The sequence below is a fragment of the Proteus sp. fly-1013 genome (assembly GCF_040140245.1).
GTDB classification, from domain to species: Bacteria; Pseudomonadota; Gammaproteobacteria; order Enterobacterales; family Enterobacteriaceae; genus Proteus; species Proteus mirabilis_B.
Genome location: NZ_JBEEWD010000004.1, coordinates 346,029 through 403,699, shown reverse-complemented (window position 1 = coordinate 403,699; position 57,671 = coordinate 346,029). Strand labels below are relative to the sequence as shown.

At 39.3% G+C, this 57,671-nt stretch carries 55 protein-coding genes and 1 pseudogene (2 of these 56 cut by a window edge); 41 read left to right on the top strand and 15 right to left on the bottom strand.

Annotated features, from left to right (window positions below; translation table 11 throughout):
* Positions 1–765, bottom strand: the 5' portion of a protein-coding gene (gene fadL, locus ABN236_RS10610) for a long-chain fatty acid transporter FadL (protein ID WP_349473937.1). It extends 546 nt beyond the left edge of the window; the window shows 765 of its 1,311 coding nt (coding positions 1–765); it begins with the start codon at positions 763–765; the stop codon falls past the left edge of the window.
* Between the two features lie 345 nt (positions 766–1,110).
* On the opposite strand from fadL, the gene ABN236_RS10605 reads away from it, so the two are divergent.
* The 4 genes from ABN236_RS10605 to sixA all read left to right on the top strand — a co-directional run bounded on the left by ABN236_RS10605 (position 1,111) and on the right by sixA (position 5,967).
* Positions 1,111–1,407, top strand: coding sequence for a YfcZ/YiiS family protein (locus ABN236_RS10605; protein WP_006533378.1), 297 nt, complete (start codon positions 1,111–1,113; stop codon positions 1,405–1,407).
* Between the two features lie 234 nt (positions 1,408–1,641).
* Positions 1,642–2,946 carry an acetyl-CoA C-acyltransferase FadI gene (fadI, locus tag ABN236_RS10600; protein ID WP_088495089.1) on the top strand — a complete coding sequence of 435 codons (1,305 nt, stop codon included), beginning with the start codon at positions 1,642–1,644 and terminating at the stop codon, positions 2,944–2,946.
* Positions 2,946–5,105, top strand: coding sequence for a fatty acid oxidation complex subunit alpha FadJ (gene fadJ, locus ABN236_RS10595; protein ID WP_502929625.1), 2,160 nt, complete (start codon positions 2,946–2,948; stop codon positions 5,103–5,105). The genes fadI and fadJ overlap by 1 nt, the downstream gene beginning before the upstream one ends.
* Before the next feature lie 388 nt (positions 5,106–5,493).
* Positions 5,494–5,967: a phosphohistidine phosphatase SixA gene (gene sixA, locus ABN236_RS10590; RefSeq protein WP_088495091.1), complete on the top strand. Its 474-nt coding sequence runs from the start codon at positions 5,494–5,496 to the stop codon at positions 5,965–5,967.
* 88 nt (positions 5,968–6,055) lie between these two features.
* Here sixA and smrB read toward each other — a convergent pair whose 3' ends face one another.
* Positions 6,056–6,598, bottom strand: coding sequence for an endonuclease SmrB (smrB, locus tag ABN236_RS10585; protein WP_075670570.1), 543 nt, complete (start codon positions 6,596–6,598; stop codon positions 6,056–6,058).
* A gap of 590 nt (positions 6,599–7,188) precedes the next feature.
* Between smrB and prmB the strand changes: the two genes are divergently transcribed.
* From prmB to ABN236_RS10550, 7 genes are all read left to right on the top strand, one after another.
* Positions 7,189–8,121, top strand: a complete 933-nt coding sequence (prmB, locus tag ABN236_RS10580) for a 50S ribosomal protein L3 N(5)-glutamine methyltransferase (protein WP_161711361.1) — start codon at positions 7,189–7,191, stop codon at positions 8,119–8,121.
* Positions 8,122–8,205: 84 nt separating this feature from the next.
* Positions 8,206–9,291, top strand: a complete 1,086-nt coding sequence (gene aroC, locus ABN236_RS10575; RefSeq protein WP_151435599.1) for a chorismate synthase — start codon at positions 8,206–8,208, stop codon at positions 9,289–9,291.
* A gap of 169 nt (positions 9,292–9,460) precedes the next feature.
* The gene (locus tag ABN236_RS10570) at positions 9,461–10,261 is read left to right on the top strand and encodes a sulfite exporter TauE/SafE family protein (RefSeq protein WP_194950842.1); all 801 of its coding nucleotides are present in this window, start codon (positions 9,461–9,463) and stop codon (positions 10,259–10,261) included.
* Positions 10,262–10,278: 17 nt separating this feature from the next.
* Entirely contained in the window at positions 10,279–10,833 is a 555-nt protein-coding gene (locus ABN236_RS10565; protein WP_088495095.1) for an elongation factor P hydroxylase, read from the top strand.
* 153 nt (positions 10,834–10,986) lie between these two features.
* The gene (locus tag ABN236_RS10560) at positions 10,987–11,259 is read left to right on the top strand and encodes a YfcL family protein (protein ID WP_006533359.1); all 273 of its coding nucleotides are present in this window, start codon (positions 10,987–10,989) and stop codon (positions 11,257–11,259) included.
* 328 nt (positions 11,260–11,587) lie between these two features.
* Positions 11,588–12,484: a cupin domain-containing protein gene (locus ABN236_RS10555; protein WP_311755035.1), complete on the top strand. Its 897-nt coding sequence runs from the start codon at positions 11,588–11,590 to the stop codon at positions 12,482–12,484.
* Between the two features lie 108 nt (positions 12,485–12,592).
* Complete coding sequence (locus ABN236_RS10550; protein WP_349473936.1) at positions 12,593–13,141, top strand: GNAT family N-acetyltransferase; 549 nt, start codon at positions 12,593–12,595, stop codon at positions 13,139–13,141.
* Between the two features lie 87 nt (positions 13,142–13,228).
* Here the strand turns inward: ABN236_RS10550 and mnmC are convergent, their stop codons facing one another.
* A complete protein-coding gene (gene mnmC, locus ABN236_RS10545) occupies positions 13,229–15,277 on the bottom strand; it encodes a bifunctional tRNA (5-methylaminomethyl-2-thiouridine)(34)-methyltransferase MnmC2/FAD-dependent 5-carboxymethylaminomethyl-2-thiouridine(34) oxidoreductase MnmC1 (RefSeq protein WP_349473935.1) in 2,049 nt (682 codons plus the stop codon).
* Between the two features lie 205 nt (positions 15,278–15,482).
* Between mnmC and fabB the strand changes: the two genes are divergently transcribed.
* Complete coding sequence (fabB, locus tag ABN236_RS10540) at positions 15,483–16,694, top strand: beta-ketoacyl-ACP synthase I (protein WP_088495099.1); 1,212 nt, start codon at positions 15,483–15,485, stop codon at positions 16,692–16,694.
* Between the two features lie 563 nt (positions 16,695–17,257).
* Here fabB and ABN236_RS10535 read toward each other — a convergent pair.
* Positions 17,258–18,178 (bottom strand): DMT family transporter, encoded by a 921-nt coding sequence (locus ABN236_RS10535; RefSeq protein ID WP_088495100.1) that lies wholly within the window; start codon positions 18,176–18,178, stop codon positions 17,258–17,260.
* Positions 18,179–18,299: 121 nt separating this feature from the next.
* Here ABN236_RS10535 and ABN236_RS10530 point away from each other — a divergent pair, with 121 nt between their 5' ends.
* The 11 genes from ABN236_RS10530 (at position 18,300) to ABN236_RS10480 (ending at position 29,049) form a co-directional block, all read left to right on the top strand.
* Complete coding sequence (locus tag ABN236_RS10530; RefSeq protein WP_270753884.1) at positions 18,300–19,082, top strand: AraC family transcriptional regulator; 783 nt, start codon at positions 18,300–18,302, stop codon at positions 19,080–19,082.
* 149 nt (positions 19,083–19,231) lie between these two features.
* A complete protein-coding gene (gene pdxB / locus ABN236_RS10525) occupies positions 19,232–20,374 on the top strand; it encodes a 4-phosphoerythronate dehydrogenase PdxB (RefSeq protein ID WP_349473934.1) in 1,143 nt (380 codons plus the stop codon).
* A 45-nt stretch (positions 20,375–20,419) separates the two neighbouring features.
* Positions 20,420–21,430 (top strand): aspartate-semialdehyde dehydrogenase, encoded by a 1,011-nt coding sequence (locus ABN236_RS10520; RefSeq protein WP_088495103.1) that lies wholly within the window; start codon positions 20,420–20,422, stop codon positions 21,428–21,430.
* Positions 21,430–22,314, top strand: a complete 885-nt coding sequence (gene truA, locus ABN236_RS10515; RefSeq protein ID WP_227718990.1) for a tRNA pseudouridine(38-40) synthase TruA — start codon at positions 21,430–21,432, stop codon at positions 22,312–22,314. Before ABN236_RS10520 ends, truA begins: the two co-directional genes overlap by 1 nt.
* Positions 22,315–22,338: 24 nt before the next feature.
* Positions 22,339–23,040 (top strand): DedA family protein, encoded by a 702-nt coding sequence (locus ABN236_RS10510; protein WP_194950835.1) that lies wholly within the window; start codon positions 22,339–22,341, stop codon positions 23,038–23,040.
* A gap of 169 nt (positions 23,041–23,209) precedes the next feature.
* Positions 23,210–24,178 carry an acetyl-CoA carboxylase, carboxyltransferase subunit beta gene (gene accD / locus ABN236_RS10505; protein ID WP_349473933.1) on the top strand — a complete coding sequence of 323 codons (969 nt, stop codon included), beginning with the start codon at positions 23,210–23,212 and terminating at the stop codon, positions 24,176–24,178.
* Positions 24,171–25,469, top strand: coding sequence for a bifunctional tetrahydrofolate synthase/dihydrofolate synthase (gene folC, locus ABN236_RS10500; RefSeq protein ID WP_349473932.1), 1,299 nt, complete (start codon positions 24,171–24,173; stop codon positions 25,467–25,469). The genes accD and folC overlap by 8 nt, the downstream gene beginning before the upstream one ends.
* A complete protein-coding gene (gene dedD / locus ABN236_RS10495) occupies positions 25,459–26,124 on the top strand; it encodes a cell division protein DedD (RefSeq protein WP_194950832.1) in 666 nt (221 codons plus the stop codon). The genes folC and dedD overlap by 11 nt, the downstream gene beginning before the upstream one ends.
* 184 nt (positions 26,125–26,308) lie before the next feature.
* Positions 26,309–26,800: a colicin V production protein gene (cvpA, locus tag ABN236_RS10490; protein ID WP_023581692.1), complete on the top strand. Its 492-nt coding sequence runs from the start codon at positions 26,309–26,311 to the stop codon at positions 26,798–26,800.
* 30 nt (positions 26,801–26,830) lie between these two features.
* The gene (gene purF, locus ABN236_RS10485) at positions 26,831–28,348 is read left to right on the top strand and encodes an amidophosphoribosyltransferase (protein ID WP_075670606.1); all 1,518 of its coding nucleotides are present in this window, start codon (positions 26,831–26,833) and stop codon (positions 28,346–28,348) included.
* Between the two features lie 119 nt (positions 28,349–28,467).
* Positions 28,468–29,049, top strand: coding sequence for a UbiX family flavin prenyltransferase (locus ABN236_RS10480; protein ID WP_006533335.1), 582 nt, complete (start codon positions 28,468–28,470; stop codon positions 29,047–29,049).
* A 249-nt stretch (positions 29,050–29,298) separates the two neighbouring features.
* On the opposite strand, the gene ABN236_RS10475 is transcribed toward ABN236_RS10480, so the two are convergent.
* The gene (locus ABN236_RS10475; RefSeq protein ID WP_349473931.1) at positions 29,299–30,204 is read right to left on the bottom strand and encodes a TIGR01777 family oxidoreductase; all 906 of its coding nucleotides are present in this window, start codon (positions 30,202–30,204) and stop codon (positions 29,299–29,301) included.
* A gap of 66 nt (positions 30,205–30,270) precedes the next feature.
* Positions 30,271–30,885: a glutathione binding-like protein gene (locus tag ABN236_RS10470; RefSeq protein ID WP_311755027.1), complete on the bottom strand. Its 615-nt coding sequence runs from the start codon at positions 30,883–30,885 to the stop codon at positions 30,271–30,273.
* Positions 30,886–31,083: 198 nt separating this feature from the next.
* On the opposite strand from ABN236_RS10470, the gene yfcD reads away from it, so the two are divergent.
* A complete protein-coding gene (gene yfcD / locus ABN236_RS10465; protein WP_072063189.1) occupies positions 31,084–31,626 on the top strand; it encodes an NUDIX hydrolase YfcD in 543 nt (180 codons plus the stop codon).
* On the opposite strand, the gene ABN236_RS10460 is transcribed toward yfcD, so the two are convergent.
* A complete protein-coding gene (locus ABN236_RS10460; RefSeq protein WP_088495111.1) occupies positions 31,623–32,669 on the bottom strand; it encodes a LacI family DNA-binding transcriptional regulator in 1,047 nt (348 codons plus the stop codon). The genes yfcD and ABN236_RS10460 overlap by 4 nt on opposite strands.
* A gap of 227 nt (positions 32,670–32,896) precedes the next feature.
* On the opposite strand from ABN236_RS10460, the gene ABN236_RS10455 reads away from it, so the two are divergent.
* From ABN236_RS10455 to ulaA, 3 genes are read left to right on the top strand one after another with little or no spacing between them, the layout of a single operon-like run.
* Positions 32,897–33,340 carry a PTS sugar transporter subunit IIA gene (locus ABN236_RS10455; RefSeq protein WP_349473930.1) on the top strand — a complete coding sequence of 148 codons (444 nt, stop codon included), beginning with the start codon at positions 32,897–32,899 and terminating at the stop codon, positions 33,338–33,340.
* Positions 33,341–33,369: 29 nt separating this feature from the next.
* Positions 33,370–33,657 carry a PTS sugar transporter subunit IIB gene (locus ABN236_RS10450; RefSeq protein ID WP_088495113.1) on the top strand — a complete coding sequence of 96 codons (288 nt, stop codon included), beginning with the start codon at positions 33,370–33,372 and terminating at the stop codon, positions 33,655–33,657.
* Positions 33,658–33,667: 10 nt separating this feature from the next.
* Complete coding sequence (ulaA, locus tag ABN236_RS10445) at positions 33,668–34,924, top strand: PTS ascorbate transporter subunit IIC (RefSeq protein ID WP_006533327.1); 1,257 nt, start codon at positions 33,668–33,670, stop codon at positions 34,922–34,924.
* A gap of 78 nt (positions 34,925–35,002) precedes the next feature.
* Here ulaA and nadS read toward each other — a convergent pair whose 3' ends face one another.
* The gene (gene nadS, locus ABN236_RS10440; protein WP_349473929.1) at positions 35,003–35,317 is read right to left on the bottom strand and encodes a NadS family protein; all 315 of its coding nucleotides are present in this window, start codon (positions 35,315–35,317) and stop codon (positions 35,003–35,005) included.
* Between the two features lie 52 nt (positions 35,318–35,369).
* Entirely contained in the window at positions 35,370–35,699 is a 330-nt protein-coding gene (locus tag ABN236_RS10435) for a type II toxin-antitoxin system RelE/ParE family toxin (protein ID WP_349473928.1), read from the bottom strand.
* Between the two features lie 340 nt (positions 35,700–36,039).
* On the opposite strand from ABN236_RS10435, the gene alr reads away from it, so the two are divergent.
* The gene (gene alr, locus ABN236_RS10430; protein ID WP_349473927.1) at positions 36,040–37,263 is read left to right on the top strand and encodes an alanine racemase; all 1,224 of its coding nucleotides are present in this window, start codon (positions 36,040–36,042) and stop codon (positions 37,261–37,263) included.
* Between the two features lie 70 nt (positions 37,264–37,333).
* Here alr and ABN236_RS10425 read toward each other — a convergent pair whose 3' ends face one another.
* On the bottom strand, positions 37,334–37,477 hold the full coding sequence (locus ABN236_RS10425) for a Hok/Gef family protein (RefSeq protein WP_072063187.1): 144 nt from the start codon (positions 37,475–37,477) through the stop codon (positions 37,334–37,336).
* A 399-nt stretch (positions 37,478–37,876) separates the two neighbouring features.
* Positions 37,877–38,029, bottom strand: a pseudogene (locus ABN236_RS10420) (transposase); the annotation flags it as partial.
* 83 nt (positions 38,030–38,112) lie between these two features.
* Between ABN236_RS10420 and ABN236_RS10415 the strand changes: the two are divergent.
* Entirely contained in the window at positions 38,113–39,282 is a 1,170-nt protein-coding gene (locus ABN236_RS10415; protein ID WP_349473926.1) for an RNA-guided endonuclease InsQ/TnpB family protein, read from the top strand.
* A 122-nt stretch (positions 39,283–39,404) separates the two neighbouring features.
* On the opposite strand, the gene pta is transcribed toward ABN236_RS10415, so the two are convergent.
* The gene (gene pta, locus ABN236_RS10410; RefSeq protein ID WP_088495116.1) at positions 39,405–41,549 is read right to left on the bottom strand and encodes a phosphate acetyltransferase; all 2,145 of its coding nucleotides are present in this window, start codon (positions 41,547–41,549) and stop codon (positions 39,405–39,407) included.
* Positions 41,550–41,626: 77 nt separating this feature from the next.
* A complete protein-coding gene (gene ackA / locus ABN236_RS10405) occupies positions 41,627–42,829 on the bottom strand; it encodes an acetate kinase (RefSeq protein WP_088495117.1) in 1,203 nt (400 codons plus the stop codon).
* A gap of 392 nt (positions 42,830–43,221) precedes the next feature.
* Here ackA and yfbV point away from each other — a divergent pair, with 392 nt between their 5' ends.
* The 5 genes from yfbV to ABN236_RS10380 all read left to right on the top strand — a co-directional run bounded on the left by yfbV (position 43,222) and on the right by ABN236_RS10380 (position 47,874).
* Positions 43,222–43,677, top strand: a complete 456-nt coding sequence (gene yfbV / locus ABN236_RS10400) for a terminus macrodomain insulation protein YfbV (RefSeq protein ID WP_069367978.1) — start codon at positions 43,222–43,224, stop codon at positions 43,675–43,677.
* Positions 43,678–43,816: 139 nt separating this feature from the next.
* Positions 43,817–44,311, top strand: coding sequence for a YfbU family protein (locus ABN236_RS10395; RefSeq protein ID WP_088495118.1), 495 nt, complete (start codon positions 43,817–43,819; stop codon positions 44,309–44,311).
* 40 nt (positions 44,312–44,351) lie between these two features.
* Positions 44,352–45,014 carry a sugar phosphatase gene (locus tag ABN236_RS10390; protein WP_349473925.1) on the top strand — a complete coding sequence of 221 codons (663 nt, stop codon included), beginning with the start codon at positions 44,352–44,354 and terminating at the stop codon, positions 45,012–45,014.
* A 109-nt stretch (positions 45,015–45,123) separates the two neighbouring features.
* Positions 45,124–46,953, top strand: coding sequence for an SLC13 family permease (locus ABN236_RS10385; protein ID WP_349473924.1), 1,830 nt, complete (start codon positions 45,124–45,126; stop codon positions 46,951–46,953).
* A gap of 183 nt (positions 46,954–47,136) precedes the next feature.
* Positions 47,137–47,874, top strand: coding sequence for a hypothetical protein (locus tag ABN236_RS10380; RefSeq protein ID WP_349473923.1), 738 nt, complete (start codon positions 47,137–47,139; stop codon positions 47,872–47,874).
* Between the two features lie 96 nt (positions 47,875–47,970).
* Here ABN236_RS10380 and yfbR read toward each other — a convergent pair whose 3' ends face one another.
* Together yfbR and ABN236_RS10370 are read right to left on the bottom strand one after the other, a co-directional pair.
* Positions 47,971–48,552, bottom strand: coding sequence for a 5'-deoxynucleotidase (gene yfbR / locus ABN236_RS10375; protein ID WP_049203494.1), 582 nt, complete (start codon positions 48,550–48,552; stop codon positions 47,971–47,973).
* A gap of 136 nt (positions 48,553–48,688) precedes the next feature.
* Entirely contained in the window at positions 48,689–49,903 is a 1,215-nt protein-coding gene (locus tag ABN236_RS10370) for a pyridoxal phosphate-dependent aminotransferase (RefSeq protein ID WP_088495123.1), read from the bottom strand.
* Between the two features lie 861 nt (positions 49,904–50,764).
* Here ABN236_RS10370 and hexA point away from each other — a divergent pair.
* From hexA to nuoG, 7 genes are all read left to right on the top strand, one after another.
* Positions 50,765–51,682 (top strand): transcriptional regulator HexA, encoded by a 918-nt coding sequence (hexA, locus tag ABN236_RS10365; protein WP_075670634.1) that lies wholly within the window; start codon positions 50,765–50,767, stop codon positions 51,680–51,682.
* 800 nt (positions 51,683–52,482) lie between these two features.
* Positions 52,483–52,935, top strand: coding sequence for an NADH-quinone oxidoreductase subunit A (locus ABN236_RS10360; protein WP_036912633.1), 453 nt, complete (start codon positions 52,483–52,485; stop codon positions 52,933–52,935).
* A gap of 17 nt (positions 52,936–52,952) precedes the next feature.
* Positions 52,953–53,627, top strand: coding sequence for a NuoB/complex I 20 kDa subunit family protein (locus ABN236_RS10355; protein WP_004243697.1), 675 nt, complete (start codon positions 52,953–52,955; stop codon positions 53,625–53,627).
* 76 nt (positions 53,628–53,703) lie between these two features.
* Entirely contained in the window at positions 53,704–55,500 is a 1,797-nt protein-coding gene (gene nuoC, locus ABN236_RS10350) for an NADH-quinone oxidoreductase subunit C/D (protein ID WP_088495124.1), read from the top strand.
* 2 nt (positions 55,501–55,502) lie between these two features.
* Positions 55,503–56,048, top strand: coding sequence for an NADH-quinone oxidoreductase subunit NuoE (gene nuoE, locus ABN236_RS10345; protein ID WP_349473922.1), 546 nt, complete (start codon positions 55,503–55,505; stop codon positions 56,046–56,048).
* Positions 56,045–57,409 carry an NADH-quinone oxidoreductase subunit NuoF gene (nuoF, locus tag ABN236_RS10340; protein WP_088495125.1) on the top strand — a complete coding sequence of 455 codons (1,365 nt, stop codon included), beginning with the start codon at positions 56,045–56,047 and terminating at the stop codon, positions 57,407–57,409. The genes nuoE and nuoF overlap by 4 nt, the downstream gene beginning before the upstream one ends.
* 53 nt (positions 57,410–57,462) lie before the next feature.
* Positions 57,463–57,671 carry the 5' end (the start) of an NADH-quinone oxidoreductase subunit NuoG gene (nuoG, locus tag ABN236_RS10335; protein ID WP_194950821.1) on the top strand. Its footprint extends 2,524 nt past the window's final position, so the window shows 209 of its 2,733 coding nt (coding positions 1–209); its start codon is at positions 57,463–57,465; the stop codon falls past the right edge of the window.

Genomic DNA, 57,671 nt, shown 5'->3' with positions numbered 1-57,671 from the left:
TGCTGGCAGTGGTGGTAGATCATTTTGGTATTCACCATCTTTAAATTTCACTTTAACTTTAGAACGGTAAGTAAAGCTTACACGGTTACCTTCGTCGAATTCATATAATAAACCCGCGTTCCAGCCAAAGCCCCAAGCATCACCTTTAAGTTGAGCAACTCGTGCTGAAGGTGGCACAGGAAGGCCAAGCATTCCAGGTAGTTCACCAGCATGGCGTGTAATTTCGGCATCAGCATAAAGGGCATTTAAGCCTAAACCGACACTAAATTGGTTATTTACTCGATAACCTGCACTTAAGTTTAAGTTCATGGTTTTTAAGTCAGTTTTACCGCCGATAATACCAGCCGCATAATCCTTTTTAAAATCGGTCGCTAAACCAAAGTTTGTTGTACCTGATGCACCAATCGCCCATTTATCATTAATAGGGGCAACAAAGTGGATATTAGGGACTAATGCACTTGGTGCGATATCACCAGCATTAGTGCTAGCATGAGCACCAATAGGTGATTTACCTTTAATATCGACACTCGGATTAATATGGATAGCACCGACAGAAATCTCAGGGCGATCGAACATGGTAAGAGCTGCTGGGTTACGGCTACCTACGCTTGCGTCATCGGCGATGACGCCTTCCCCTGAAAATGCACGCCCTAGTGCTGAAGTAGAATATTCATTTAACTGAAAACCGGCAGCGCCTGCTTGAGAGGAAATTGCTCCTACAATGGCAGCTAGTGCTGTGCGAGTAAACAGGTTTTTACGGTTCATGACCTAAACCCTCATAATTTTTTTAAGTTAGTAACTTCTGATTAGAAGCGCTGGATTTTAGGTGCGGTTGTCGTTATGACAAATCAGACCAGTTGATTAAGTATAAAGTTGATTACCCTAAATGTTGCAAGTATGTTTTACAAATATTGCCATTTAGATTCAATAATTGAGATTTAGTTAACATATTTTTCACAAAATATGCCAATAAAGATGTTTTTGATTGTTAAATAAACAGAATAATCAATTATTTTTGTAAAATTGTAATAAAATTTGAGCTAAAGCAGTTTATTTTATTTTTTTGCGATTATGATAGATAATTAACATTTCTTTCGTTGGGAGACTAAAATGGCAGACGCAATTAATCGTTGTAGTGCAGAAGAAACCGCTGCTTGCTGTTGTGTAGATGTGGGTACTATTATTGACAATAAGAATTGCACAGCGTCATATCAGCATGTCTTCGCTGATAAAGTACAAGCGCAAGCAATGTTAGATCAACTTAGTGCAAAAGCACAATCTATCGCTTCAGAGCCTTGCAAAATCAATCAACAATTTGCTGATGTTGATGGTGGTGTTCAACTTACTGCTGATTTTACATTCTCTTGTGAAGCAGAAAACCTAATTTTCCAGTTAGGATTACGTTAATCCTCTGAAATTAATAGATTTAAGGCTGTTGAAATTCAACAGCCTTTTTTATATCCCTTGAGCACCCCATTCTCTTTTCTATCACTATTGTTAAGTTTCAGACATTTCATCGAAATATTGAGCGCTAACTCCCACTTCTCGTAAAATGACGTTTCTGAAAAGTGAAATTTTTGTTAACACTATTGTCAGGTCAGACCTCTTTGGTGTTAGGAAATCATTTTGTCAGGAGCCGTTATGAAGTCATCAACGAACAGTGCTATGAAAGATCGCATCGCTATTGTCAGCGGGCTACGCTTACCTTTTGCTAAACAAGCGACTGCGTATCGAGGAATACCTGCGGTTGAATTAGGGCGTTCAGTGGTTCAAGAATTAGTGACTCGCAATGAAATTCCTCCCGAAATTATTGATCAACTTGTTTTCGGTCAAGTGGTTCAAATGCCAGAAGCACCTAACATTGCCAGAGAAATTGTACTCGGCGCAGGATTAAGTGTAAAAACTGATGCTTACAGTGTAACAAGAGCATGTGCAACAAGCTTTCAGGCGATTGCTAATATTGCTGAAAGCATGATGGCAGGACATGTTTCTGTCGGTATTGCTGGTGGTGCAGACTCTTCTTCAGTTTTGCCTATTGGTGTTAGTAAAAAGCTTGCAGATGTTCTATTAAGCCTTAATAAGGCCAAATCATTAGGTCAGAGATTAAGCTATTTAAGCCAATTACGATTTCGTGACCTTCTTCCTGTGGCACCCGCAGTTGCTGAATATTCAACAGGGTTACGTATGGGTGATACTGCGGAACAAATGGCAAAGACTTACCATATTTCAAGAACAGCTCAAGATGAATTAGCGCATCGCTCTCATCAATTAGCAACGAAAGCATGGGATATGGGTAAATTAAATGATGAAGTTATGACGGCGTTTTTCCCGCCTTACAAAGAAGGCTTTCATCAAGATAACAATATTCGTAAAAACTCCGTTCTTGATTCTTATGCCAAACTCAAACCTGCCTTTGATCGTCGCCATGGCAGTGTCACTGCTGCAAACAGTACGCCATTAACCGATGGCGCAGCGGCTGTATTAATGATGAAAGAATCTGTTGCTAAAAGCTTAGGCTATCAACCTCTTGGTTATCTACGTAGTTATGCTTTTACAGCGACCGATGTTTGGAAAGATATGTTATTGGGACCATCATATGCCACGCCACTTGCGCTTTCTCGCGCTGGTCTTGCATTGAGTGATTTAACGTTAATTGATATGCATGAAGCTTTTGCCGCACAAACATTAAGTAATTTAACACTATTTGCCAGTGAGCGGTTTGCTAAAGAACAATTAGGCTTATCCAAGGCGATTGGAGAAGTGGATATGGATAAATTTAATGTGCTAGGCGGTTCTATTGCTTATGGGCATCCATTTGCAGCGACTGGCGCAAGAATGGTCACACAGACACTACATGAGCTTAAACGTCGAGGCGGAGGGTTTGGGTTAACCACTGCTTGTGCGGCTGGTGGATTAGGTGCAGCGATGATTTTGGAGGTGGAATAATGGAACAACAACAAACAACACTAGAAAAATCATCTGTTTTTCAATTCTCAGTTCGTAATGACAAAGTGGGCGTTATCACTATTGATGTTATTGGTGAAAAAGTAAATACGCTAAAAGCTGAGTTTGTGCAGCAGTTTCAAGATGTTTTAAGGCAAGCTCAGCAACACTCTGGTGTAAAAGGATTGATTATCACTTCAGGTAAAACAGACAGTTTTATTGCGGGTGCGGATATCTCCATGATTGCGGGTTGTAAAACCAAAGAAGAAGCGAGTGCATTAGCCAAAGCGGGGCAGGATCTTTTTACGCAACTTGAAAACTACCCATTGCCGGTTGTGGCTGCTATTAATGGTGCGTGCCTTGGTGGAGGGCTTGAATTAGCTTTAGCCTGTCATGGGCGAATTTGTTCTGATAATAGCAAAACGCGTTTAGGACTTCCTGAAGTACAACTTGGATTACTGCCGGGCTCTGGCGGAACTCAACGTTTACCTCGTCTTATTGGTGTGACATCTGCATTAGATATGATCTTAACGGGTAGACAAATTAATGCGAAACGAGCCTTAAAATTAGGTCTTGTAAACGATGTTGTTTCACAAGATATTCTATTAGAAGTTGCTGCTAAATGGATTTTATCGGGTAAAAAAGAGCAGAAAAAGCATTCGGCAATGGATCGTTTTTGGGCAAACACAACTTTAGGTAGAAATATATTGTTTGGGCAAGCAAAAAAACGCACATTAGCCAAGACAAAAGGCCACTATCCTGCAGCAGAGCGTATTCTTCATGTGATTGAACGAGGCCTTGAGAAAGATATTCAAACAGGTTTTAAAGAAGAGGCAAATGCGTTTGGTGAGCTAGCGATGACACCCGTTTCGTCTGCATTAAGGCATCTCTTCTTTGCTTCTACCGCACTTAAAAATGAAACAGGATCTTCGGAAAAACCAGATAGTTTGCACCATATTGGTATTTTAGGCGGTGGGCTAATGGGGGGAGGTATTGCCTTTGTCACGGCGACAAAAGGTAATTTACCAGCAAGAATTAAGGATATTAGTGATAAAGGGATTGCTCAGGCACTTAATTATAGTTGGAAAGCGCTTTCAGCCAAAGTGAGCAAAAAAAGGTTATCTCCACGCGAACGTCAACGTCAAATGGGGCTGCTCTCGGGTTCACTGGATTACAGCGGTTTTCATCAATCAAATATTATTGTTGAAGCGGTTTTTGAAGATCTGGCTTTAAAACAGAAGATGGTTGCAGATATCGAAGAAGTAGGGAAAGGTAAAATTATTTTTGCTTCAAATACCTCTTCACTTCCTATTCATAAAATTGCAGAAACAGCAAAATATCCAGAAAAAGTGATCGGGCTTCACTATTTTAGCCCAGTAGAAAAAATGCCTTTGGTTGAAGTTATTCCGCATGAAAATACCGATGAAAAAACCATTGCTACAACGGTAGCTTTTGCGAAAAAGCAGGGCAAGGTTGCAATAGTTGTTGGTGATAAACCGGGATTCTATGTCAACCGTATTCTTGCTCCTTATATCAGTGAAGCATTGACATGCTTAGTACAAGGGGAACCTATTGAGAATATTGATAAAGCACTTGTTCAGTTTGGTTTTCCCGTAGGGCCTATTCAGTTATTGGATGAAGTGGGTATCGATATTGGCACAAAAATAACACCAATATTAGTGAATGCATTTGGAGAAAGATTTGCCTCTCCTCCTGCTGTGGATGCCATTATTGCTGATGATAGAAAAGGTCGTAAAAATGGGCGAGGTTTTTATCTTTATGTAAAACATGCATTACCTTTCTCATTGAGTAAAAATAAAAAACAGCCTGATCCGGCTATATATCGGTTATTACAAATTAAACCTAAAAACCAATTATCTTCCTCTGAAATTACGGAGCGTTGTTTATTATTAATGTTAAATGAGGCCGTTCGTTGTTTAGATGAAAATATTATAAAGCAACCACGAGATGGTGATATTGGCGCTGTATTTGGTATCGGTTTTCCTCCTTTTTTCGGTGGTCCATTCCGTTATATGGACAGTATGGGAACAACAAAAGTGGCAGAGAAGCTCAATCAACTTGCCGATAGGTATGGAGAGAAATATCGCCCTTGTGAGCGTTTAGTTGAAATGGCTAAACGAAATGAACGTTTTTACGATTAACATCATCACTTTACCATTGCTTTTTCCTTTTGTGACATTTGTTTTGATTGAGGCGCTTATGCGCCTTTTTTCTTGTACTTTTTGCGTCAGATTAATAATTGGTGAATTTTTAATGGAAAAAGAGGTCGAAAGTGTTAATCATAGCCAGATATGGCAAAATAGTTATTTGAAAATAAATTTAAAAACGAAGTTTTTTAAAATAAAATTCTGAAAATAATGTTGATTTGTAAACCAACGGCATGATCTTAAAAAGATTAATAATGCTATTGCAATTAAGGTATTGAAGATTTTTATATGGGGATATATTGATTTAAACTGAATTAAATTAAGTATCTTAAAACTGTAAATACCAGTAATTACAAAAATAAAATAGGTTTGATAATTTACTATGCAAATTTTTATTATGCGCCACGGAGAAGCAGCTCTTGATGCTGCCAGCGATGCACTAAGACCACTGACTGAACGTGGAAAAAGTGAATCAATAAAAATGGCTGAATGGATGATAAAGCAAGGACATATAATTGATTATGTTTTAGTCAGCCCTTATTTGCGTGCTCAACAGACATTGGATGCAGTAAAAGTAGATTTAGCGCTACCTAATAAAATAGAAACAGATGATGGACTTATCCCTGGAGGTAATCCTTCACATGTTGCACATTACTTACGTGCCTTGGGTGATACAGGATATAAAAATATTCTTGTTATTTCTCACTTACCTTTAGTTGGTTATGTTGTCGCTGAACTCTGTCCTGCGGTATGTGCTCCTATGTTTTCAACATCAACCATTGCCTGTGTTGATTTTGATTTATCAAAAGGTGCAGGGGAATTGCTATGGCAAGTGTCACCCTCAACATTGAAATAAAATTTAAATCAACTAACTAAGTAAATAATTAACACCTTATTTCACCCGATAGGTGATTTAAGGGTTAATGCAATAGAATTTTTGAGGTTTAGCGACGAGCAATATCGTCGTTTTCCACGAGTACTAATAATGCGGCATCACCTCCCCATTCTTTAGGAGCTTGATGAAAAGCAATTACATCGGGGTGTTGTGCTAACCAAAGAGGTGTCTGTTGCTTTAAAATATGTTTGCCATGTCCGTGCATAATACAGGCACAATAAACATGTTCTCGTCTACATGCTGCAATCAATGCGCCAATCTCTTGTTTTGCAATTAACTGTGTTAATCCGTGTAAATCTAGAAAAAATTCAGGTACATAATCACCACGACGTAGCTTTTTTAATTCATAAGCATTAGCGCCTTCTCTTAAATAGCGCATTGGGCCTTCTGTAGCTAAATTAGGCTGAAATTCATCTGAAAAATAATAAGAGGCATCAACTTGCTCTTGTTGCAGACGTTCAGGCGCGTAATGTGTCACTTTTTTACGTTTTGGCGAATGAAGTATTTTATCTTGAGGTAATTTTTTAGTGCCTTTTATCATCTCCTGAAACAACTCAATTTCAGAAGGCGGTAATGAAAATTTTTTATTCATTTTTTACGATTCTTCATAGTGTTACTGTCTTTATAAGGCAATAGTACATGAAATAGCGTCAGAGATAAAAAAGTATAGGCCATAAATTTAGCATAAAAAAAGGCAGGGAATTTACCCTGCCGAAATAGTCACATAGTTAGCAAATATAGGCTGGTTAACAAGTTGCCCTACTCATAATATCTGTGGAACATAAAACGTTGTTATATCTTCAGGTTGCGATAAAAAACGATAAAAAGATATTTAAATAGTCTTTAAAATTAGTTATTTGCTTTCAAGTGACTACATATTAAATGAAAAACATCTATAGGCGCATTTTGGTACACAGTTAATTCTTTCATGCTCTAAGTATGGTTCAATTCCATTAACTTGCTAATAAAAGTTAAATTAAAAGTATAAAATGCCAATCTTTGTTTGTGAATAGATCATAAATTTTGCTTTTGACTATATGATTGAAGTTTAAAACCGCAATAAGAGTGTGGTTATAGTAAAAGTAATAATAGCGTAATGATGTTTTTTTATGGTTTCCCGCTGATTTATCGCTATCTTCATGGCAAACTACAGACTTTCTATTTCTTCAGAGGACAACAGTTTTGGATATAACACTAAAAGAGGAAGCGGTTGCTGATCTAAGCACGATCCTAGATATGTTACGTTGGGCTATGAGTCAGTTTAATTCATCTGATATTTACTATGGTCATGGCACAGATAACGCGTGGGATGAAGCATTACAGCTGGTATTACCGACGATTGCGCTTCCTTTAGATATTCCAGATGCACTGTTATCAACCAAGTTAACAACTTCTGAAAAGATGGAAATTATTACGCTGATCGAAAGCCGTATTGAGCAGAAAATCCCAGTTCCTTATTTAACGCATAGCGCTTGGTTCTGTGGCCACGAATTTTATGTCGATGAACGTGTTCTTATCCCTCGCTCTCCTATTGGTGAATTAATCAATAATCATTTTGATGGTTTAATTCAGCAAGAGCCAGCACGCATTCTCGACTTATGCACTGGAAGTGGCTGTATTGCTATTGCTTGTGCTCATGAATTTGAAGATGCTGAAGTCGATGCGGTTGATATTTCTGAAGATGCACTGGAAGTGGCTGAATTTAATATTGAAAATCATGGTTTAGTGCATCGTGTTTATCCAATGCAGTCCGATTTATTTAATGCCATTGTTCCAACACCATACGATATTATTGTGACAAATCCGCCGTATGTCGATGTTGAAGATATGGGCGATTTACCTGATGAATACCAAGTTGAACCTGAATTAGCATTAGCTTCGGGTATTGATGGTCTTGATATCACAAGACAAATTTTACTAAAAGCCCCTGAATATCTGAGTGAAAAAGGTATTTTGGTGTGTGAAGTGGGGAATAGTATGGTTCATCTTATTGAGCAATTCCCTGAAGTTCCATTTACATGGCTTGAGTTTGAAAATGGTGGACTCGGTGTCTTTATGCTGACTCGTGAACAGCTCGTCGAATATTCAGCGTGTTTTTCTACTGATAAACGTTGATGTAACAGCAATGAGACGGTAGATTGTTATTTATTGCAAATAACATATTGATAACATCACACAGTAAAAGATAGGAATAAAGGGATGGCAGGAAACAGTATCGGACAATTATTCAGAGTCACGACTTTCGGTGAGTCTCATGGTATTGCATTAGGTTGCATTGTTGATGGTGTACCGCCTGGATTACCTTTAACAGAAGCCGATTTACAAGTTGATTTAGATAGACGTAGACCTGGAACTTCGCGTTATACCACTCAGCGCCGTGAACCTGATCAAGTTCGCATTTTATCAGGTGTATTTAATGGTGTCACAACAGGGACAAGCATTGGTTTACTGATTGAAAACACTGATCAGCGTTCTCAAGATTACAGTGAAATCAAAGATGTTTTTCGTCCTGGTCATGCTGATTATACCTACGAGCAAAAATATGGTTTGCGTGATTATCGTGGCGGTGGGCGCTCTTCTGCACGAGAAACGGCAATGCGTGTTGCTGCTGGTGCAATCGCAAAAAAATACCTAAAAGAGAAAATGGGTATTGAAGTAAAAGGCTATCTTTCTCAGTTAGGCCCAATTACTTGTGATCTTGTTGATTGGTCTATCGTTGAAACCAACCCATTTTTCTGTCCAGATCCTTCTCGTTTAGAAGCACTTGATGAATATATGCGTGCGCTTAAAAAAGAAGGTAACTCGATTGGTGCAAAAGTGACCGTGGTTGCAGAAGGTGTGCCAGCAGGATTTGGTGAGCCGGTTTTTGACAGACTAGATGCAGATTTAGCACATGCATTAATGAGTATCAATGCTGTTAAAGGAATTGAAATTGGTGATGGTTTTGGTGTTGTAACCTTAAAAGGCACTGAAAATAGAGATGAAATCACTAAAAATGGTTTTACTAGCAATCATGCAGGTGGCATTTTAGGTGGGATTAGCAGCGGTCAGCCAATCGTTGCACATATTGCTTTAAAACCAACATCGAGCATTACTATTGCAGGTAAAACAATTAATCGTGATGGTGAAGAAGTCGATATGATAACCAAAGGTCGTCATGATCCTTGTGTAGGAATACGCGCTATTCCTATTGCAGAAGCAATGATGGCAATTGTTTTGCTCGATCATGCATTGCGCCAACGTGGTCAATGTGGTGATGTTGTACCTCCGTTAATGCAATGGTAATCATTCTACGTCAATAACGTGGTCGATAAACTGTTGTAAGTTTGATGTTAGCTTTAAAGGTGTGAGCGCCTAATTTTATTATGCTCAGATCGTGTTGCTGTGGTTTTTTTAAAATAAATGAGATAAACACAGCAACACGTCCTTCATTCCTAATAATTCGGATAGATAAATGGATTGGCTCTTTTCAGATGGCATCTACCTTCTTCTCTTCTTTGTTGCTTTAATTGCAGGTTTTATTGATTCAATAGCGGGTGGCGGTGGGTTAATCACCATTCCAGCTTTGTTATCAGCAGGCATTCCTCCCGTTCAAGCTCTCGCAACAAATAAATTGCAATCAGTGGGTGGCTCGTTTTCGGCTACGCTTTATTTTATACGTCGAAAGGTTATTGATTTAAAAGCGCAACGATTTGCAATTTTAATGACTTTTATTGGTGCAGTTTCTGGTGCCATGTTAGTGCAGTTTATTAATCCTGAAATTCTTAAACAAGCGCTTCCTATTCTTACCATCGCCATTGGTCTCTATTTTCTTCTCACTCCATCAATAGGTGCTCAAGATAGTAAGCAACGTATTGGTTACTATACTTTTGGGGCAATATTAGGGGGTGGTGTCGGTTTTTATGATGGTATTTTTGGACCGGGTACAGGTTCTTTTTTCGCTTTAGGTTATGTCATGTTACTTGGATATAATCTTTCAAAAGCGACCGCTCATGCTAAATTGCTTAACTTCACCTCTAATTTTGGCTCTTTACTGTTTTTTATTATTGGTGGGCAGGTTATTTGGACTATAGGTTTAGTTATGCTTTGTGGGCAATTTATTGGTGCTCGTTTAGGTGCAGGCTTAGTATTAACAAAAGGGCAAAAATTAATAAGACCTATGCTGGTCATTATCTCCTTTTTGATGAGCATCAAACTCATTCATGACAATCATGGCGATACTATTACACTTTGGTTTTCTGCACTTTTTAATTAGGAATAGATGGTTTTTAAATGTCAGCACATCATTATCAACAGTTAATTGATATCTTTAATCAATGTTTTAGCGAAAGTTTCCAAACCCGTTTAGTTAAAGGGGATGATGAGCCGATTTATTTGCCTGCAAATGAAGAGACACCTTATCACCAAATCATTTTTGCTCATGGTTTTTATGCCAGTGCATTACATGAAATATCACATTGGTGTATTGCTGGAGAGGCTCGTCGCCAACAAGTTGATTATGGTTACTGGTATTGTCCAGATGGACGAGATGAAACCACTCAAGGGCAGTTTGAAGTTGTAGAAATCAAACCTCAAGCATTAGATTGGTTATTTTGCCAAGCTGCTGGTTATCCTTTTAATGTCAGCTGTGACAATTTAGAAGGTAACTTTGAACCTGACCGTTATGAATTTAGAAATAAAGTTAGAGAACAAGTACTCGCTTATTTACGAGATAAAAACACGCCACCTCGTGCACAGCTATTTATTAATGCGTTACATTTGTTTTACAATACCCCAGAGCTAACCGAAGAGATGTTTCCGTATCAGGAAAATCCTTTGGTTAATTAAGGATTGCGAGAATAACTATCGCCTATCCACTGTGAAGGTTTTACCCAATAGGGTGGAGTCTGAAGTAGTAAGGTTGCTAGAACACATGTATTTATATCCTGTTAATATGGGGTAAATATAAAAGGTAGCAACATTATATATTGAGGATAAATAATGCTTTCTGAGTATGAAGCGTACTTATTAGATAAAATTGATAGCCGTGTTGAACATGCCACTGATGATGAATTATTTGCAGGCGGATATTTACAAGGCCATATTACACTGGCTATTGCTGAACTCGAGCAAGAAAATAACACACAGTTAGAAGCGTTAAGAGCGCGTGTAGAAGAGAGCATTCAAAAGGCAATAAAAGCAGGTGAGCTTTCACCACCTGATCAAGCGTTAGTTTTATCTACTTGGCATGATTTAGTTAACTCAATTAATTAATTCTGCATGTCTATTAAGAGAACAACCGGCATAAATCGGTTGTTTTTTTCTTTCTTAATATCTTATTAAAATCACAGCCTCTAAGTTATATTTAAGATATTTACTGTTGAATTAGATTGGTTTTTATACAAAAATTGATCCTTACTATTTATCAATTGTTTTTATTTGATTTTTCAAAGTCGATGTATCTCTCATTGATTAAGCATAATAGTGCTATCTTTTGTAACTCCTTGCCATTTCTGTAAAATTACTTTTAAATGTTTTTTAGGAATGTTTCTCGGGATGCAAATGATTTGCATAGAATATTTATGATAAGGATAACGATACGATGAAAAATTTCTTTAAAATAGGCCTACTGACTAGCGCAGTTTTATTTTTATCTGCTTGTGACCAATTCGATTTAGATAATAAAAAAAATAAGTTTTATTACAGTAATCCAAGCGAAAAAGTCATTAGTTTTAGCGTCGATGGTAAAGAATATCAGGTTGAACCGGGTAAAAATGGTTATATAACGCTGTCACCTGGTGAGCATAGTTTAAAAGATAATGCCGGTAATGATGCTAGATTTATGGTTTATGACCAGAATAATGGTGGCATACTAAATCCTGATAATTTTATGTATTACACCCTTTCAGAAGTTTATGCAGTAAAGGGAAAAACAGATCAATTTAAACCTGTCGATCACCCCGTTATTATTAATGGCTATGAATTTGAACTGCCAGTGCGTAGCACTAATGCCACATTAATCGATGGTAATATTTTTCAGTGTACTTATGCCTTAGGCGAACCATTTCCTAATGAAATTCGTACTCGAAATAAAAATAATGATGGTGGCATAAAAAATAAATGCTTTGATAAACCTGAATTTATTAAATATATTTCAGCAGAATACAACAAAGACTTAGAGCCGTTTACTCAAGAAGATGAATATCACGATTCTGTTAATCTTGATTTAGACTATATGTTGCCGACAGCAGAATTTACTGATCCTGATATTCAAGCTGAAGCAGAAGAGCTTGTTTCATTATTAAATCAAATTCAAGAAAGTGAAGATCCGAAGATCCATAACACACTAAAAGATAAACTTCATAAGGCGACACTTGCTGTTGTTCGCGCTTATAGTAACCGTGTGGTGAAGGATTCAGTAGAAGACAACATGTACTATAATCGTTTTATTATAGAGACTCAGAAGTTCCAATCTTACGGTATATTACCTAAAGATTAACGACTTAAAAATAAGAAGCCATTTTAGTATTAACATAAGCCATCCAACAGGATGGCTTTTTAATAAATTAAGCATAAAAGTATAAAAACACCTGAGCTGGAAAAAGAAATGACAACAACACAAAACAAAATAAAAAATAACGATATTACGATCCATCAAACACAAATCGATGATGCCACTAAATTGCCTGCTATTGAGCAATCAGCAGGACAGCTCTTTAGTACGTTAGAAGACTTACGTTGGATAAGTGAAGGTGGCGTACAAAGTGTTGAAAAACATTTAGTGTTTATTCATCAGCAAGGGCATTGGGTAGCAGTTAATAGTGATAACGAGCCTGTTGGTTTTATTATGACGACAGCTTTACCTGAAAGCTTATTTATCCATGAACTTTCAGTGAGCCAAGATTGGCAAAATAGAGGGATTGGTAAGTTACTTATTCAAAAAGTAAAAGATGAAGCAAAAGCACATAAATTTGACTCTGTTACGCTGACAACATTTCGCCATGTTCCTTGGAATGCACCGTACTATCAGCGTTTAGGTTTTTCTATTTTACCAGAAAACGAAATTCCTTATTCTTTGCAAAAAATCTTAGATGATGAAGTTGAAAGCGGCGGCTTTTTAAAGGAAACGCGCTGTGCAATGAAGCTTGAGATTTAGCTTCTCTTTGGATGTGATGATCTCGGATATAACAGCGAGATAATCAAAAAGTAAAAAATAAGCAACCGAGGTCGGTTGCTTATACATTTATTTCACTTCAATCGGCTTCCCACGCAGTAATGGTCTTACCCAAAAACGATTAGGGTGTAAGGCATTCAACACATTATCTTCAACCGGAAAAGGTTCATCAAAAATTTGGCTTGCAAGAATTTCGGCTGACAAAGGCGCTGAACATAATCCACGAGAGCCTAATGCACTGATAATATAAAGTTGAGGATAAGCAGGAGCTAAAGCTGGCGTTTGTCTTCTGCGTTTAAATCTATCTAAATGCGTATATGCTACTCGCAATTTTTCAAAATCAGGTACTTCGCCTAATAACGGTAGGTGATCACGTATAGTGCAACGAATACCTATTCGCGCTTCGTTTCGGCTAAAATCGACTTCTTTAACCCAAAGCGCTTTTGCTAAACACTGTGTAAGATGAGCTTGGTTATTTTCTTGCTCTTGTATCGAGACTGCTAGATCTAATCGATCGCGGCGAAAGCTTGCTCCCACACAATGCAAATTATCTTGGTTGCCAACGGGGGTAAAATAGCCATCATAACAAAGCACAGTTTTTAGTTTTGATAATGTCTTTGTTGTTGGAATATGGCTAACTTGCCCTCTAACTGCGCTAATAGGTAATTTTGCACTTTGAGTAAAGTCTGTAATTCGATGTCCATTTGCCAAAATAACGCAATCATATTGTGACTGAAATTGTGTTGTACTTTCTCCATCGTGATGAACAACCTCTAAGCGCCAAGACGCTTCTTGTACACTTATTTGAGTAACTTGATGATTAAATCGCAACGTTAACCCTAATTGTTCAGCGTATTTTAATGTATTGATTGTAAGCTCAGTCGGTGAAAGCCAGCCCGCTTGTGGGTAAAACAAAGCATCATAATTAACGTCCAATCCGCTGAGTTTATTGACTTCGTCTTTATCGAGGTAACGTGCTATTTGAGTAAAGGGTATGGAATTATCGATAATTCTCTGTGCTTTTTTACGAATTTTTTCGTTATAAATAATTTGTGCAACGCCAGACCATTGATGTGAAAAAGGAATTCCTGCTTTACTTAGGTTGTCATAAGTGCGATGAGCAAATAGAAATGCGGTTGTAAAAAATTGTTCTAGTTCATCGGATTTGCCATTGAGTAAAGGATATAACACACCTTGTCGATTACCTGAGGCATTAGTTGCAGGTTGTCCATCTTCACAATACAAGGTGACATTGGCACCTCTTCTTAGGCAGGAAAGCGCGGCAAATGTGCTGGCAATGCCACCGCCTATAATTGCAATGTTCTGTGCTTTGGTTGCACTTGGTCTTGCATAGTAAGGGAGAAATTCAGGAGAGGGAGGATGTGGGAAAATACCTGTCAGCATCTCTCTTTTTTGACCAAATCCTTTGATTTTATTTATCTCAAAACCAACACTTTGCAAACCTCGTTTGACAATTCCTGCGGCGGTAAACGTTGCAAATGTGCCGTTTTCCCGCATTGAATTAGCCATCGATTGAAAGAGAATTTCACTCCACATTTGTGGGTTTTTAGAAGGCGCAAAACCATCTAAGAACCATGCATCGACTTTATTATGTAGTGCTTGGCGAGTTTGGGGTAACAAGATATTGATATCACCAAACCATAAATCCAGTGTAATTGCCCCATCAGCAAGAATAATGCGATGGCAACCCGCAATGGCTAATGGCCATTGAGCACAAAGCGATTGTGAATATTTTTCGAGTTCAGGCCAATGGCAGTGTGCCGATTGTAAGTCACTTTTTGTAAGAGGGAATTTCTCGAAACTAACATAATGAAGACGTTTTAAACGAGAGTCAGGGGATGTTTGCCTAAATTGCTCGAAAGCTTGCCACAGTGTTAAAAAATTAAGCCCAGTACCAAATCCTGTTTCTGCGATAACACATTCAGAGCGTACATGTGTACCAAAACGTGATGGAAAATGATTTCCATGTAAGAACACATGTCGAGTTTCTTCTAGACCGTCTTGGTTTGAAAAGTAAATATCGCCAAATTGTTCAGAGATAGGCGTACCAAGTTCATTCCAACTTAAAGACGCAGTATTTATCGGGCTATTATTCACGGAACTGCCTGTATTTCTCGAAAAAATTAACTAATATCTTAGCGCCGTTAGGTTGCTTGTGCCAGCCTTAAAGGGGAAAGTGTTTTATCAGCTTATCTGTATTTTTGTAAAAAAGATCCTGATCGGACTTGTTCGGCGTACAACTGTACGCTAAAGTGCTACTCAGAAATCCCGCAGCTACAACTATTATTGTAAAGAGGTATGAATGAAGCGCGCAGTGATCACGGGTCTGGGTATTGTTTCGAGCATTGGTAATAACCAGAAAGAAGTGCTGGATTCTTTAAAAGAAGGTCGTTCCGGGATAACTTTCTCAGAAGAATTTAAAGAGATGGGGCTTCGTAGCCACATTTGGGGCAACGTTAAGCTTGATACTGAAGGTCTTATTGACCGTAAAATCCGCCGTTTTATGAGCGACGCATCGGTTTATGCCTATTTATCTATGCAAGAGGCGATAGCTGATTCAGGTCTGACTGAAGACCAAGTTTCTAATATTCGTTCTGGCTTAGTCGTTGGTTCTGGTGGTGGTTCTCCACGTAACCAAGTCCAAGGTTCTGATGGCATGAGAGCAAAAGGTCTACGTGGCGTAGGTCCTTATATGGTAACTCGTGCAATGGCATCAGGTGTTTCAGCTTGTTTAGCAACACCGTTCAAAATTAAAGGCGTTAACTATTCAATCAGTTCTGCTTGTTCAACATCGGCACACTGTATTGGTCACGCCGTTGAGCTCATCCAGTTAGGCAAACAAGATGTTGTATTTGCTGGTGGTGGTGAAGAGCTAAGTTGGGAAATGACCTGCGAATTTGACGCAATGGGTGCACTCTCAACTAAATATAACGAAACTCCAACCAAAGCTTCTCGTACTTACGATAAAAACCGTGATGGTTTTGTTATCGCAGGCGGTGGCGGTATTGTGGTGGTTGAAGAGTTAGAACACGCATTAGCGCGTGGTGCACATATCTATGGCGAAGTTGTAGGTTATGGCGCAACGTCTGATGGTGCAGACATGGTTGCTCCTTCAGGTGAAGGTGCTGTACGTTGTATGCAAATGGCAATGCAAGGTATTGATAAAGTTGATTATATCAATACACACGGTACTTCAACACCCGTTGGCGATCTAAAAGAACTTGAAGCTATCACTGAGGTGTTTGGTTCGCATACACCAGCTATCTCTGCAACAAAAGCAATGACGGGTCACTCATTAGGTGCGGCTGGTGTGCATGAAGCAATTTATAGCTTACTGATGTTAGAACATGGATTTATTGCACCAAGCATCAATATTGAAGAATTAGACGATAAAGCAATGGGTATGAACATCATTACTCAACCAACAGAGCAGAAGCTGGAGACTGTAATGTCAAATAGCTTTGGTTTTGGTGGTACAAATGCTTCATTAGTCATGAGTAAATATAAAAAATAGTTAGATATACTTATATTTTCTTATTAAAAAAAGCAGGCTTCATTTAAATGGAGTCTGCTTTTTTATTTTAAATTCATTATGCAAAATAATTTATTATTCTAATAAAGATATTTTTCGAATAAAAATCATTAAAAAAAGATTATATAAATAACGCTTAAAAATACCCTCCCTAATAGTTACTTGTTTTATTATTCTAATAAAATAGACGGTTTTTGTTAATATGTTGTTTACATTGAGAAAATTAAATCAGGTTCATTTTATTTCAATCGTTTAATTTATTTTTACCCAAAGTCATTAAATGTTTTGTTTTATATGGAGTTAGGGGAATGGAAAACTTGAATAAGACAAAAAGAGCGCGAAAAAATTGATCTGGGTTATTTTATTACAAATAAGTAGGAGCTATTTAATATAAAACTTGGTAATGTTTGCCACGGATACTTGTATTACTTTATATTTTATACTTTGATTTCTTGTGTCAGTTTTATTTATTAAACCTAACATTATGAATGTGACCGGCTAAGAATTTAGCCGGCATTTTTTATTGTTGTCTTTTTGACATTGACTCACATCTCCTGACGACAATCTGCTTTTTTCTGAGCAGACGGACGTCGGAAATTCAGTGGCGTTCTGAGTTGTTGCACTAAGAGCACGCCAAGTAACACAATACCACCACCCACTAAGTGATAACTATGCATTTCTTCACCAAGAAGCGCGATAGCGATCATTGCAGTAAATAATGGCATTAGGTTCATAAAAATAGAGGTCGTATTTGCACCTAATTTCATCACACCTAAAATCCACAAATAAGGCGCAAGAATAGAAGCCCCGATACCTGCGAAGATAACTAATCCAATATTATCTTTTGTTAACGCAACACTTTCGGCGAGAAAGAAGTTTGGCAATAATAACAGAACACCAAATCCAATTTGCACATAAAGTGATTGCCAGTTAGGTAGGGCAATTGACCAGCGTTTTGTTAATACTCCATAGAGGGCGTATGACGCCGAAGCAATAAACATCATCAGCTCACCATAACCCAAACCTTGGGAAAGCAACTGAGAAGGTTCGCCACGGCTAATTAACCAAACTAAGCCACTAATTGAAAGCACTGTGCCTAAAACAATACCTACTGTAGGTACAACACGTAGAACAAAAATACTAATAATAACGGTTAATAATGGGATGAGAGAATTCAAAATCCCCATAAATGTTGCGCTAACATAATGCGCTGCATAATAAGCCAAACTTTGGTACATCACCATCCCCAATGCACCAAGAATAAACAATTTCCACCAATATTGTTTGACGGTTTTACGATGATGCCAAACTGGCATGATCAAAAAAGGTGTCATAATTAAAAAGGCGAGGAACCAACGATAAAAAGAGATTGCAGCAGGATCGATAACAGACGCGGCTGCTTTATTGACGACTGCATTAATGGACCAGATTAACACCGCTAAAAGCGGAAAAATTGCGTTTTTCATTGTTCTCACATCTATTTTTAAACCAGGTGGCTATTGTAAGCCTGTCTGATTAGATATATATAATGAAAACCAGACAACTGATAAGCCAATAAAGACAACATGACAAGAGAACAACATAAAGATGACAATTGAACAACAAAAAATGCAATGGTTATTGTCTGATCCTGATACGGTTCGATTCCGTGACGAGCAACTATTAGCTGAAACAGAGTTTGTTTATCATCAACATGATTTTGGTCAGCTGCTTTATGTGATTTCAGGTGTCATGGATTTAGAAGCCGGGGGACAGCGGTTTTTAGCGCCACCAGAATTTAGTGTATGGATACCCAAAAATGTAGGACACGCCAGTTACAATAAAAAAACACTCTCTTTTAAGGTGCTAGATATCGCACCAGATTGGTGTGAAGGATTATTAGATAAACCTTGTCTGATTCAATTGAGTGCTATTTTTTCAACTATATTTTCTGACTTCTTCCATCGTGGTGTGTGTAAACCACAAACAGAAGAAGATTTTCGCTTAGCCCAAGTACTGATTGATCAACTTAAAGCTTCACCAATACATCATACTTATTTACCTTCCTCTAAAGATAAATTACTTGCCCCTATACTTTCTGTATTAGAGCAAAATCCGGCAGATAACACCTCGTTGGAAGAATGGGCTAAAAAACGCTATACCTCAGAAAGAACACTTTCTCGTCGTTGCCAACAAGAATTAGGTATGTCTTTTAGTGAATGGCGTAAGCGCCTACGCTTTTTACATGCAATTTCTTTATTAGAGCAAGGCAAAAGCGTGAATGAAATTGCATTTGATGTGGGATATAGCTCTTCATCTTCATTTATTGCGATGTTTCAACAATTTGCTGGTACAACACCGGAACGTTTCCGCCGATTACCCAATTGTTAAGCCTTCTTTTCATATATTTACTTAAAATCTAGGCGGATTTTACTGTCAATAATAGGCTTTGCTGTGAATAAGTGGCAAAATAGACCGCTTAATTTTGTTTTTCGATTGATTGCTTACACACATAAATACCAAATCAGTGAGATAACACCGTGAAAATTCTGGTTGATGAAAATATGCCTTATGCGGAACAACTTTTCCGCCAATTAGGTGAGGTAAAAGCTGTTTCTGGTCGCCCATTACCTACTGATGAGCTTAATGATTCTGATGCCTTAATGGTGAGATCAATTACTAAAGTCAATGAATCCTTATTATCAGGCAAGCCAGTGAAATTTGTTGGAACCGCAACAGCGGGTTTCGATCATGTTGATATTGCATGGTTAGAACAACAACAAATTGGTTTTTCATCAGCTCCAGGCTGCAATGCTATCGCAGTTGTTGAATATGTATTTTCTGCACTGATGATGCTAGCAGAGCAAGATAGCTTTCAATTAACCGATAAAGTTGTCGGTATTGTGGGTGTAGGAAATGTGGGGGGGCGATTAGCAACACGCCTTCGTGCATTAGGTGTAAATGTTTTACTTTGCGATCCACCAAGAGCGGATAATGGTGATGATGAAGAATTTCATCCATTGGAAACATTGTTAGAAAAAGCAGATATTCTAACTTTCCATACACCTCTCAATAAATCGGGACCATATAAAAGTTATCATTTAATTAATGAGAGTAACCTCGAAAAATTACCTGAAGGGCGTATTTTAATTAATGCAAGCCGTGGCGAGGTTGTTGATAATCAAGCATTATTGTCTGTACTTGAGAAAGGTAAATCCTTACGCGTTGTATTGGATGTTTGGGAGCCAGAGCCAGATCTTTCTATTGAGTTATTAAATAAAGTTGATATCGCAACACCACATATTGCTGGTTATACCTTAGAAGGTAAGGCGCGTGGTACAACTCAGGTTTTCGAAGCTTATTGTGATTTTATTGGTCAGCCCCAAACAGTTGAATTATCAACATTATTACCTGCACCTACTATTTCAACTATTTCAGTACAAGGCGAGTTAACACAAACACTTTTAAAACAACTTATTCATCTTGTTTATGATGTGCGCCGTGATGATGCTCCATTACGAAAAGTGGCGGGAATAAAAGGGGAGTTTGATAAATTACGCAAATTTTACCCTGTACGTCGTGAGTGGTCTTCACTACACGTCATTTGTGACAATCAAGCCACTGTTGACACATTAAATGCAATTGGCTTTAGTGCTACATATAAAAGTGCCACACACAAATAAAGCAAAATATTATTTTAAAAATTTTATGGTATTGGAGGATATCTTATGGGAGAAGGTTGGAATATTGCAGTTGTTGGTGCAACAGGCGCTGTTGGTGAAGCGATTTTAGAACTGCTACAAGAGCGTGAATTTCCCATTGGTGAATTAACCGCAATCGCAAGTGAAGATAGCATTGGGAAATCAGTGCGTGTAAACAGCAAAAGTGTTGCGGTTCAAGGTATTCACAATATCGAGTGGGCTGATATTCAATTAGCATTCTTTGCTGCACCGACAGAAATCAGTGCGCAATATGCACAACAAGCGGCTGATGCTGGCTGTATTGTCATCGATTGTAGTGGCATCTTTGCAATGGATTGGGATGTGCCGTTGATTGTTCCTGGCGTGAACAGTGCAATGCTTGCGGAATACCGCACTCGTAATATTGTTTCAATTGCGGATAGCATGGTGAGCCAATTATTACGTGCCATTAACCCATTAACCGAATCTGCGGGTTTAACGCGCCTTAGCGTGACAAATTTAATGTCTGTTTCTCGTTTTGGAAAACAAGCTGTAGATGAACTGGCAGGGCAAAGTGCTCGTTTACTTAATGGTATTCCTCCTGAATTAGGTCGTTTTAATAAACAGTTAGCATTTAACATTTTACCTTTGATGGTTGATGACGAAGGCTCTATACAAGAAGAGCGTCGTATGGTTGACCAAATCCGTAAAATTTTACAAGATGAAGGCTTGCCAATCTCTGTCACTACACTACAAGCGCCTGTTTTCTATGGTAATGCACAGTCGGTTCAATTAGAAACCTCACGCCCGATGGGTAGTGATGAAGCGCGTGAAACATTACAAGAAAATGAAGATCTTAATATCAGTGATGAAAATGATTTTCCAACTCAAGTCACCGATGCATCTGGTAATGTGAGCTTAAATTTAGGTTGTTTCCGTAACGATTATGGTATGCCTGAAGCTTTACAATTCTGGTCAGTCGCAGATAACGTGCGCTTTGGTGGGGCATTAATGGCTGTCGAAGTCGCAGAGCAATTAATGCAGGAGCAGTTTTACTAATGAATGCGCAAGTGAGTGCTGAAGTAACAGAACAACCCTTGACTGAGTCGGCGGTTATTTCTGAAAGCACAACAATCAAAATTGCTCTAGGCGTTGAATATGATGGTAGCCGTTATTATGGCTGGCAACGCCAAAATGAAGTGCGCAGTGTACAAGAACGGTTAGAAAAAGCACTTTCACAAGTGGCTAATGAGCCTATATCTGTATTTTGTGCGGGAAGAACTGATGCTGGAGTACATGCAACAGGGCAAGTTGTCCATTTTGAAACAACGGCACACCGTAAAGATCCCGCTTGGACAATGGGCGTTAACACTCATTTACCTGCGGATATCGCAATACGTTGGGTAAAAACAGTTTCTGATGATTTTCATGCTCGCTTTAGTGCAACGGCAAGACGTTATCGCTATGTGATTTTTAATCATCGTTATCGTCCTGCTATTTTGTCATCTGGCGTGACGCATTTTCATTATCCTTTAGACGCCGAACGTATGCATCAAGCAGCGCAATGTTTACTGGGTGAAAATGATTTTACCTCTTTTAGGGCTGTCCAATGCCAATCGCGAACGCCGTGGCGTAACGTTATGCATGTCAATGTTTCTCGATATGGTGACTATGTTGTTGTGGATATTAAAGCAAATGCTTTTGTTCATCATATGGTGAGAAATATTGTTGGCAGCCTTTTAGAAATAGGGTGTGGCAATCAGGACATTACTTGGATGGCTGAATTATTAGCCTTAAAAGACAGAACCAAAGCCGCAGCAACAGCTAAAGCGAATGGATTGTATTTGGTCTCTGTGGATTATCCTGATCATTTTGAATTACCAAAACCTGCAATGGGCCCACTATTTTTAGCGGATAACCCTATTGAGATATCTCAATCATAAAGACACCCAGTTTTCTGAGGATTTATGGAAATATTAACGCAATTTGTTGATTTAATTAAATTTCTAATTGATTTTATTTTACATATTGATGCGCATTTAGCAGAGCTTGTCGCGCAATATGGTACATGGGTCTATGCCATTTTGTTTCTGATTATTTTTTGTGAAACAGGGCTTGTGGTAACGCCTTTCTTACCCGGAGACTCCTTATTATTTGTTGCAGGTGCTTTAGCTTCATTAGAAACCAATGATGTGAATGTTCATATTATTGTTTTACTGTTACTTTGTGCCGCCATTTTAGGTGATGCCGTTAACTATTCTATTGGGCGACTTTTTGGTGAAAAACTATTTAGTAAGCCTGATTCAAAGATTTTCCGTCGTGAATATCTAGATAAAACTCATGCTTTTTATGAAAAGCATGGTGGTAAAGCGATAATTTTGGCAAGATTCGTGCCGATTATCCGAACTTTTGCGCCATTCGTTGCAGGAATGGGTAAAATGTCATATCGTCATTTTGCCTTTTATAATGTTACTGGGGCAATTGTATGGGTACTGCTATTTACTTATGCAGGATACTTTTTTGGTGACTTAGATATAGTTCAAAAGAACTTAAAATTGCTAATTGTTGCCATTATTGTTATTTCTATTTTACCGGGCGTTATTGAGATCCTACGCCACCGCAGAGCGAGTGCAAAAGCAAAGAAAGAAAGTGATAACAAAGAGGTTTGAGCAGTTATCATAAGTTTTTGCCGTAGAATAGCCATAATAAAGAGATGCGCTGAAATTCAGTAAGCGGTATCATCATAAACTTTGCTAACCACACAGCCAGTGCATTGTGGTTGATACGCTAACAATAATTTTACTGGCGAAGGTCAGATTCAGACGAAAAGGTCCATTAATGAGCTGGATTGAAAAAATTCTAAACAAAAGCACCATCACAAGTTCACGTAAAGCTAATATCCCTGAAGGGGTTTGGACTAAATGTGACAGCTGTGGGCAGGTACTCTATCGCGCAGAATTAGAGCGCAATTTAGAGGTTTGCCCTAAATGTGATCACCATATGCGCATTTCAGCGCGCCGTCGCCTTGAGACTTTCCTTGATACAGGAAGCACAACAGAATTAGGTAGCGAATTAGAGCCTAAAGATATTCTGAAATTCCGCGACTCTAAAAAATACAAAGACAGAATTAGCGCTGCTCAAAAACAGACGCAAGAAAAAGATGCATTAATCGTGATAAAAGGAACGCTGAAAAAGATGCCTGTTGTTGCTGCATCCTTTGAATTTGCGTTTATGGGCGGTTCAATGGCTTCTGTTGTAGGTGCGCGTTTTGTTCGTGCTGTTGAACAAGCATTAGAAGATAACTGCCCATTAGTTTGCTTCTCTGCAAGTGGCGGTGCGCGTATGCAAGAAGCGCTGATGTCATTAATGCAAATGGCAAAAACCAGTGCGGCATTAGCAAAAATGCAAGAACGTGGTTTGCCTTATATTTCAGTAATGACTGACCCTACAATGGGCGGTGTTTCTGCAAGTTTAGCGATGTTAGGTGATATCAACGTTGCTGAACCTAAAGCACTGATTGGTTTTGCAGGTCCTCGCGTTATTGAACAAACAGTACGTGAAAAACTACCTGCTGGTTTCCAACGCAGTGAATTCCTGTTAGAAAAAGGGGCGATCGATATGATTGTTCGTCGTCCTGAAATGCGTGATGAGCTGGCTGAATTACTGGCTAAGCTGACTCAGTATGATTTAGTTGAAGATGAAAATGAAGATGAAATCATCAGTGAAGAAATGATTGCTGATGAAATTGAATCTACAGACAACGAGCCAGAAATTAACATCGAAACGAATAAAAAAGAAGATGTCTAATATCATAACTGCTCCTAAAGCCACATCGCCTTTGTCGGTGTGGCTTTCTTATCTTGAACATTTGCACTCCAGCGCCATTGATATGGGGTTAGAGCGAGTAGGCAAGGTAGGAAAAATATTAAATGTGTTACGTCCTGCACCTAAGGTAATTACTGTCTCAGGTACAAATGGGAAAGGCACAACCTGTCATATGCTAGAGTCAATCTTGATGGCATCAGGATTGAAAGTCGGCGTTTATAGCTCCCCTCATCTTGTTCGTTATACAGAACGTGTTCGTATTCAAGGCAAAGAACTGTCTGAAGATGCTTTTTGTGAAGTTTTTGCAGAAATTGAACAAGCTAGAGGCGATATCTCGCTGACCTTTTTTGAATATGGCACTCTGGCTGCGCTGAAGTTATTTCAACAAGCACAACTTGATGTTGTTATTCTTGAAGTAGGATTAGGCGGTCGATTAGATGCGACGAATATCGTTGATGCAGATATTGCTGCTATCACAAGTATTGCACTCGATCATACTGATTGGTTAGGTGCAGATAGAGAGCATATTGGTCACGAGAAAGCAGGTATTTTCCGTGCGAATCACTACGCGGTTGTGGGTGAGCCGGATATGCCTCATTCCATTGCTGAAGTTGCCAATGAAAAACAGGCTAAGCTTTTCCGTCGTGGAGCAGATTGGTCTTTTGTTATTGAAGGTGATCACTGGCATTGGCGTTGTGCTGATTGTGAATTTGATGCGTTGCCGATCCCTAATATTCCATTAGCTAATGCAGCGACAGCGATGGGTGTTATTCGTTGCTTGCTTAAATCTGATGATAAAATCAGCCAAGCAATAACACAGCAAAGTATTGTTGAAGGTATGTCTCGTGCACAATTACCGGGTCGTTTTCAGGTGATTTCTCAACATCCTTTGGTTATCTTTGATGTGGCTCATAATCCTCATGCAGCAGGATATTTAGCGGAAAAATTATCACAATTACCACAAAAATCTGATACTCAGGTGCGCATTGTGGTTGGTATGCTGGGTGATAAAGATATTGCAGGAACATTAGCGTGCTTAACACCATTGGCTGATAGTTGGTATGTTGCTCCACTTAATGAGTTTCGTGGTGCTTCTGCGGATGTATTAGCTCAACATCTTGAAAAACCAATGGTATTTGATAGTGTTGAAAATGCATGGCAACAAGCAATGTCTGATGCTGCTCCTAACGATATTGTTGTGGTTTGTGGCTCATTTCATACTGTCGCGCATGTGATGGAACTTTTGGAAAAGGAGAGTGTGGGTGGCAAGTAAATTTCAAAATCGCTTAGTCGGTGCCGTTGTATTGGTGGCAGTAGGGGTTATTTTTTTACCTGCACTGCTTGACGGCGATAAGAAATATAACGAAGACCAGTTCGCCTCTATTCCTTTAGTACCCAAACCCGGTGATGAGCAAGAAATAGAATCTATCGCTCCGATAGAGCAAACTTCAGTGCCTTCTACTCCGTCAGAAGGTGCGTCTGAAGGTATGCTTTCTGAAGCAGTGACAGGTGTTGAGCAACCTACTGTTACAACACCTGAACCACCAGCTGTTGTACCTGTTACACCACCGGTACAACCACCACAACAGCCAACACAACAGCCAACACCTACACCAGAGCCTCCTGCTGTGGTTACGCCGCCAGTACAACCACCAGCGCCACCGGTGCAAGAAACTAAGCCACCGAAAGGCGAGGCTTGGGTTGTTCAATTAGGTGCGTTGAAAAATGCGGCGAAGGTAGAAGAAATTATTGCGAAAATGCATTTCTCAGGTTATCCGGTATACACCGTACCTGCCCGCCCAGTTGCAGGGCAAGTGACTCGAATTTATATCGGGCCTAGTGCCTCTAAGTCAGAATTACAGGCAATTTTGCCTCATTTAAAAGAGCTTACAGGCTTACAAGGTGAGGTAAGGGCATATAAGCCTTAATTTTTCTAAACGAGTCATCAGATGAGTGATGTAACAAAGCGTTAACTTATTGCGGCGATTATGATTTTTCATATCGCCGTAAATTATTTTGAAATTAGCGAAAATTAGCATTACGCAAACGTTTTCGTTTTCTGTTAGAATGCTTCCGTATTAATGCGGAGCATCATTATTGGATAAAGAATTTATGGTCTGGATAGATTACGCCATCATTGCCATTATTGGTTTTTCCGCATTAGTCAGCCTGATCCGTGGCTTTGTTCGTGAAGCATTGTCACTCATCACCTGGGGTTGTGGTTTCTTTGTTGCTAGTCAGTTTTATCCTTATCTTGCCGTCTATTTTACCCGGTTTGAAGATGAGCTGGTTCGTAACGGGATTGCAATAGTCACGTTATTTATTGCGACACTGATTGTCGGTGCTGTTGTGAATTATGTGATTAGCTCTCTTGTTCAACGCACAGGGTTATCAGGTACAGATCGTGTATTGGGGGTCTGTTTCGGGGCTTTAAGAGGCGTGCTGATAGTTTCAGCATTACTTTTTGTTTTAGGCGCATTTACGCCTATGGCAGATAGCGCTGATTGGCAACGTTCTGAGCTTATTCCTCAATTCAACCATATTATTAGGTGGTTCTTTGACTACCTGCAAAATGCGTCAAGTTTCGTGTCGGAGAGAATATAACCTCTCCGTCTGGCTGATGAGGATCTATTCATGTGCGGTATTGTCGGTATCGCTGGAGCTAATCCAGTAAACCAATCAATTTATGATGCGTTAACGGTGTTACAACACCGAGGTCAAGATGCAGCAGGCATTGCAACGATAGACGGTAACAACGGTTTCCGTCTTCGCAAGGCTAACGGACTGGTTAAAGATGTGTTCGAAACCCGTCATATGTTGCGTTTAAAAGGTACTATCGGGATAGGGCATGTCCGTTATCCAACAGCGGGTAGTTCTAGTGCATCAGAAGCGCAGCCTTTTTATGTGAATTCACCTTTTGGTATTACGTTGGCGCACAATGGTAATTTAACCAATGCGCATTTGTTACGTCGCCAATTATTTGAAACAGCGCGTCGCCATATCAATACCACCTCTGATTCTGAAATTCTGCTTAATGTATTGGCATATGAATTAGACCGTTTTGACCATTTCCCTCTTGAACCTGATAATATTTTTGCAGCCGTTGCGGCAATGCATAAAAAACTCCGCGGTGCTTATGCTTGTGTTGCTTTGATCATCGGTCATGGTTTATTGGCTTTTCGTGATCCCTTTGGTATTCGTCCTTTAGTCTTAGGTAAACGTACCTTAGAAGATGGTCGCCATGAATATATGGTCGCATCTGAAAGTGTGGCACTTGATACTTTAGGTTTTGAATTCTTACGTGATGTTGCACCGGGAGAAGCCGTTTATATCACAGAGCAAGGGCAACTCTTTACCCGCCAATGTGCTGAAAATCCGCAGTTAATGCCTTGTTTATTTGAGTATGTTTACTTTGCTCGCCCAGATTCCTTTATCGATAAAATTTCGGTTTATAATGCACGTTTACGTATGGGGCAGAAATTAGGCGCTAAAATTGCGAAAGAGTGGGATGATTTACACATTGATGTTGTGATCCCAATTCCTGAAACATCTTGTGATATAGCCTTAGAAATTGCGCATATTCTCAATAAACCTTATCGCCAAGGCTTTGTAAAAAATCGCTATGTTGGCCGTACTTTTATTATGCCGGGTCAGCAAGAGCGTCGTAAGTCGGTTAGACGTAAACTGAATGCAAATCGCGCCGAGTTTCGTGATAAAAATGTTCTGTTGATTGATGACTCTATTGTACGTGGCACAACATCAGAGCAAATCGTCGAGCTTGCAAGAGAAGCAGGTGCGAAGAAAGTCTATTTTGCATCAGCCGCACCAGAAGTTCGCTTCCCTAATGTGTATGGTATTGATATGCCAAATGCCAATGAGCTTATTGCTCATGGACGTGAAGTGGATGAAATTCGTAAATTAATTGGTGCGGATGGGCTTATTTTCCAAGATCTCACTGATTTAATTGCCGCAGTACAAGAAGAGAATCCTGATATTAATCAGTTCGAATGTTCTGTGTTTGACGGTGTTTATATTACGAAAGATATCGACCAAGATTACTTGGATTACTTAGAAAATCTACGTCGTGATGATGAACATAAAATTCGTGATCAGAATGAAATAGAAAATTTGGAAATCTATAACGAAGGCTAATTTTTCGGTAAGATATCCCCCTTATAAAGCGTCGATGCCAGCGTGTTCTGCATCGACGCTTGTTTTTTGAGGGTTAATCATCATAATGATTAACAAAGGTATATATTCTGAGGATCATAATGAAAAAGCTGATAGTTGGGCTAACAGGTGCCAGTGGTGCAATTTACGGTATACGTTTATTAGAGATACTGAAATCAGTGCCATCTGTTGAAACACATTTAGTGATTAGCCAAGCTGCACGCCGTACTATTTCATTAGAAACCGATTATTCGCTAAAAGATATTCATGCTTTAGCGGATGTGATTTATGACGATCGCGATATTGGCGCATCTATCTCTTCAGGATCGTTTCGCGTCAATGGAATGGTTATATTACCTTGTTCAATCAAAAGCCTGTCAGGCATTGTTCATAGCTATACAGATACCTTAGTGACTCGCGCTGCGGATGTGGTATTAAAAGAAGGGCGTAAGTTGGTGTTATGTGTGCGTGAAACACCTCTGCATTTAGGTCATTTACGATTAATGACACAAGCTTCCGAATTAGGTGCAGTGATTATGCCACCTGTACCGGCATTCTATTTTCAGCCTAAAACCATCGATGATATTGTTAATCAAACCGTTAATCGTGTACTCGATCAGTTTGAGATTGATTTACCTGATGATTTGTTTCAACGGTGGGAAGGCGATAAGCCAGCTCGCTAAGTATACTTGTCATACTCTTACTCGTCATACTTCAAGTTGTAGCGTTGTTGACTGCGTTCATTCGCACTAGTCACATACTATTGTATGCTCCTAGCGACTCATTTACTTGTCGCCTAGCTACATCTTGAATTATTTAGAGTATCGACTCATTATGCTTCAAGCTGTAGCTCTTGGATTATTTAGAGTATCTATTAGGTAGAATATTTATTCGTACTAGTCACATCGAATTATTGAAAATAGAAAAAGAGATTATTTTCCTGTGGTAATAATATCTTTTAATGCCTCTTCTAAATGTGGGTAGCGAAATTCAAAACCAGCATTAAGTAATTTTTCAGGAATAGCTTGTTGCCCACCTAATACTAATGTGGCGCTTTCTCCCATCACTAAACGTAATATGCTTTCGGGTACTGACATTAAAGCTGGGCGATTAAAGGCTTTTCCTAATAGGCGAGTAAACTCTTTATTTTGTACAGGCTCAGGCGCTGTTAAGTTAAAAGCACCTTTAGCATCTTGGTTCTTAAGCAAGAAAACAATCGCATTGACCATATCATCAATATGGATCCACGGCATATACTGTTTCCCACTTCCCAATTTACCACCTAATCCTAACTTAAAGGGTTTGCTCATTTTAGGCAGTGCGCCACCGAGTGTTGAAAGTACAATACCTGTACGTAACAAGCACACTCGTGTTAATGGTGTTTGCGCTTCAAGTGCAATACGCTCCCATTTTGCACAAAGCTCATGTGTAAACTCTGGATTTGCCGGCGTCTCTTCAGTGACTCGAGTATCACCTTGATCACCATAAAATCCTACTGCCGAGCCAGAAATAAAAACAGCAGGGGGAGAGTCACTGGCTTTAATTAAATCAACCAATTTCTGGGTTAAATGACAACGGCTATTAACGAGTTTCTGCTTTTGAGAAGGTGTCCAACGGTTATCAGCAATAGGCTCTCCAGCAAGATTAATAATGGTATCAAACTCATTAAGATTTTGTTTATCATTGAGTTGAGTCCAACAGGTGATTTCATTACAAAAATGCGAATAGACTTTTTGAGGCGAACGAGAAAGCACCGTAATATCATTATTGGCGAGTGCAAGCTCACAAACTAATGCTTTGCCAATTAATCCTGTACCACCAGTGACAAGTATTTTCATCACAATCCTCCTGATCTGCTTGCTTGATAAAGAATAAATATCATCCTGATATATAAATTGCTTATATTAACCAAAGAGTTTTTTTGTTGCTGGGCGCTGGTTAATGTTGTTTAGCCATTTTTGAATTGCTGGGTAATTTGCCAAATCAATATTGTGGTGATCGTGCAGACGTGCCCATGTGTATGTGGCGATATCTGCGATGCTGTACGCTTGCCCACCAAGGTAAGGTGATTGCGCTAACCTTTTCTCTAATACGCTATATAGACGCTGCGTTTCTTCAGTATAACGTTTAATCGCATAAGGGACTTTTTCTGTGGCATAACGAGTGAAGTGATGATTTTGCCCCAACATTGGACCAAATCCACCCACTTGCCAAAACAGCCATTGTAGTTGTGTTGTTTTTTCTCGTAAATTTTGACTAAGCAATTTGCCACTTTTTTCAGCTAGATAGATAAGAATAGCACCTGATTCAAAAATAGAGATAGGTTCACCGCCATCAGCAGGTGAGTTATCTACAATAGCGGGAATTTTATTATTGGGTGAAATTGCTAAAAATTCAGGTTTAAATTGATCGCCTTTACTAATATCAATGCGATGTAACTGATAAGGTATGCCTGTTTCTTCAAGAAAAAGCGTTATTTTTTGGCCATTTGGGGTATCTGCATAATATAAGTCAATCATTAAAAGCTCCAAAATAAAGTAGGCACTAAAGATACAAGATAATCACAGTCTGCCTTCTAACACCATAAAAAGCAAAAAAGCGCAAGATGGATAAAACAAGTCACGTATGATTATTGTAGTGGTGAAAAATAGTGATTTTGGTATATTCAGGATAAAAATTACGATCGTTTAGTATCGGTTAAAAAAGGTTTGTTGAGGATGGAACAAGAAAAGACGGCATTGGTTGAATGGGTTGATATTGTTGATGATAAAAATGAAGTCGTTGCACAAGCAACACGTCAACAAATGCGAGCTGAAAACCTAAGACATAGAGCAACTTATATCGTTGTTCATGATGGAATGGGAAAAATCTTGGCACAGCGTAGAACTGAAACAAAAGATTTTTATCCCGGTTGGTTAGATGCTACTGCGGGTGGTGTAGTTCAACAAGGTGAGAATTTACTTGAAAGTGCGCGTCGCGAAGCAGAAGAAGAATTAGGTATTGCTGGAGTCCCTTTTGCTGAGCATGGTCAATTTTATTATGATGATGAAAGTTGTCGTGTATGGGGAAGTTTATTTAGTTGCGTTTCTCATGGGCCTTTCGCACTGCAAGCAGAAGAAATTGAGGAAGTGTGTTGGTTAACTCCCTCTGAAATTACTGAGCGTTGTGATGAATTCACACCGGATTCATTAAAAGCCCTTTCTCTTTGGTTAACGCGTAACAACAGTACTCGCCTAGAAAGCAGAGAAACAGTAGATTAAGGGGTGCTTTGCCCTAGTTCAAATCGATAAGCATAGTTGATAACGGTATCTTCGAATATAGCGTTATCATCTTCGTCTCTCAAACGCTGTAAAAGTGCTATCAGATGTTTTCCTGCCTCTTTTCCCATTTTGTGATAATCAAAACGAATTGATGTGAGAGAAGGGGATATCTGATCGCTATTTTCAGATCCTTCTAAACAAGCAATAGCCAGATCTTGTGGGATCTTAATTAATCGACGTTGACACTCAAAAATCATACCTAGCGCAATACTTTCATGACTACAAATAACCGCATCTAGTTCTGGTTGGCGTAATAAAATCTCTGTTAATGCTTGTCGCCCGTATGCCATAGAAGCGGGATCGGGCGTGGTGACACTTTGTTCAGCATTTAAATAATTTTTGAGTAATGCTCGTGACCAACCTGTTATTTGCTGGTGGTGCAGGCGTTGCCCTTGTAACGCACCAATATAGCCAATACAACGCTTTCCTTGGGTGACTAAATGGTTTGTTAAATCATACGCGGCTTGCTCATAAGAACAATCAATACTAATTGCTGCCTGTTCATCCGATTGGCTGGCGACACTAACAACAGGTACATTGGCATTACTGATATGTAAAAAATGAGTTGGGCTAAGCTGTGAACCAAAGGCAACCAATGCAGCTGGATTACTTTGCAATAGCATATTAATCACATCGCTAGCTTTATGAGGCTGATGCTCATAGCAACCAACTAAAATTTGATACTGATGGCGATTGAGTATTTGTTGCAAAGACTGCATAAAATCCGCACTGGCTCTATCAGTAAAAGAGGGTAACAGTACAGCAATAATATGGCTTTGTGCTGAAGCTAAAGCGCCTGCTGAGGCATTAGGAATATAGCCAAGTTCTTCTACTGCTTGATTAACCTTTTCTCGTAACTTATCAGAAACTAATTCAGGGGTTCGCAATGCACGAGAAACGGTCATTGATCCGACTCCTGCATGTTTAGCGACATCTTGTAATGTGACGCGACCTGTATTTCGGCGCTTACGTGTTTTGATCATTTGTGATTATGCTTGCTTAGCCTATTTTATTAACCGCAGATCCTACCTGAAATCTTCCTATTATGCTGAAACAATACAGTGTCAATTGTTGGCATTTTCTGCAATTAACATTTCATTAAAATGATAGCGCTATCACAATTACGAATGATCTATCTAGATAGCGCTACCATTAATGATTACTATCCTTAATAACGAAGCTCAAAGAGAGTCTTATTGAGGTTATAACTATGCTTAAAACGTTATTAACACCGGATGTGGTGCAAGTGGTTCCAAACGTTAGCGATTGGCGAGAAGCTGTTAAAGTGGCGTGCCAGCCATTAATTGCGAAAGGTTGTATTGAACCTCGTTATATCGATGCGATTTACAAATCACACGAAAAAATCGGGCCATATTATGTATTAGGTCCGGGGATTGCGATGCCTCATGCGCGTCCTGAGGATGGTGTTAATCAACTTTCTCTTGCATTAACCATTGTTGAGCAAGGTGTTGAGTTTGGTGCTGATGAAAACGATCCTGTGAAATTACTGATTGTTTTGGCTGCAACAGATAACGATAGCCATATTAATGCCATTATGAAATTAGCCGAACTTTTTGATAACGATACAGATATTCAAAAGCTATTTAATGCGAAAAGCAAAGCGGATGTATTAGCCGTTATCAACAACTATTAATGACGATTTAAATTACCAAGGGGAATATCATGAAAATTACTGTTGTGTGTGGAAATGGTTTAGGTAGTAGCTTAATGATGGAAATGAGCATCAAAAGCATCCTAAAAGATCTTGCTGTGAATGCAGAAGTGGATCACGTTGATCTGGGTTCAGCAAAAGGCACACCAAGTGATATCTATGTAGGTACACGCGATATTGCTGAGCAACTTAACTCTCAAGCTGTAAACGGAAGAGTGGTTTCACTGGATAATATGATTGATAAAGTGGCGATGAAAGAGAAGCTTTCTGTCGCATTACGTGAATTAGGCGCGTTATAAGGAGCCTATCATGGACTTTTTCCGCTTTCTAATGAGTGATGTGCTTTCAGAGCCTGCTATTCTAGTTGGTTTGATTGCATTGATTGGCTTAATTGCCCAGAAAAAACCAGTTACAGAATGTATTAAAGGCACCGTAAAAACCATTATGGGTTTTGTGATTTTAGGTGCTGGTGCAGGTCTTGTAATTAACTCACTGGGTGATTTCTCAACGATTTTCCAACATGCATTTGGTATTCAAGGCGTTGTACCTAATAACGAGGCGATTGTCTCTATTGCACAAAAAAGCTTTGGTAAAGAGATGGCATTAATTATGTTTTTTGCCATGTTAATTAATATCTTAATTGCACGTTTAACGCCGTGGAAATTTATTTTCTTAACCGGTCACCATACATTATTTATGTCAATGATGGTGGCGGTTATTTTGGCAACTGCGGGCTTAGAAGGCACAGTATTAGTTGCGGTAGGTTCATTAGTTGTTGGGATTTCAATGGTATTTTTCCCTGCCATTGCACATCCTTACATGAAAAAGATTACTGGCTCTGATGATGTTGCATTAGGACACTTCTCAACTATTTCTTATGTCGTTGCGGGCTTTATCGGCAGTAAATTTGGTAATAAAGAGCATTCAACAGAAGAGATGAATGTTCCTAAAAGCTTACTATTTTTACGCGATACACCAGTCGCAATTGCCTTTACTATGGGCATTATTTTTATCATCACATGTTTATTTGCGGGCGATACTTTTGTTCGTGAAGTCAGTGGTGGTAAAAACTGGTTTATGTTCTCGTTAATGCAATCTATAACCTTCGCAGCAGGTGTTTATATTATTCTACAAGGTGTGCGTATGGTTATTGCTGAGATTGTCCCTGCATTTAAAGGTATTTCAGATAAGTTAGTTCCTAATGCAAAACCAGCGTTAGATTGCCCAGTTGTATTCCCTTATGCACCCAATGCAGTTTTAGTGGGCTTTTTAAGTAGCTTTGCTGCGGGTGTTATCGGTATGTTCATTCTGTATGCTTTAGATTGGACAGTCATAATTCCGGGTGTGGTTCCTCACTTCTTCGTGGGTGCAACAGCAGGGGTATTTGGTAATGCAACAGGTGGACGTCGCGGTGCTATTTTAGGTGCATTCGTTCAAGGTTTATTAATTACTTTCTTACCTGTATTCCTATTACCAGTACTTGGCGATATCGGTATTGCTAACACCACATTTAGTGATGCAGACTTTGGTGTTATCGGTATTCTGTTAGGTATTATTGTTCGTTGATATTTTTGAATTTATTAATTAAAAAAACGCCTTGCTGAGTTAAATCAACAAGGCATTTTTTTTTACAAATATTATTATTCAAATAAGTATCAGACTTTTAGCAATGTTTGGATTTTTTTCTATCATCCGTAATAGTTTCAAACTACTGCCTGTCGGAAATCTACGCTTTTGTTCCCATGCTCGAACTAAAGAAGTAGATACACCAAGAGCCGTAGCAAAATCAGTTTGCTTTAATTTCGTCAATTTACGAATTTCTTTCACATCTGGCTCTGTAACAGTAAATACTCGAGAAGGCATGACCTGTTTTTTATGTATTTGTACCACTTCTTTTAAGCTATCAAACAATTCATTAAAAGAATTATCATCCATATACTGTTTTTGTTCTGTTGTCATAATATGCCTCTAAAGATCAAGATAATCAGCTTATCTAGAATGAATTTATTTGTTAATGATAATTCCATTCTTTTAGTAATAGAGTTAATGCTTTTAGCTTGTTGCATTGTTCTTGGCTTAAGTTATCTTGTTGATTTTTTGGATAAACATAAAGCATATAAATGATCCCATCTTCAGAAATATAGTAGTAGATAACACGTATACCACCACTTTTTCCTTTGTTTGCTAATCGGTATCGTATTTTTCTGCATCCACCAGAACCAACAATAAGATCACCTTTTAATGGGTTAGCAATAAGCATATTTTGAAACTCTGCGTATTCATCATCACTTATCAAATTAGTAATACATTTAGTGAAGATATTAGTTTCAATTATCTGCATATCAATCCCTTATTTTACAAACGGTCTGGTACCGTAGTAATACAGGGTGTTACTATAATAGTGATACCCTGTATTACTTTCAAGGGAAATATAACTCAAAAAAAGATTCACTTAAAAGAAAAAAATAAATAATTTACAATTAAAACAATAAGTTAATTATTGCTGTAAGTTTTTTAGTGAATAAATAAACGAATTAATTCTAATTAAAACTTGTGAATTAATATGTTTATTTTATGAATAATAATGCTATCATCCTGAGTGAATATTCACGATGTGTATATTTTCGTACCTAATTAATTATAAAAATAGGTTTAACATCACAATCACTAAGGAAAAAAAGATGTCTTTTGGTATTCGATATCTTGCGTTGTTACCACTTTTTGTTATCACTGCTTGCCAACAACCTGTTAATCACAATCCACCAGCGACTCAAACAGCTCAGATTCAACCTGCAATTGTGAATAACTCATGGATTGAAATTTCACGTAGTGCGCTCGATTTTAATGTGAAAAAAGTACAATCACTTTTAGGTGATAAATCCTCGCTTTGTGCTGTTTTAAAGGGTGATGCATATGGTCATGATTTATCATTAGTTGCGCCTGTTATGATTGAAAATAATGTGCAATGTATTGGTGTAACGAATAATCAAGAGCTAAAAAAAGTGCGTGATCTAGGATTCCAAGGGCGTTTAATGCGTGTACGTAATGCTACAGAGCAAGAAATGGCTCAGGCGACAAGCTATAACGTGGAAGAATTGATTGGCAACTTAGATATGGCTAAGAAATTAGATGCCATTGCTAAACAACAAAATAAAGTGATCCCTATTCATCTAGCCTTAAATTCAGGTGGAATGTCTCGTAATGGATTAGAAGTGAATAACAATGCGGGGCTTGAAGAGGCAAAGCAAATTGCTCAATTAGCTAACCTTAAAGTGGTTGGTATTATGTCTCATTATCCTGAAGAAGATGCGGATAAAGTAAGAGAAGATCTCGCTCGTTTTAAACAGCAATCACAAAAGGTATTGGATGTTACTGGACTAAATCGCAAAGATGTCACTCTGCATATGGCAAATACTTTTGCCACAATTACTGTACCTGGATCATGGTTAGATATGGTGCGTGTAGGCGGGATTTTTTATGGTGATACCATCGCAAGTACAGATTACAAACGTGTTATGACTTTTAAATCCAATATTGCCTCAATCAATTATTATCCTAAAGGCAATACTGTTGGGTATGATCGTACTTACACACTAAAACGTGATTCAGTATTAGCTAATATTCCTGTCGGTTATGCAGATGGTTATCGTCGAGTCTTTAGTAATGCAGGACATGCTTTAATTGGTGGTCAACGTGTACCTGTTTTGGGTAAAACGTCAATGAATACGGTGATTGTTGATATTACCGATCTTAAAAATATCAAATCAGGGGATGAAGTCGTATTCTTTGGTAAGCAAGGTAATGCAGAGATTACTGCTGAAGAGGTTGAAGATATTAGTGGCGCACTGTTTACAGAGATGTCGATTTTGTGGGGTGCGACCAATCAGCGTGTACTCGTGGATTAAAGTAGGGTGCTTGTGATCACCAATCTCAACAACTTTTGAGAGAAATTGTGGGGGAATTTCCCCCACAAAACTATTTATCGCAAGATAAAATAGCTTGAACTACGGTGTCGCCACTACTGATATTAAAAGAACATAATCTTTCATGTTTCAGTAAAGCAAAACACAAAACTGTAATACATACAGTAATCAGCCCTAATAGGGCAAGCTTAGTCATTTCTCTTGACACTCCTTTATAAAGGAGACAGAATCAAGTTGTTTGGTTTTGAGGCTGCCTCGGATTTTAGTAAATTAAAATTCGGGGCTTTCGTCTTTTTGGCTCCTGAAAATGCTTGAACCAAAATGATCCAAGCACCCACCTGCATACTAACAGAAGCTCACCTTATTTCTATCTTTTTCTGAATAATAAAGACATAAATAAGCAAGTAAAATCAATGTGTTAAATGTTTTTATATTGGATGCTTATATGTGTGATTTTATTTGACACTCCTTTATAAAGGAGACAGAATCAAGTTGTCGTGTTTTGAGACTGCCTCGGATTTTAGCAATATTCGCCGTAAACCCTCGCCTAATGCGGACGGGGATATAAGGCGAAAAGCCCGTAGGGCTTTAAAAATCAGTTAGGCGTTGACTGACTCTTAACATAAGCTCTGAGTGTTTCAATCGTTGCTCCTCCGGCGCTACAAACAAAGTACGATCTTGACCACAGCAACCCCGTTTTACTCTGCATCCGAAGCTGCGTATTCTGCTGACGCTGTGCCTCCGCCGAAGGAAACCTTCCAATAATTTATGTTGACCGCTCAATTGAATAAATCCTCTATAATTTAATGACTATAGCAATGAGCGCTGATTATGTTAAGAGCTACGAAAGTACGCATTTATCCGACACCGAAACAGGCAGAATATCTGAATGCCCAGTTCGGTGCCGTGCGTTTTGCGTACAATAAAGCTCTGCACATCAAAAAGCATATTTACAAGCATTACAGTGTGAGCTTAAGCCCACGAAAAGAGCTGAAACCGTTGTTGTCCGTGGCGAAAAAATCGCGGAAATATTCATGGTTAAAGGACTATGATTCTATTGCGTTACAACAGGCGGTGATTAATCTTGATGTCGCCTTTTCCAACTTTTATAACCCAAAACTGAAAGCCCGTTTTCCGGCATTCAAAAGTAAGTATGGTAAGCAATCGAGTTATCACTGTGTTGGGGTAAAAGTTCTGGGTAATGCCGTTAAGATCCCCAAGCTGTCTCCTATAGAAGCCTGTATTCACAGGGAAATTACCGGCAAAATAAAAAGTATCACGTTGTCTAGAACGGCATCGGGTAAATACTACGCATCCATACTCTGTGATGATGAAACCGAAATGCCAGCAAAACCCGCATTGGTCACATCCGTTACCGGTCTGGATATGGGGCTGTCTCATTACGTGATAGAGTCAAATGGCGATAAGGTTGCTAATCCGCGCCATCTCATCAACGCCAGCCGTAACCTACGACGGAAACAGAAAGCGTTATCACGTAAGAAAAAAGGCAGTGCGAATCGTCGAAAATCTCGCCTACAGCTTGCTGGCGTACACGAACGGGTAGCCAATGCTCGCGCTGATTTCCAGCACAAACTCTCACGTACAATTGTTGACGAAAACCAAGCGGTAATTGTAGAGACGCTGAAAGCGGCAAATATGATGAAGAACCTCCATCTGGCTCGTGCGATAGGCGATGCGGGATGGCGTGGATTTATCTCAAAGCTGGAATATAAAGCGGCAGAAAAAGGTGTTCATGTAGTGAAACTGGATCAATGGTTCGCCAGTTCAAAAACCTGTCACTGCTGCGGTCACAAAATGCCGGAAATGCCGCTAAACAAGCGTATATGGCAATGCCCTGAATGCGGAGTTGACCATGACCGTGATATTAATGCGGCTATCAATATCCGGCAGAAGGGCATACTGGAATTACAGGCGGCGGGTCTCGTCGTCTCTGCCCATGGAGGCCAGCGTAAATCCGTCACACAGATGGTTGCGGCCTGAGAAGTGGGAAGCCTCGCCGTTTACGGCGGGGAGCAGTCACTCAAATAAGAAATCTGTAGAATAAAAAACGCCAAATGAAATTAATCATCTGGCGTTGTTTTATTTGAAGAGAACTTCAATAATTATGCGTTTTCTTGTTGGCTTGCTTGAATTGCTGTCAACGCAACGGTGTAGACGATATCGTCTACTAATGCACCACGAGAAAGGTCATTCACTGGTTTACGCATACCTTGTAACATTGGTCCGATTGAAACCAAGTCAGCTGAACGTTGTACCGCTTTATAAGTAGTATTACCGGTGTTCAGATCAGGGAAGATAAACACAGTCGCTTTACCTGCAACTGGTGAGTTTGGTGCTTTAGATTTAGCAACATCAGCCATAACAGCTGCGTCGTATTGTAAAGGACCATCAATCATCAGATCAGGGCGTTTTTCTTGTGCTAAACGTGTTGCTTCACGAACTTTCTCTACATCGCTACCTGCACCAGAGTTACCAGTAGAATAAGAGATCATCGCAACGCGTGGGTCGATACCGAATGCAATTGCAGAGTCTGCAGATTGGATTGCGATTTCAGCCAGTTGCTCTGCGGTTGGATCTGGGTTAATTGCACAGTCACCATAAACATAAACTTGTTCTGGTAACAGCATAAAGAACACAGAAGACACTAATGAGCTACCCGGTGCAGTTTTGATTAACTGTAGTGGTGGACGAATAGTGTTAGCCGTTGTATGAACAGCACCAGAAACCAGGCCATCTACTTCGCCTTTTTCCAGCATTAATGTGCCGAGAACAACGTTATCTTCTAACTGTTCACGAGCAACAACTTCCGTCATACCTTTATTTTTGCGCAGTTCAACTAAGCGAGGTACATAAATTTCACGTACTTCTTTAGGATTGACTAACTCAATACCTGTGCCTAATTCAACACCTTGTGCAGTTGCTACACGACGAATTTCTTCAGGATCGCCTAACAGTACACAAGTTGCGATACCACGTTCAGCACAAATGGCTGCTGCTTTAACAGTACGTGGCTCATCACCTTCTGGTAAAACGATACGTTTTTTCGCTTTACGCGCAATTTCTGTTAATTGATAACGGAATGCTGGTGGTGATAAACGGTTAGGGCGTTCAGAGTTAGCAGTCAGTGAATCAATCCATTCTGTATTGATATGTTGAGCAACGTAGTTCTGAATTTTTTCAATACGTTCATGGTCATCAGCAGGCACTTCTAAGCTAAAGCTTTGCAGATTTAAAGAGGTCTGCCAAGTGTTTGCATTAACCATAAAGATTGGTAAGCCAGTTTCGAATGCACGTTCACAAAGTTGTTTGATTGGTGCATCGATTTGGTAACCACCTGTTAGTAGGATTGCACCAATTTCAACGCCATTCATTGCTGCAAGGCACGCTGAAACTAATACATCTGGGCGATCCGCTGAAGTCACTAAAAGTGAACCCGGACGGAAATGCTCTAACATGTGTGGAATACTACGGGCACAGAAAGTCACAGACTTAATACGACGGGTTTCAATATCGCCTTTATTGACGATAGTCGCATTTAAGTGTTTTGCCATATCTGTTGCACGAGTGGCGATTAAATCGAAGTTCCAAGGAATGCAACCCAGTAAAGGTAGTGGGCTGTTTTTTTCGATGGTTTTTAAATCGACATTAGAGATAATCGCTTTACTTGAATCATCAAAGATTTCAGATAAGTCAGGGCGAGTACGGCCTTGATCATCAACAGGTGCATTTAGTTTGTTAACAATAACGCCTGTGATGTTTTGGTTTTTTATACCGCCAAATTCAGCACGCGCAAATTCGATACGCTCTTTTAGCTGTTCAACAGTGTTGTTACCTAATGCAGTAACGAAAACAATTTCAGCACCTAATGTTTTTGCAATTTCATAGTTTAATGATTGTGCAAAAGGATGCTTACGCATAGGTACCAGACCTTCGATGAGAATAACTTCTGCATCAGCGGTGTTTTCATGGTATCTAGCAACAATTTCTTCCATCAGAACATCTTTTTGGTTTGAGCTGAGTAGAGACTCAACATAATCCATGTTTAAAGGTTCTGATGATTGAATAGTGGAGTGAGAGCGGATAATCGCTGTTGTCTGATCTAAAGCACCTTTTACACGAGGTTGTGCAATTGGCTTGAACACGCTAAGGCTAACGCCTTTTTGTTCCATAGAACGGATAACACCCAAGCTGACGCTGGTTAAACCTACGCGTGTATCAGTTGGGACTAGCATAATTGTACGGGACACGGAAACCTCTTTAAATATCGGTTGCTCGTTATGTAAAACAGTACTGCCAGTATGACACTGGCAGTACATCAAAGAACTTAAGCGGTCAGGCGACTTGCGTCCTGAGCGATAACTAACTCTTCGTTAGTTGGGATAACAACAGCAAGACGGCTGTTATCGGTAGTGATAGTGCCTGATTTACCGAAACGTGCATCTAAGTTACGTTGATGATCCACTTCAAAACCTAACAGAGCCAGTTTTTTCAGAGATAATTCACGTACCATTGCTGCGTTTTCACCGATACCACCAGTAAAGATAATAGCATCTAAACGACCTTCCATCAGTGCACAGTAAGAACCGATGTATTTTGCTAAACGATGGCAGTAAACATCCATTGCGCGTTTAGCATCTGCTTTAGTGTCGTAGTTATCTTCAACATAACGGCAGTCACTAGTGACTTCTGTTAAACCTAACAGACCTGATTCTTTAGTCAGCAGTTTGTTGATGTCTTCAACGCTCATACCTAAAGTGTCGTGTAAATGGAACACGATAGCAGGATCGATATCACCACTACGAGTACCCATTACTAAACCTTCTAATGGAGTCAGACCCATAGAAGTATCAACACATTTACCGTTAACAACAGCAGAAACAGAACCACCATTACCTAAGTGGCAAGTGATTACGTTCAGTTCATCAACAGGTTTGTTTAACATTTTAGCGGCTTCACGAGAAACGTAGAAATGGCTAGTTCCGTGAGCACCGTAACGACGGATGCTGTGATCTTTATATAAGCTGTATGGCAGAGCATACAAATAAGCTTCTTCTGGCATTGTTTGATGGAAAGCGGTGTCAAAAACAGCAACCATTTTTTCAATTAAATGAGGGAATGCTTTACGCGCTTCTTCAATACCAATAAGGTGAGCTGGGTTATGCAATGGTGCAAATGGGATAGCTGCTTCAATACCTTGGATAACTTCGTCAGTGATCACGACAGATTTAGTGAATTTCTCGCCACCATGAACAATACGGTGACCGATAGACGCGATTTGTGCAGAAAGTTCTGGTTTTTGAGCCAGAATAGTATTTACGATGAAGTTTAATGCTTCGCTATGAGCAGCACCTGCGCCTAACGCAGCTTCGTGTTTTTGGCCATCCATTTTCCACTTCAGGCGGGCTTCAGGAAGGTTGAAGCATTCAGCTAAACCTGACAGGAATTCTTCACCATTTTCTGGGTTGATAATTGCAAATTTAAGAGAAGAACTACCGCAGTTCAGTACCAGCACCAGCTTACTTGACATGGAATTACCTATTTATCTTGTTGTCGTAGTGTCTTTTATATTATAAAGACGGTGGTTAATAAAACGTCAATCATAAAAGCCTATCGCATTCCTATGATGACATTAATGACGCGCATCATGCTTAAAGTAAAAAACTTGATGCTAATTATAGTTGCCAATCATTAATTGGACGATTTTTATTCACCCATTAGCTTTTCGCGTTAAAATCGGCGAAAAGGGTTGAAAATCACGCCGGCAAACAAAATATAGCGCTTTATTGCCACAAACCTTTAGAATGGGCACAGGATACAGAGTAAAGGCAACAAAGACAAAATATACTTAATTCTACTAAAAGATTTTTATTCTTTATAGATATTTTTTAAAAGTTACAGAAGAAATTGATTGAGGTCATTATGAGCGAACCGACAGTGACTCCCCCCGGCTTTTTTAAGAAGCTTCGTTTGGGTAACGAGTATTTAAAAACCTGGCCGGTTGAAAAGCAGTTAGCACCTGTTTTCCCTGAAAATCGGATTGTCAAAGCCACACGCTTTGGTATTCGCTATATGCCACCTATCGCCATTTTTACAATGACATGGCAAATCGCATTAGGCGGTAATTTGGGACCTGCAATTACGACTGCGCTTTTTGCTTGTAGCTTGCCAATGCAAGGATTATGGTGGTTGGGGAAACGTGCAGCTACGCCACTCCCTGCGACGTTATTACGCTGGTTTTATGAAATTCGTGAGAAATTTGAAGAAGCGGGCATCGCTTTAGCTCCTGTTGAGCAAACGCCCACTTACCTTTCTTTAGCTCATTTATTAAAACGTGCTTTTAAGCAACTTGATCGCTCTTTTCTTGATGATGTGTAGAACATTTGTTCTACCTTCTTCGTTTGTCATGATTGTCATCTGAATTACCCCGTTGAGATCAAAAAACGCGTAGTTAACACTACTCAATACTTTTGATTAATGTCATTCTCTCCTCAATGATTTCTTTGGAGAATTAATGATGGAAATGACACACGCACAACGCTTGATCCTCTCTAATCAATATAAAATGATGACTATGATGGATCCTGATAACGCTGAACGTTATCGTCGCTATCAGACAATTATTGAACGTGGGTATGGATTACAATTACGTGAACTTGACCGTGACTTCGATGAAATGTCAGAAGAGACCTGCCGTACCATTATTAACGTCATGGAAATGTACCATGCATTGCAAGTTTCTCGTGATAACTTAAAAGAACAAGAGATGCCTGATGCTCGCCGTGTCGCATTTATAGGCTTTGATGCGGCGACAGAATCCCGCTATCTTAGCTATGTGCGTTTTATGGTGAATACAGAAGGGCGTTACACGCATTTCGATAGTGGCAGTCATGGTTTTAACTCTCAAACACCAATGTGGGAGAAATACCAAAGAATGCTTAACGTTTGGTTAGCATGCCCTCGCCAATATCACCTTAGCGCCGTTGAAATTCAGCAAATACTTAATGCGTAATCATTAGCGCACCACTGTAAAGTAAAGGTAGGCATAAATTATGGCGATCACATGTAAAGGCTTTCTGTTTGATCTTGATGGAACATTAGTTGATTCATTACCGGTTGTTGAACATTGTTGGGCGCTATTTGGTGAGCGCGTAGGTGTATCAACACAAGAGATTAATGACTACATCCACGGAAAGCCTGCTATTGAGTCGATTCGCCATTTTATGCCTAATGCAACCGAACAAGAGATAAGTGAAACTTTTCGTTGGTTAGAAAAATTAGAATCAACACAAACCGAAGGATTAGCACCACTCCCGGGTGCCATTGAACTGATTAATCGCCTTAATGACTTAAATATTCCTTGGGCAATAGTGACTTCAGGTACCGTACCAATCGCATCAACGCGCCAATCTGTCACGGGCATCCCTGAACCTAAGCATTGGGTCACAGCGGAATGTATTAGTAGAGGTAAACCTAATCCTGAGCCTTATCTTTTAGGCGCTAAGAAATTGGGTTTATTACCACAAGATTGTGTGGTTTTTGAAGATGCAGCTGCGGGTATTTACTCTGGTTTAGATGCAGGATGCCAAGTGGTTGCTGTTCACGCTCCTCTTTCTCTCCCTCGCCGTAATGAGATTCATTTAATTATTGATTCTTTAAACGATATTCAAATCGAGAAGCAAGCTGAAAAAGTGATAATAACGCACAAAAGATAGTCTTTTCTTTGATCATATTAGAAGACTTATTGTTGTAAAAATGGTCTACTTATCAATGTAGTGAATTGATGTCTTAAACTGTTTTCACTTATTGCTGATCGAGGCCATTTTGAATAGCGAATTATTATGGGTTTTAAGCCTGCTATTGATAGCTATTGTCCTTTTTACGACCAACAAAATCCGCATGGATGTGGTCGCTTTACTTGTCATCATCGCATTCGTTCTTAGCGGTACACTCTCATTAAATGAAGCCACGGTAGGATTTAGCGATCCAAACGTATTACTTATTGCTGCTCTTTTTGTTATTGGCGAAGGGTTAGTGAGAACAGGTGTGGCTTATCAAATGGGTGACTGGCTTGTACGTGTTGCGGGTAGCAGTGAAGTTAAAATGCTTGTGCTATTAATGATATGTGTTGCAAGCTTGGGGGCTTTCATGAGCTCAACGGGCGTGGTAGCTATCTTTATCCCTGTTGTGCTGAGCGTTGCTGCTCGGATGAAAACATCACCAGGCCGTTTAATGATGCCGCTAGGTTTTGCGGGCCTTATCAGTGGATTAATGACCTTAGTGGCAACACCGCCTAATATGGTTGTTAACAGTGAATTAGTCAGAGAAGGGCTACCAAGTTTTCAATTTTTCTCCATTACACCTATTGGTATTGCCGTCTTATTCGCAGGCATTTTATATATGCTGGTGGTACGTCGGTGGTTAGGAAACAACGATAATGGTAAGCAAAAAGAAGCTTATCGCCGTACTTTCCGTGATCTTATTCGTGATTATCAATTATCAGGACGTGCTCGCCGTTTAGCAATTCGTAAAGGTTCTCCGCTAGTAGGCCATTCACTTGATGAATTACACTTACGTTCTCGTTATGGTGCAAACGTTGTCGGTATTGAACGCTGGAGGCGGTTTCGGCGTGTTATGGTTAGCGCAACCGGTGGCACTGAATTAAGAGAGCGTGATGTTTTATTAGTTGATATGTCAGCTAGTGATGTCGATTTGCGTGAGTTTTGTCGTGAACAGATGCTAGAGCCAATGGTGCTACGAGGTGAATACTTTTCTGAACAATCTCGTGATGTAGGGCTGGCTGAAGTATCCATGAATCCTGATTCAGAATTGTTAGGCAAATCATTAAGAGAAATTAAATTTCGTACTCGTTATGGCTTAAATGTCGTTGCTATTCGTCGCGAAGGAAGCGCCTTGCCGGGTAAAATAGTCGATGAGCCATTACGCCTTGGCGATGTGTTATTGGTGATTGGTGATTGGAAACTTATTCGCGTTTTATCCACTAAACCGCGTAATTTTATCGTATTAAATTTGGCTGCTGAAATTGAAACGGTTGCTCCTGCTTCATCTCAAGCACCCCATGCATTATTTTCGTTAGCATTAATGGTGGCATTGATGGTGACGAATGAAGTACCTAACTTTATTGCGGCACTTATTGCCTGTTTATTAATGGGTAAGTTCCGCTGTATTGATATGGAAAGTGCTTATCGCTCTATTCATTGGCCAAGTATTATTTTAATTGTCGGTATGATGCCTTTTGCTGCCGCATTGCAAAAAACAGGCGGTATCGAGCTTATTGTAAATGGCTTAATGGATGTTGCAGGTAGTGCCGGTCCTCAAGTGATGTTGGTGTGTTTATTTATACTTTGTGCATCAATCGGGTTGTTTATCTCGAATACTGCAACCGCAGTATTAATGGCACCAATTGCTATTGCGGCTGCAAACCAAATGCATGTTTCACCATTACCATTTGCAATGGTGATTGGTGTGGCGGCTTCCGCGGCATTTATGACGCCAGTTTCATCTCCGGTTAATACGCTTATTCTTGAACCTGGTGGTTATAAATTTGCAGACTTTATTAAGATTGGGGTGCCATTTACCATCATTGTGATGTTTATTAGCGTATTCTTGATCCCGTTATTATTCCCATTCTAATTATCAATATTATTGCTTTGCAAAAACGCTGTTTATTAATTAATAAGCAGCGTTTTTTATTTATTGGTCGGTGGTTTTTTATTTGATGTATACTTTATATTTATGTATGTGTGTTTTTTAAAATCATATCAATTATTGAGGAGTAAATTAATATGAAAACATAGATCATCAGGAGTTTTTAAAATGCCAAATTCAATAGTGAGTAACTCAGTTTCAATAAGTTCATTAAAGGTTGATTATTCTGAAAATAAGCAAGACGATGTATTTTCTAAACAGATTAGAACGGTGCAGAATATCTCATCTCCATCATTGTCCAATAATGATATTACAAATAATATTATTACTATTGGTACCCCAAAAGAAATAAAAACACTTTCCCTTTCAACTTTTTCTCCAAAAAATACAATCAAATTTAGTGAAAATATTTTAGATATAAAAAATAAAATTGTGGTTCATGATAAAAATGAGATAGTTAGAAATTATCATTTTAGTAAAGAACAAGATGTTGGAAGGCAAAATAATATTAAGGATGAGTCAAAATCTAATGAATATGCAAAAAAAAGAAATGAAGAGGTAGCTAACAAGCTTAATAGTTATAGGGAACACTATAGCATTAGTGTTGATGAGAGCGATAATAAAAATCTTGATAATAGATATAGCTTAAATAGTAGTGATTTTTCTATTATTAAAAATAAAATTGAAAATAAAGATTTATCAAAAAAAGAAAAGATGTCAATAATAAAAAAATATTTACAGAATAATGATAGTGTTATGAAAAAAGTAGGATTTTTAGAGAATTTTAAAAATATATTTGGCAAGTCAAGCAAAATAAATAAGATACAACTAGAACAAAGGACAGATGCATTAAATATATTAAAAGGATTAAGTGAAAGTAAAGAAGTATCAATGGCAGATAAATAAGTAGGAATGAATCGTAATTAAAGCAAATAAATTAAAAAATTTAACTAAGATGAGTGTATATAAGCACTCATCTTTTTTATTTGGTAATAGTTTCGCTTACTCACTAATTTCATCAAGCGATAAGCTAAAACCGGGTACAAACACTTTCATAAAATAGTCCATCTCAGGGCTATGTCTTTCTGCTAATGTTTTTTCTAAGCGATTTTTGGCTAAATTAAATTCACTATTACCAGCTGCAAGCTCTTCAAGGCATTTTAAATAAGCACATAGACTATCTGCTTGTTTGACAATAAAGGTTTCTTCTTCACTATGTAATTGCTCATCAATAAGAGGGCGAAAATCGTCTTGTAATTCTTCTGGTAACATTTCAATTAGTTTTTGCTGGGCATATTTTTCTATTTTTTTATATTCATGAGCAATTTGTGGATTATGGTACTTAATCGGAGTTGGCATATCACCGGTGATCACTTCGCTGGCATCATGATACATCGCTTGTAATGCAATACGCTCGGCATTGACATTACCATCAAATTTACGATTTTTAATCACCGCTAGGGCATGGGCGACAAAAGCGACTTGTAAACTGTGCTCAGAAACATTTTCTTGGCGAATATTACGCATTAAAGGCCAACGAGTAATGAGTTTTAAGCGAGAAAGGTGGGCAAAAAAGTAACTCATAATATCTCCCAATTGCGTGATTGAAGACATTATTGTGAGTGGATAATAGGTGGATGTAAACGTTAATAGAAAAGAAAATAAAAAAACGCAATATAACTGCTTGTTATACTGCGTTTTATTTTAAATGCAGGTAATCTTATTGATGATAACCGACAATAAAGCGACCGAATTTTTGAATTGCCATATCTAAGTCATCTTCACGCGGAAGAGTCACAATACGGAAATGGTCTGGGTATGGCCAGTTAAAGGCAGTACCTTGTACTAGTAATACTTTTTCTTGCAGTAATAAATCGAGGATCATTTTCTGATCGTCTTTAATACTGTAACGATTAAGGTCTATTTTAGGGAACATATACAATGCACCCATAGGTTTAACACAAGAAACACCCGGAATTTGATTAATCAGTTCCCAAGCACGATTGCGTTGCTCATATAAGCGACCACCCGGCAGAATAAATTCACTAATACTCTGATAGCCACCTAATGCAGTTTGAATAGCATGTTGCATAGGAACGTTAGCGCATAAACGCATAGACGCTAACATATTCAAGCCTTCAATATAGCTTTTAGCGTGTTTTTTAGGGCCATTTAATACCATCCAACCTTGGCGGAAACCGGCAACACGATAGGTTTTTGATAAACCATTAAATGTCACGGTCAATAAATCAGGCGCCATTGCAGCAATAGAATGATGTTGAGCATCGTCATACAGAATTTTATCGTAGATTTCATCAGCGAAGATAATCAGGTCATGTTGACGTGCAATTTCAACAATTTCCATCAGAATATCTTTGCTATATACCGCACCTGTTGGGTTATTTGGGTTGATAATAACGATACCGCGGGTATTTTTTGTGATTTTACTGCGGATATCATCTAAATCAGGGAACCAACCTTGTTGCTCATCACACATATAGTGAACCGCATTTCCCCCTGAAAGAGAAACGGCTGCTGTCCACAATGGGTAATCAGGCGCAGGCACAAGCATTTCATCGCCATTATTTAATAAGGCTTGCATCGCTTGCACGATTAACTCAGAAACACCATTACCAATATAGATGTCTTCAACAGTGACATCACGCATATCACGGGCTTGATAATGCTGCATGATAGCTTTACGCGCAGAAAACAGTCCTTTGGAGTCACTATAACCCTGAGAGCTTGGTAGATTGCGGATCACATCTACTAAAATTTCATCAGGTGCTTCAAAGCCAAAAGGTGCCGGGTTACCAATATTGAGTTTTAAAACTTTGTTACCTTCTTCTTCCAGACGTTTTGCTTCTTGCAAAACCGGACCTCTAATGTCGTAACAGACATGTTCGAGTTTGTTTGATTTTTTAATCTGATTCATAGCGCGTTTACCTAATAGGGTCTGACTCGTATCTTTTATTGTGATGGTGGCGACTTAGCGACATTTATCGCCGATTGCTATTCATATAGAAAGATACAAATGAAAAGGCTGTCCCAGCAAATAACTGTTCTATCACTCTACTCTTACGTTACAAACTTTTGAAGATGCTAGGTAATTTTTGGTGTAAAAGGTCAGTTTATTCTTAGAATGTTATTTTGATGACTGATTGTATTGCTTATGGTGGTTTTATATTTCAGTTTCTACAAATAATCTAGACTATTATTCTATTGAAAAGGTGCTTTTTAGTGTGGTGATCAGAAATAAGTTGATGTGATGGATAGGTAGATGAAATGTTGCATAATCAATTATTGAATAATTTTATCGGATTTGTATTATCTGACTTAATATATTAAATTTTCAAATAATATGGTTAAATCTACTTTATTCTATAGCAATCAATTAGTTTAAGTATAAATTAAATTTAAATCTTAAATTTAATTTATAGGGGAAGATACTTAAACTCAGATGCATAGTTAAGATAATTTAAATTATTTTCAAAATGTTAAAATTTATGAATGAGAAAGCAATATAGTATGATCTAAGTCTAACTTGTGATGACGGTATACAGTTCTTTCTTGTGAATGCGTGAAATGATAATAAAATTTAATTTGTTACAAAAAGATGCAATTCCTTTCTATCTAGGAGGTGTAAACGATAAGAAACAAATGTAAAGTATTCGGTATGTCTTTGCTCTCCTTTTCAGAGTAGAGTACTGTCTGAATCGGAAGTCTTTTTTAGACTTTTGATATAAAACACCAGGTATATGTAATTTAAAAATCAAAAATAAGTGAAGAATAAACAATGATTAATGCAAATCGTCCGATAATGAATCTCGACCTCGATCTGCTTAGAACGTTTGTAGCTGTAGCAGATTTGAACACTTTTGCAGCAGCCGCTGCTGCTGTATGTCGAACCCAATCTGCTGTAAGTCAGCAGATGCAACGTTTAGAGCAATTGGTGGGTAGAGAACTTTTCGCCCGTCATGGTCGTAATAAACTTTTAACAGAGCATGGTCTACAACTGTTAGGTTATGCGCGTCAAATTCTGCGTGCGAATGATGATGCAACGGCATCATTAACGTATAGCGATGCAGAAGGGGAGCTACGTATTGGTGCTTCTGATGACTCTGTTGATACTTTATTACCGTTTTTATTAAATCGTATCGCGTCAGTGTATCCACGTTTAGCGGTTGACGTACGTATTAAACGTTCTCAATATATTGAAACAATGCTAGATAATCATGAAATTGATTTAGCATTAACAACAGCACGTATTGGTCATCACCCACGTACAGCGTTACGTACTGCTCCAGTGCTATGGCATTGTGCGCCAGATTTCCAATTACAAATGAATGAGCCGATCCCTTTAGTTGTAATGGATGAAACGAACCCATTCCGTCAATTAGCGATAAACACGCTAGATGACGCGGGAATTCAATGGCGTATTGCTTATGAAGCTGCTTCTTTATCTGCTGTTCGTGCCGCGGTTAATGCAGAAGTGGGTATCACTGCACGTCCACTTGAAATGCAGAATGCCGATTTACGTATTTTAGGCGAAAGTGAAGGATTACCTCGTTTACCTGAAACACAATATTGGTTATATCGTAATTCTGATGAACAAAATGAAGCGGTGTTAACAGTATTCAATGCGATTGAAAACAAAAAAACACCTTATACCGTCACTGCACCTGAAGATATTAGCTCTACTGAACTTGAATAATCACATTAATAATTGTGTAAATTTTTTAGTATTAAAACACAAAAATTAAAGATTAAAAAAGAGTCAAATAAAACTGGATAGTGATGAATAATGATAAACGGGAATAGATGCAATAAAGTGCATTTATTTCCGTTTTTTTATTGCCTTTTTTTGAAATAGTAACACTGTGTTAATAATTATGTTGTTTTATGTATTTATCTTTGTGACATTTCATTCCATAACTACCTTAACTGCTTGTTAAAAAAATGTTTACCTTCCCCCTTGGTTAATCACTTGTAGGATTTGTTAACAAATAAAAAGATTGTCTAGGTTTTAAGAGAATAAAAAAGTAAATCTAAGCGGATATTTGACCTCCTCCACAATATTAGAAAGTTAATTTGTTAAAATTTGGATAAATTTTAAACTGATTAAGTATTTTTTCGACTATTTTGTGAGTTTGATCAAGAAAATAAGGCACATTTGCCTGTGTTGAGTCAGGTTTTTCCTGAGATACTGGTGTAGTAAAATCGAATTATCGGTTAGACTAAGCGTGTTAGCATAAAGTTTGTCGGTTGACTGACACGTTTTAGCATTAGCCAGTAATTGGGTGTTAAAAATGAGTGTTAAATTTGTTAAATCGCGATAGAAAACTGAGTGATTTGTCGCAAAGTTTTCTAAAAAAGAAGAAAGGTATAAATAGACTGTTATTATTTCTTTAATTAGCAAGTCTGTTTAATTCGCCTTTTTTTTCGTAATTAGAAATGTGGTGTAAACCGCCGGATAAGAGTTGGTTAATTGACACCACCTTTGATGAGTAAGCAATGAGTATGTCTACAACCACCGAAGTTATCGCCCATCATTGGGCATTTGCTGTCTTCCTCATAGGCGCATTGGGGTTATGTTCGCTCATGTTGTTGGGTGCCCGCTATTTAGGCGGACGCGCACAGGCAAGGGCAAAGCATGTTCCTTATGAATCTGGTCTTGATTCTGTTGGCAGCGCTCGTCTGCGCATGTCAGCTAAATTCTATTTAGTTGCCATGTTTTTCGTTATTTTCGATGTTGAAGCACTGTTTCTTTATGCCTGGGCTGTTTCCGTTCGTGAAGTTGGCTGGTTAGGCTTTATTGAAGCGTCAGTCTTCATCGCTATTTTATTAGCTGGATTATTCTACTTGGTTCGCATAGGCGCATTAGATTGGACGCCTGTTCGCTCTCGCCGTGAAACTGCGAGTAAAAGCCATGTTCGATTAACCAGCGGCAAACATCCGCAGCAGTAATAAGCGAGGCATTAGAAATGGATTATACGCTCACCCGCATAGATCCGAACGGTGAGAATGACCGTTATCCCCTGCAATCACAGGAAATTGTCAGTGACCCATTAGATGCTCACGTTCATCGCAGCGTGTATATGGGAAAACTGGAACATGCGTTGCATGACGTTGTGAACTGGGGACGGAAAAACTCTTTATGGCCATATAACTTTGGTCTTTCCTGTTGTTACGTTGAAATGGTGACGTCATTTACGGCTGTGCATGACGTGGCTCGTTTTGGTTCAGAAGTATTACGTGCATCACCTCGTCAAGCTGACTTTATGGTGGTTGCGGGTACTTGTTTTACTAAGATGGCGCCCGTTATTCAACGTTTATACGACCAGATGCTAGAGCCTAAATGGGTTATCTCTATGGGGGCATGTGCAAACTCTGGTGGTATGTACGACATCTACTCAGTAGTGCAAGGTGTTGATAAGTTCATTCCAGTTGATGTGTATATTCCTGGATGTCCACCACGCCCTGAAGCTTACATGCAAGCACTGATGTTATTACAAGAGTCCATTGGTAAAGAACGTCGCCCATTATCATGGGTTGTCGGCGACCAAGGCGTCTACCGTGCCAATATGCAATCAGAACGAGAAAGAAAACACGGTGAACGTATCGCAGTGAAAAATCTGCGTACTCCTGACGAAATTTAAAGGCTTTTGCCTAAGACGTAACCAGAGCAATGTGTTGCGATCATAGTAACCCTGATCAAAGTTGTGGTGAATAGAAATGACCGATCAGATAGCGCAAAAAGGCGCTCGGCCAGCGTGGGAAACGACCGATCATATTGATGATCAGGTGGTTAATGAACTGCGTCAGAAATTTGGGCCAGATGCGTTTACGTTCCAGCCTACTCGTACTGGCATGCCAGTTGTTTGGGTAAAGCGGGAACAACTTATTGAGGTAATGCTATACCTCAAATCTTTACCAAAACCTTATGTCATGCTGTTTGATATGCATGGTTTTGATGAGCGTCTTCGTACGCATCGTCAAGGCTTGCCAGCAGCAGACTTTTCCGTTTTCTATCATCTGATATCAATCGATCGTAATAAAGATATTATGTTGAAAGTCGCATTAAGTGAAAATGATCTTAATGTTCCGACTATCACATCCATCTTTCCTAACTCGAATTGGTATGAGCGTGAAGTCTGGGATATGTTTGGGATTGTCTTTAATGGGCATCCAAATTTACGCCGTATTATGATGCTTCCTGATTGGGAAGGTCATCCACTGCGTAAAGATTATCCAGCTCGTGCGACAGAGTTCGATCCTTATGTGCTGACAAAGCAGAAACAGGATCTGGAAATGGAATCGCTGACATTTAAACCTGAAGAGTGGGGGATGAAACGCGGTACTGAGAATGAGGACTTTATGTTCTTAAACCTTGGTCCTAACCATCCATCATCTCACGGTGCATTCCGTATTATTCTTCAGCTTGATGGCGAGGAAATCGTCGACTGTGTGCCTGACGTGGGTTATCACCACCGCGGTGCTGAAAAAATGGGTGAGCGCCAATCTTGGCACAGCTATATTCCATACACAGACCGAATCGAATACCTCGGCGGATGCGTTAACGAAATGCCTTATGTACTTGCAGTGGAAAAACTTGCCGGTATTGAAGTGCCTGAACGCGTTAAAGTCATTCGTGTCATGCTGTCAGAGCTATTCCGTATTAATAGCCACTTGCTGTATATCAGTACCTTTATCCAAGACGTTGGTGCAATGACACCGGTGTTCTTTGCCTTTACTGACCGTCAGAAAGTTTACAACATCGTTGAAGCGATTACCGGATTCCGTATGCACCCTGCATGGTTCCGTATCGGTGGTGTTGCTCATGACTTACCTCGCGGTTGGGAACGCTTATTACGTGAATTCTTAGATTGGATGCCAAAACGTCTAGATTCTTACGTAAAAGCAGCACTGCAAAACAGTATCTTGAAAGGTCGTACTATTGGTGTTGCCTCATATAATGCTAAAGAAGCATTAGATTGGGGTGTGACAGGTGCAGGTCTTCGTTCAACAGGCGTTGAATTTGACGTCCGTAAATGGCGTCCATATTCAGGTTATGAAAACTTTGAATTTGAAATCCCTGTTGCAAGTAATGGTGACTGTTATGACCGTGTAATGCTGAAAGTAGAAGAACTACGCCAAAGCTTACGTATTCTGGAACAGTGCTATAAAAATATGCCAGAAGGGCCATTTAAAGCAGACCATCCACTGACAACGCCTCCACCAAAAGAGCGTACATTACAGCATATCGAAACCATGATTAACCACTTCTTACAGGTTTCATGGGGCCCTGTTATGCCTGCTAATGAATCATTCCAGATGGTTGAAGCCACTAAAGGGATCAACAGCTATTACTTAACCAGTGATGGCAGCACAATGAGCTACCGCACACGTATTCGCACGCCAAGCTTTGCTCACTTGCAACAAATCCCAGCGGTTATCCGCGGTAGTCTGGTTTCTGACTTGATTGTGTATCTGGGAAGTATTGATTTTGTAATGTCGGATGTGGATCGTTAATCATGCAAAATGAATTAAACCAAAAAGATGATGCAGTGCAGATCGAAATCGTTGATGTCACGCATTCAAAGAAAGCAACGTTTGTTTTAACTGAAGAAGAACGTGCTGAAATTGAACAAGAAAAACATCACTATGAAGATCCGCGTGCAGCCTCTATTGAAGCACTGAAAATTGTGCAAAAGAACCGCGGTTGGGTTGAAGACGGCGCAATTTATGCGATTGCGGATGTTCTTGGGATCTCTGCAAGCGATGTTGAAGGCGTTGCTACGTTCTATAGCCAAATTTTCCGTCAACCCGTTGGCCGTCACATTATTCGTTTTTGTGACAGCGTGGTTTGTCATATTACAGGTTATCAAGGCATTCAGGCAGCAATTGAAAAGCACCTTAATATCATTCCTGGTCAAACTACACCAGATGGTCGCTTTACGTTACTGCCAACCTGCTGTTTAGGTAATTGTGATAAAGGTCCTACCATGATGGTAGATGACGATACTCACAGCTTTGTTAAACCTGAAGAGATTGAAACGTTACTGGAGCAGTATCCATGACAGCAATTTCAGGAGCAAAACCGATTATTCGTAGCGCAGAAACGCACCCGCTAACGTGGCGCTTACGCGATGATCGTCAGCCTGTATGGTTGGATGAATACCGTGCTACAAACGGTTATAAAGCGGCAGAAAAAGCATTAAAAGGTATGTCACCGACGGAAGTGACCACTGAAGTTAAAGATGCTGGTCTAAAAGGTCGTGGTGGTGCTGGATTCTCAACAGGCTTGAAATGGAGCCTGATGCCAAAAGATGAAAGCATGAATATCCGTTACATCCTTTGTAACGCAGATGAAATGGAGCCGGGTACTTACAAAGACCGTCTCTTAATGGAAGAACTTCCACATCTGTTAATTGAAGGGATGATCATCGGCGCTCACGCACTGAAAGCTTACCGTGGTTATATTTTCCTTCGTGGCGAATATATCGAAGCGGCTAAGAATTTACGCCATGCCATTGAGGAAGCAAAAGCAGCAGGCTTTCTTGGCAAAAATATCTTTGGCTCGGGAATTGACTTTGAACTGTTTGTTCACACGGGTGCAGGTCGTTACATCTGTGGTGAAGAAACAGCATTAATCAACTCATTAGAAGGTCGTCGTGCTAACCCGCGCTCTAAACCTCCATTCCCTGCAACATCAGGTGCATGGGGTAAACCAACTTGTGTCAATAACGTTGAAACATTGTGTAACGTGCCAGCGATTATTGAACACGGCAAAGATTGGTATATCGGCTTAAGTGAAGGTAAAAGCCCAGATGCGGGTACTAAATTAATGGGATTCTCGGGGCGCGTGAAATTTCCGGGCTTATGGGAATTGCCATTTGGTACAACAGCGCGTGAGATCCTTGAAGATTACGCAGGCGGTATGCGTGATGGTCTTAAGCTGAAAGCATGGCAACCGGGTGGCGCAGGTACTGACTTCTTAACGGAAGATCACCTCGATCTCCCAATGGATTTTGGCACGATTGCAAAAGCAGGTAGCCGTTTAGGTACAGCGCTTGCGATGGCGGTAGATAATGAAATTAATATGGTTTCATTAACCCGTAATTTAGAAGAGTTCTTTGCTCGTGAATCTTGTGGCTGGTGTACACCTTGTCGTGATGGCTTGCCATGGAGTGTCGAAATCTTACGTGCGATAGAAAATGGTAAAGGTCGCCCTGGTGATATCGAAACACTTGAGCATTTATGTCGTTCTTTAAGTCCGGGACACACATTCTGTGCTCACGCACCGGGTGCAGTAGAACCTTTACAAAGCGCCATTAAATATTTCCGTGAAGAATTTGAGGCTGGCATTATTCAAGAAGATTATACCAATGCCAACTTGATCAGAGGTATTCAGCCTAACTTGCTGAAAAGCCGCTGGTAATTTTTCACGACACATTCTAGGTTTAACGCCTGCTGTGCAGGCCTTTGGGAAGCATGCTGACTATGGCTACGATTCATGTAGACGGCAAAGAATATGAAGTTAACGGGGCTGATAACCTGTTAGAAGCCTGTCTTAATTTAGGCTTAGATATTCCTTATTTTTGCTGGCACCCAGCGCTGGGAAGCGTTGGCGCTTGCCGCCAGTGTGCGGTGAAGCAGTATCAAAATGCTGAGGATACCCGCGGTCGTTTAGTGATGTCTTG

What these genes read in the sequence shown, in the direction of transcription:
- ABN236_RS10605 (WP_006533378.1), top strand. Translation starts at nt 1,111, where the DNA reads ATGGCAGACGCAATTAATCGTTGTAGTGCAGAAGAAACCGCTGCTTGC.
- fadI (WP_088495089.1), top strand. Translation starts at nt 1,642, where the DNA reads ATGAAGTCATCAACGAACAGTGCTATGAAAGATCGCATCGCTATTGTC.
- fadJ (WP_502929625.1), top strand. Translation starts at nt 2,946, where the DNA reads ATGGAACAACAACAAACAACACTAGAAAAATCATCTGTTTTTCAATTC.
- sixA (WP_088495091.1), top strand. Translation starts at nt 5,494, where the DNA reads ATGCAAATTTTTATTATGCGCCACGGAGAAGCAGCTCTTGATGCTGCC.
- smrB (WP_075670570.1), bottom strand. Translation starts at nt 6,598, where the DNA reads ATGAATAAAAAATTTTCATTACCGCCTTCTGAAATTGAGTTGTTTCAG.
- aroC (WP_151435599.1), top strand. Translation starts at nt 8,206, where the DNA reads ATGGCAGGAAACAGTATCGGACAATTATTCAGAGTCACGACTTTCGGT.
- ABN236_RS10570 (WP_194950842.1), top strand. Translation starts at nt 9,461, where the DNA reads ATGGATTGGCTCTTTTCAGATGGCATCTACCTTCTTCTCTTCTTTGTT.
- ABN236_RS10565 (WP_088495095.1), top strand. Translation starts at nt 10,279, where the DNA reads ATGTCAGCACATCATTATCAACAGTTAATTGATATCTTTAATCAATGT.
- ABN236_RS10560 (WP_006533359.1), top strand. Translation starts at nt 10,987, where the DNA reads ATGCTTTCTGAGTATGAAGCGTACTTATTAGATAAAATTGATAGCCGT.
- ABN236_RS10555 (WP_311755035.1), top strand. Translation starts at nt 11,588, where the DNA reads ATGAAAAATTTCTTTAAAATAGGCCTACTGACTAGCGCAGTTTTATTT.
- ABN236_RS10550 (WP_349473936.1), top strand. Translation starts at nt 12,593, where the DNA reads ATGACAACAACACAAAACAAAATAAAAAATAACGATATTACGATCCAT.
- fabB (WP_088495099.1), top strand. Translation starts at nt 15,483, where the DNA reads ATGAAGCGCGCAGTGATCACGGGTCTGGGTATTGTTTCGAGCATTGGT.
- ABN236_RS10535 (WP_088495100.1), bottom strand. Translation starts at nt 18,178, where the DNA reads ATGAAAAACGCAATTTTTCCGCTTTTAGCGGTGTTAATCTGGTCCATT.
- ABN236_RS10530 (WP_270753884.1), top strand. Translation starts at nt 18,300, where the DNA reads ATGACAATTGAACAACAAAAAATGCAATGGTTATTGTCTGATCCTGAT.
- ABN236_RS10520 (WP_088495103.1), top strand. Translation starts at nt 20,420, where the DNA reads ATGGGAGAAGGTTGGAATATTGCAGTTGTTGGTGCAACAGGCGCTGTT.
- truA (WP_227718990.1), top strand. Translation starts at nt 21,430, where the DNA reads ATGAATGCGCAAGTGAGTGCTGAAGTAACAGAACAACCCTTGACTGAG.
- ABN236_RS10510 (WP_194950835.1), top strand. Translation starts at nt 22,339, where the DNA reads ATGGAAATATTAACGCAATTTGTTGATTTAATTAAATTTCTAATTGAT.
- accD (WP_349473933.1), top strand. Translation starts at nt 23,210, where the DNA reads ATGAGCTGGATTGAAAAAATTCTAAACAAAAGCACCATCACAAGTTCA.
- folC (WP_349473932.1), top strand. Translation starts at nt 24,171, where the DNA reads ATGTCTAATATCATAACTGCTCCTAAAGCCACATCGCCTTTGTCGGTG.
- cvpA (WP_023581692.1), top strand. Translation starts at nt 26,309, where the DNA reads ATGGTCTGGATAGATTACGCCATCATTGCCATTATTGGTTTTTCCGCA.
- purF (WP_075670606.1), top strand. Translation starts at nt 26,831, where the DNA reads ATGTGCGGTATTGTCGGTATCGCTGGAGCTAATCCAGTAAACCAATCA.
- ABN236_RS10480 (WP_006533335.1), top strand. Translation starts at nt 28,468, where the DNA reads ATGAAAAAGCTGATAGTTGGGCTAACAGGTGCCAGTGGTGCAATTTAC.
- ABN236_RS10475 (WP_349473931.1), bottom strand. Translation starts at nt 30,204, where the DNA reads ATGAAAATACTTGTCACTGGTGGTACAGGATTAATTGGCAAAGCATTA.
- ABN236_RS10470 (WP_311755027.1), bottom strand. Translation starts at nt 30,885, where the DNA reads ATGATTGACTTATATTATGCAGATACCCCAAATGGCCAAAAAATAACG.
- yfcD (WP_072063189.1), top strand. Translation starts at nt 31,084, where the DNA reads ATGGAACAAGAAAAGACGGCATTGGTTGAATGGGTTGATATTGTTGAT.
- ABN236_RS10460 (WP_088495111.1), bottom strand. Translation starts at nt 32,669, where the DNA reads ATGATCAAAACACGTAAGCGCCGAAATACAGGTCGCGTCACATTACAA.
- ABN236_RS10455 (WP_349473930.1), top strand. Translation starts at nt 32,897, where the DNA reads ATGCTTAAAACGTTATTAACACCGGATGTGGTGCAAGTGGTTCCAAAC.
- ABN236_RS10450 (WP_088495113.1), top strand. Translation starts at nt 33,370, where the DNA reads ATGAAAATTACTGTTGTGTGTGGAAATGGTTTAGGTAGTAGCTTAATG.
- ulaA (WP_006533327.1), top strand. Translation starts at nt 33,668, where the DNA reads ATGGACTTTTTCCGCTTTCTAATGAGTGATGTGCTTTCAGAGCCTGCT.
- nadS (WP_349473929.1), bottom strand. Translation starts at nt 35,317, where the DNA reads ATGACAACAGAACAAAAACAGTATATGGATGATAATTCTTTTAATGAA.
- ABN236_RS10435 (WP_349473928.1), bottom strand. Translation starts at nt 35,699, where the DNA reads ATGCAGATAATTGAAACTAATATCTTCACTAAATGTATTACTAATTTG.
- alr (WP_349473927.1), top strand. Translation starts at nt 36,040, where the DNA reads ATGTCTTTTGGTATTCGATATCTTGCGTTGTTACCACTTTTTGTTATC.
- ABN236_RS10425 (WP_072063187.1), bottom strand. Translation starts at nt 37,477, where the DNA reads ATGACTAAGCTTGCCCTATTAGGGCTGATTACTGTATGTATTACAGTT.
- ABN236_RS10415 (WP_349473926.1), top strand. Translation starts at nt 38,113, where the DNA reads ATGTTAAGAGCTACGAAAGTACGCATTTATCCGACACCGAAACAGGCA.
- ackA (WP_088495117.1), bottom strand. Translation starts at nt 42,829, where the DNA reads ATGTCAAGTAAGCTGGTGCTGGTACTGAACTGCGGTAGTTCTTCTCTT.
- yfbV (WP_069367978.1), top strand. Translation starts at nt 43,222, where the DNA reads ATGAGCGAACCGACAGTGACTCCCCCCGGCTTTTTTAAGAAGCTTCGT.
- ABN236_RS10395 (WP_088495118.1), top strand. Translation starts at nt 43,817, where the DNA reads ATGGAAATGACACACGCACAACGCTTGATCCTCTCTAATCAATATAAA.
- ABN236_RS10390 (WP_349473925.1), top strand. Translation starts at nt 44,352, where the DNA reads ATGGCGATCACATGTAAAGGCTTTCTGTTTGATCTTGATGGAACATTA.
- ABN236_RS10380 (WP_349473923.1), top strand. Translation starts at nt 47,137, where the DNA reads ATGCCAAATTCAATAGTGAGTAACTCAGTTTCAATAAGTTCATTAAAG.
- yfbR (WP_049203494.1), bottom strand. Translation starts at nt 48,552, where the DNA reads ATGAGTTACTTTTTTGCCCACCTTTCTCGCTTAAAACTCATTACTCGT.
- ABN236_RS10370 (WP_088495123.1), bottom strand. Translation starts at nt 49,903, where the DNA reads ATGAATCAGATTAAAAAATCAAACAAACTCGAACATGTCTGTTACGAC.
- hexA (WP_075670634.1), top strand. Translation starts at nt 50,765, where the DNA reads ATGATTAATGCAAATCGTCCGATAATGAATCTCGACCTCGATCTGCTT.
- ABN236_RS10360 (WP_036912633.1), top strand. Translation starts at nt 52,483, where the DNA reads ATGAGTATGTCTACAACCACCGAAGTTATCGCCCATCATTGGGCATTT.
- ABN236_RS10355 (WP_004243697.1), top strand. Translation starts at nt 52,953, where the DNA reads ATGGATTATACGCTCACCCGCATAGATCCGAACGGTGAGAATGACCGT.
- nuoC (WP_088495124.1), top strand. Translation starts at nt 53,704, where the DNA reads ATGACCGATCAGATAGCGCAAAAAGGCGCTCGGCCAGCGTGGGAAACG.
- nuoE (WP_349473922.1), top strand. Translation starts at nt 55,503, where the DNA reads ATGCAAAATGAATTAAACCAAAAAGATGATGCAGTGCAGATCGAAATC.
- nuoF (WP_088495125.1), top strand. Translation starts at nt 56,045, where the DNA reads ATGACAGCAATTTCAGGAGCAAAACCGATTATTCGTAGCGCAGAAACG.